This is a genomic window from Acinetobacter sp. ANC_7504, from assembly GCF_056779995.1.
In genome coordinates, this window is sequence record NZ_JBWYIZ010000006.1 from 114506 (window position 1) to 167168 (window position 52663).

Below are 52663 nucleotides of genomic sequence, written 5' to 3' on the forward strand. Positions count from 1 at the left end.
AATGTGCTGAAATCAGTTTTTCCCCTTGGAAGAACCAGTATTCAGTAGCTTTGCCTGTCTCAAAGTTGCCTGTAAATTCAATGAGGCAGTTGTCTTTTTGTTTAATGAGGCGAGCAATATTGTGTTGAGTTTCAGGTTCAACAGCGATGTTTTTGTGTTGTTCTAATACGATAGGGGCGTTTGGATTCGTTGGTGTAGTTGAACAGGCTGTAAGGGTTAAGCTACTTGATAATGCAATAACAAAATTTAGAAATTTCATTTTTTACTCTCAGATGTTAAAAATATGACCTTTTAAGACGATTTCAACAATATTTAAAAGATCGGCTAATGGTTCCGATAAATAGGTCTCAAAATAAGAGTCATAGTATGAGCTATCAGATAGGTGAGGGGCTTTTCCATGAACAATAGAGCCTCTAATATTTAGTAAATGACGGATTTGGTTGTTATCAAATTTATTTGAATATTGTAGACATAAATTTTTAAATTTTTGGGAACTCTTAGTACTAGTATCTTCAATTAAGGATTCAATACAAGTACAAAGAGTTCTATATTGTCCAGCTTCATCTTCAAACCAACTTTTATAAAAATTAGTTAAAGCTAAAATACTCCTTTCGCTTTCTTTACTCATAGAGCTCATAAAATTAGAGATATCTTTCAAATGAGTTGATAGATCATTTCCAATTTTTAATTTGAAATATAAGCTTGGTAGTAAATCTGCGGTCTCTTTATAAGTATATTGATAATCGTTTGGAAAATAAGCGCACCCAGAATCTTTGGGTTCGCCATTAAAGCAATATCTCTTTTTTGAGTCTTCAAATAAGGAAATTGCACCGAGAAGTGCATATAACATTCGCTGAGAAATTTTCTCTGTTGGAGCATGTATACCAATCCATGTCGATATTCTTTTTTGATTTATTTGATTATCAATAATGCTAGGATAATAATTAAAATTAAATTGCTTGAAGTCATCATTAGAAATATTTAGATCTTTAGAGCTTAGATTAGAGCTATTTACTATAAAAAAACTTTCTAGCCTTAAGTTATTTTCTGTGGAAATGGAATTAAATGGGTATAGAAAAATTATATGAGTTGTTTGAAAAAGCGGTGAGATCATTAATGCCCTAGCTAATTGCAATTTTGCATTAAAAGGGATTTGTAAGTTGTAGGATAAATTTGGATTACGGGAAAATTCCCCGTCTTTGATGTACCAGAAATTTTCTGTTAAAAATTGAGTTACTTGTCGTTTTAGTTCTGATATAGGAAGTTCTGATAGATATGGAACACCATTTTGTCTAATGTAAAAAATAGCTTTAGAGTATGTTTTTTCATTTCTCACATAGATTGAAGTACCAAGTGTGCTAGACCAAATAGGGCTATCTGGTTCACGAATCCCAAATTCAGATAGTAGTTGGTGTCTTTCACCTGTTGAATATATTGCATCTAATATCAAATCCACTGCTTTGATACATGTATCTAACATTCTGGATTTCCTATTTTAAGATGTCTCACAATAGTCAAATATGATAAGAGGAACTTACTTTTTATGGGATGATTAAAAATAGGAATAATTTACTCAAAATTTTTAATAAAAAACCCCACTATTTCTAGCAGGGTTTTAAGCTTATTTCAAATTCAACTTAGTGCTGTAACACCGAAATATCAGCCACTTTCGTAAACAAATCACGAAGCTGTGCAAGCATACGTAAACGGTTTGCTTTTAATTCAGCATCATCTGCCATCACCATTACACCGTCAAAGAATGCATCGACTGGCGCACGAAGTGCAGCAAGTGCAGACAACGCAGCAGTGTAGTCTTTCGCAGCAAATAATGGCTCAACCACAGGCGTGATTTTCGCAAGTTCAGCGAACAATGCTTTCTCAGCATCTTCAACCAAGTTTGCTTCAACCACTTGACCTTCAGGCGCAGCTTCTTTTGCAAGAATGTTGGCAACACGCTTGTTTGCAGCAGCAAGCGCAGCCGCTTCAGGCAATGCACGGAAGTGATTTACCGCATTTACACGCTTATCAAAATCAAGTGGTGATTTTGGTGACAACGCTTGAACCGCTTGAATCACATCTACAGCTACGCCTTGGTCTTCGTATTTCGCACGGTAACGACCTTCAAGGAATGCAACAGCATCATTTAGCGTCTTATCATGATCTTTCAATACATCGCCATAAGCAGCAAGTGCAAGTTTGATCAAATCTTCAATCGATACATCAAGCTCGTTTTCAGTCACAAGACGTAAGATACCAATTGCAGAACGACGTAGTGCAAACGGGTCTTTAGAACCTGTCGGCGCTTGACCAATACCAAAAATACCTGTGAGCGTATCTAAACGATCCGCAAGAGCAATCGTTGTACCTGTTTTAGTTTTTGGTAAAACGTCACCTGCAAATTTAGGTAAGTATTGCTCACCTAAAGACTCAGCCACTTCATCATTTTCGCCTTCAAGACGTGCGTAGTAAGTTCCCGCGATGCCTTGAAGTTCTGGGAATTCGCCCACAAGTTCAGAAGTTAAATCGCATTTTGCAAGAAGTGCCGCTTTTTCAGCATCTTCCGCTTTTGCACCTGTAATTGGCGCTAAAGCAACAGCGAGTTTTGCAATACGTGTCGATTTGTCCCAAAGCGTACCCAATTCTGCTTGGAAGACCATGTTTGCAAGTTTCTCTTTACGAGATGCAAGCGGTTGTTTTTGGTCTTGTAAGAAGAAGAATTCAGCATCTGACAAACGTGGACGAACAACTTTTTCGTTACCTTCAATAATTTGTGTCGGGTCTTTCGACTCAATGTTTGACACAGTAATGAAGTACGGTTGAAGTTTATTATCGCTGTTCACTAAGCAGAAGTACTTTTGGTTGTCCTGCATCGTCGTAATCAATGCTTCTTGAGGAACCGCAAGGAAGCGTTCTTCAAAACTTGCACGAAGTGCAACAGGCCATTCTACAAGTGCAGTTACTTCATCACGAAGATCCGCAGGCACAATTGCAATGGCATTGACTTCATCAGCCAATGCTTTAACTTGACTATCAATGATTGCTTGACGCTCTTCAAAAGATGCCACAACGTAAGCTGCTTTAAGCTTGCTTAAGTATTCGTCAGCGTGAGTCAACGTGATTGCTTCAGGTGCATGGAAACGATGACCAAACGTTACGTTACCTGCTTTGTGATCTTGAATGATTGCATCAACAACGTCGTTGTCTTTAAGCAATACCACCCATTTTACAGGACGTACGAACTCAGTACGGCTTGCCGCAGAACGCATACGTTTCGCAATTGGAAGATTGTCCAATGCATTTTGTAAAATTTGTGGAAGTAAAGCATCGAGGCTTTGACCTTTCACGTCTTTTAAGTAGCAAACTTTTTCGACTTTACCCGCTTGAAAAATCGAGATTTGATCAACCGTGATGCCTTGACCACGCATAAAGCCCTCTAAAGCTTTAGTCGGGTTACCATCAGCATCAAATGCAGCTTGTTTCGCAGGGCCATCAAAACGTTTTTGCGTGTCCGCTTGCGCGCCATCAACGTTTACGATTTTAAGGGCAAGACGACGTGGTGCTGCATAGGCTTCGATCGAGTCGAATGCAAGACCTGCATCTTTTAAGCCTTTTACAGTTTCAGCTTGCAGTGCATCACGTAATTTTTTAAGGCTTTTTGGTGGTAGTTCTTCACAACCTAATTCGAACAAAACGGTATGTTTAGACATTATTTGCTCTCCTCAGATTTTGCTTCTGCTTCAACTTGTGCCTTTAACTGTGCCAATACTTCATCACGTAGAGCTGGTTCTGCCATTGGGAAACCAAGTTCCGCACGTGCAGCCACATAAGCATTTGCAATTGAACGCGCCAATGTACGTACACGTAAAATATAACGCTGACGTTCAGTCACAGAAATCGCGCCACGTGCATCGAGTAAGTTAAAGCTATGCGACGCTTTAACCACTTGCTCATACGCAGGAAGTGGAAGTTTTGCTTCGATTAAACGTGTTGCTTGAGTTTCATAGAAGTCGAAGAGTTCAAACAGTTTATCAACAGGTGCGTATTCAAAATTATAAGTGGATTGTTCAACTTCATTTTGATGGAATACATCACCATAAGTCACTGTACCAAACTGACCTTTCGTCCAAACTAAATCGTAAACTGAGTCTACACCTTGCAAGTACATTGCAAGACGCTCTAAACCGTAAGTGATTTCTCCAGTAACAGGGTAGCACTCAACACCACCGACTTGTTGGAAGTAAGTGAACTGCGTCACTTCCATGCCGTTTAACCATACTTCCCAACCTAAGCCCCACGCGCCAAGCGTTGGAGATTCCCAATTGTCTTCTACAAAACGAATGTCGTGTACCAACGGATCAATTCCGATCGCTTTAAGCGAGTCAAGATACAACTGTTGGATGTTGTCTGGGTTTGGCTTAAGTACCACTTGGAATTGGTAGTAATGTTGCAAACGGTTTGGGTTTTCACCATAACGACCGTCTTTCGGACGACGTGAAGGTTGAACGTATGCAGCGTTCCAAGTTTCAGGCCCTAATGCGCGTAGGAAAGTTGCAGTGTGGAATGTACCTGCACCCATTTCCATGTCGTAAGGTTGTAACACGACGCAGCCTTGCTCCGCCCAGTAGTTTTGTAAGGCAAGAATTAAGCCTTGGAAAGTATCAATATGCGATATGGCGCGACTCATGGTCTTCCACTTAAAATTAGAGAAAAATTGCGCTCAATTATAAGGACTTTAGCAGGGAGTGGCAAAGGTTAGTCCATAAATTTGTGCGGCCAACTCAATTGCTAAAAAGTTTGCATACTTGGAGCAGAAAGACATCTGTAGTGTTCTTTCCTAGATGTCGAAGTTTTTAATCAGATGGCATGAAATAAACCTCAGTTGATTTCATTTTTACTTTAACTTTTGGCGTCTCATTGGGAATACTCCATCGGAGATAATGAATAAATCTTTGAATCTCTGTATCACTATGTTATAAATGTTATGTTATAACATTTCAAATGTAATGTATTGTCATAATAAGAGATGATCTCCATGAAAAACCAATTACCAAAGATCAGCATTTTGCTTTCAGCTATTTTACTGACAGCATGTGGTGGTAGCGATAACAACAAATCAAATCAGAATAATCCGCCTGAAAAACCAACAACAGTGGTGAATCAAGAGGGGAGACTTTTGATCATCAATGATCAAGTCGATCGACCAGAATTGAGTTTATTCGATTTAGAACAGCAAAAAGTCATCGATGTTAAACAACTGAAGACGATGCCATTTGCGTTACATAGCAGTCCAAGTACACGTTATGGCATCTTGATGGATCGAGTTGGTGGCACTGTTAATTTTTATGACAGCGGTTTAAGTGATAAGGGAACTGCTGCGCCTCAGTTATTGAACTTCCAACTCAATGGTGCTGCACCTACGCATTATCGGAATTTTAATGGGCAGGCTGCTATTTTTTATGATGGTAGCGAGACTGAAACATCAAAATTTGATGTATTTACAGATGCAGGAATCGCTTCAAAAAATGTGGCATCACAAAAGCTGCCATTTAAACATCATGGCGTAGCTGAACCGTTGGGTGAGTATGTATTGAGTTCATATTCAGGATCAGGCGAAACATTAGCAAGTGTGGTGAGAAATTACGAACTGCATGGTGATCATTTCCATGGTCAAAATAATTTACAAAATACGTGTCCAGGTTTGCACGGAGCCTCATCGGTTAAAGGTTATAGTGCATTTGGCTGTGAAGACGGCGTGTTACTTGTCGAGCATGGTGTTGCAGGTCTTTTTAAAGACTCGAAGATTAAGTTGGACGTTCGTATTGGTACAGTCGTTGGCCAAGCCAATGCGAAAGAGCTAGTTGGATTGGCATCCGCTACACCTGATTTATTCATTATCAATGGTGCAAATAAGCTGATTCAACAAATTCCATGGACTGAGAAAGATACCAATGTGAAACGTCTTCAACAGACGTATAGCCAATCTGGCGATTATTTCGTGATACTCGATTCATTGGGGCAATTGGTGATTTTAGATACTGAGTCTTGGATAGTGAAACATCGTATTCAAGTGATTGAGCAAGGTTCAGAAGCGATCGCGAAGGCAGCGCTGATTGCGCATGGTCAGCAAGATCGTGTTTTCATCAATAATGTGGTGACGAAACAGATTCATGAGATTGATTTGAAATCCGCCAAGATTGAACGCAGTATCAAGCTAGATGCCGTACCACAAAAATTCACTTGGTTGGGTGTTGCAAAATAAATAAAAGACTGGTTTTGAATCGACAAGAAAAAAGCACGATACCGTGCTTTTTTCTTTTTTGAACATTTATTTAGATCAGATAAAGAACCAATAGATAAATAGTGAAACAATGAAAATACACATAATATTCAGGACGAATCCGACTTTCATCATTTCAGACTGTTGAATATGTCCGGTACCAAATACGATGGCATTTGGTGGTGTCGCAACAGGAAGCATAAATGCACAAGAAGCACCAATGCCGATCACAATAACTAAAATTTCCTTGGGCATACCCATTTGATCGGCAATCGCTGCAAAGACTGGTACTAACAGTGCAGCAGATGCAGTGTTACTGGTGAATTCAGTCAAGAAGATAATGAACGTAGCAACGACGAAAATAATGAGGAGTGGGGAGGCATCACCAAAGGCATTGGCTAGGGTTTGACCAAGCACCAATGAACTGCCTGAATCTTTTAAAATTGCACTGAGGGTTAAACCACCGCCAAATAAAAATAAAACGCCCCAATCCGTATTTTCAGCGACTTGTTTCCATGTTGCAGTACCGATAATCACGACCAAGCATGCTGCTAACACAGCAATCCAGGTATCAGGTTGAGTGATACCAAAAGTATCGGTGAGCTTTTTACTGAAGATCCAAGCGATAGCTGTGCAGACAAACAATATCATTGTTGCAATTCGAGTTCCTGTCCAAGGGATATCCTCAGTCACAAATTGGACTTTATGGTTGAGCTTAGGTCTAAGTACCAGATAGAGACTCAAGAGCATGGCAGGTAAAATGAGCAGCATCATCGGTAAACCGATTTTCATCCAATCTGCAAAATCATAGTCTAAAGCCTTAGCCGCGATTGCATTTGGTGGAGAGCCAACCATGGTCCCTAAGCCACCAATACTTGCAGAATAGGCAATACCTAACAGGATAAAAACAAATGTTTTTCGATCTCGACTGACATCTAAATGTGAAAGTAAACCAAGGGCAAGTGGAAGCATCATTGCTGCAGTCGCCGTATTTGAAATCCACATAGATAAAAGTGCTGTTACAGCAAAAATCGCTATTACAGAGATGCCGAGATGACCACCAGACATAGAGATGATCCACATCGCAATTTTTTTATCCAGCTTTTGAATATGCAAAGCGGTCGCCAATGCGAAGCCACCAAAAAATAAAAAAATCACAGGATCTGCAAATGTAGCTAATGCCGCTTGTGTTGTGATTGGTATAAGCTCATCGCCTTTAGCCATAGGCATCGCGAGAAGAACCGCGAGTACGGGTACCAATAGGGCGGTAATCGTGATATGGATGGCCTCAGTCAGCCATAAAATGCCGATAAAGCAAAGTAATGCCAACCCTTTATTGGCGTTTTCATCATAGGGTAAGACTTGATAGAGTCCATAAGAAATAAAAGCGGCGATCAGTATCAACACCCAACCTTTGATCAGCCCTTTTGGCATCATGTTGGTCGGGGTCGCGAGTTGTTCCGTCATATTCGCTCCTTTTGAATATCGCTATAGGTTTTATAGTTGCATGTATTAAACTTCTTAATTCTGAAGAATGAATATCCTTATCACTTTTCAAAATATACTATTTAAACAATGAAATCGATTGTTCTAATAAATTATAGCTTTGCCACAGGGCTTGAATACCGAGCAAAAGTAATAGGATCAATACTGTATTTTTAAAAAACTGTTGAGAGATGTGTTGCCTGATCCGTCCTCCGATCCATACCCCAAATATTGCAAAAACACAGATCAACATGACTAAAAGTTGTTGATGCTCATCAATATTGACCAAAATTGGGTAAAGTAGAAGGAGTTGTATCAATTTGCTGGCGATAAAGCTTAAATTACTCACGATCACAATATCGGTTTTACTCAGCTGACAGCTGAGTAAATACATCATTAGAAATGGTGCCATTGCATTGGTAGCACCACCGATAATGCCTGCTAACAGACCGAATATCAGCATATTGAGCACTGACGGGCTGACGGTGAATGAATGTTGTCGTAATTGATCAATCACATACAGTACCATCACCATGCCAAGTAAAAGCTTTAAATAACCTTCATTGAGCCACAATAAAAGTTTCACCCCAAGCAGACTGCCAACTAAGCTACTTAGAATAAGGGGAAAAAATCTTATGCTGTAGTGTTGAATGCTCTGCCATATTGAATACTGAGGGTGAGCAGTTAGCAGAATTAAATTTAAAATGAGACAGGGAAGAATGACCAAAGTGACAGCGAGGCTGAGCGGGAGTTGAGTAGAGAGTACAGCGGTACTCATCATGGGAAAGCCGAAACCGCTCAGGCCATGTAATAATGCGGCCAGTGCGCATAGCCACAATACCATCCACTCCGACTGTGCCATTGATTGTCCATATTTATTGTTTTGTTCAAGTTAGCGCTATTTTGAGAAAGATGCAAAATGAGAATAAAAAAAACACGATAATTGGGGGAAATTATCGTGTTGAAAAACTCACCCGAGGTTGTGTGGGTGATTGAGGGTAAACTCAAGTTAAAGCGGAGATCTGTCCTGATGTACAGTGCGCATTGGACGATCATAAGTATTTGAATGTTCGTGCTGAACTTTATTTTTTGGCATCACTAACCAAAGCACTAAGTACACTAAAATTCCTGGAAATGCAGCGCTCATCACTGACACTAGAACAAAAATAATTCGTAATAAATTCGCATTCCAACCAAAACGTTCAGCAATACCGCCCATCACACCAGCAATCATGTTAGAGCGGTTTGAGCGATATAAACCAACATTGGCCATTGAGTTCTCCTTTAGAACCTAAAATAGTCATGAAATAGACTTCGCAATTTTTCTTTAACGTTTGTCTATACATTTTATATGGAGAATAATTTTTAGTTTTAAAGGAGATTATTCAAAAAATATCGTAATTTTATGTAATGAAAAAGATAAAACCTTGATGTGGTATAGGTTCTGCATAAATAGTCAGATCAGTCTAATACTTGTATATCCCTATTTTATAAGGATAATATTTTTATACATCGCAATTTATGAAATGGCTCAAGATATAAAATGATGAATTTAAATTTTAAAGTTCATTCAATCTCAATGTTCAGCATTATCGCCATCATGAATATTGCACTTGCGGCATGTAGCCAGAATGAATCGCCACATATTGAACACATCAACCAAATTCAGGAGTCGCATACGCCTGAGTCTTCTAACTCATTAACGAATGTCGCAGGTAAGGCACGGCCTCCAGTTCAAGAGAATGCGGATACAACACCGCAGTCTGTTGCTAAAGAATGGCAGAAATTTGTAGGTCGCTACCAAACCACCATGCAATGTGATGATGGCTTTGCTCGTTGTGATAAGGGTGAAGCTGAGTTTATTATCAATTTATTGGCTGATGGCACAGCTCATCGTATTTTTATGCATCGTGGTAAGGTTGAATTTACAACGCAACGTCAATATCGCCAAGATCGTTGGTTGTATGATCCGCATCACCATCAAATCATTATTTTGAGAGAGAGTGGGGTTCAGTTTTTTTACGATTTGGATGAGCAGGGTAATATGGTCATGGATCTTGATAAAATTGCCAATGCAACGGAAGTGAACCAAACTTTCTTTAAAGACAATCCGCTTCCGTCACGTGCATATACTTTGCAACGTCAAAAGCTTTGAAGATATAAGAATTGATCCTCTATGAGGGTAGCTTGTATTATATTGCAGGCAATAAAAAAGCCTTTCAAGATGAAAGGCTTTTTTAAGAATCTGGTGGGTCGTCCGCGACTCGAACGCGGGACCAACGGATTAAAAGTCCGCTGCTCTACCAACTGAGCTAACGACCCATAGGGGTTTCAAAATAAGTGGTGGGTCGTCCGCGACTCGAACGCGGGACCAACGGATTAAAAGTCCGCTGCTCTACCAACTGAGCTAACGACCCATCTCGTTTTGATGTTGCGTATTTTAGCAAGTTATTTGAGTAGCGCAAGTAAAAAATATAAAACTTTGTTACGTTTGGCTAGAAATGACACAATTTCGTGTTTTCTAGCCAAAAAACAATCGATTTTAGCTTAAAAACGATATTTATACTGCTCAATATTTTTCAGAATCTCTTCATTTAAATCGCAATATGCATCTTCATTTGGTAATAAAACCAAAATACGATCTGAAGTTTTGTCTGGAAAATAAGCTTCTTCCTTTAACTTACTCTTTTGATATTTAAATGTTCCTGTGGTTTCGAGTGTTTTCTGTACACGTAAGAACACTGGAACCGCATAGCTTGGCAAAGACTTCTTAAAGAACTGAGCCATATCGGATAAATCTTGCTCATTTAGTTCAGCACCTTCTGCTAAAGTGATGGCTGCCATACCTGCACGACCGTTAGTATTTGGAATCTCAACGCCGTATACCACTGCTTCTGTGATCTTTTCATAATCACTACAAATATTTTCAACTTCAGTTGTAGAGACATTCTCACCTTTCCAGCGGAAGGTATCACCGAGACGGTCAACAAATTGAGCATGGCGGCACCCGATATCTCGCACGAGGTCACCTGTGATGAAATAAGAATCTCCTTTGGTAAAAACATCATGCATGATCGAGGATTTATTCTTTTCTGGATCGGTATAACCATCAAATGGCGAGCGATTGGTAATTTTACCAATCAATAAGCCTGTTTCACCTTTTTTGACTTTAATACAATGACCTTTTGCATCACGAATAGGGGCTTCCTTTTCCTTGTCATATTGGATGATGGCATAAGGAATAGGAGAGAAACCTACGGTATTATCGAAGTTTAAAATATTGGAAAAGCCGACATTACCTTCACTTGAAGCATAAAGTTCGAGCACTTCTTCAATGCCAAAGCGATTTTTAAATTTATCCCAAATATTTGGACGCATGCCGTTACCAATCATCTTGGTGACGCGATGATTGCGATCTTGGTGTGATTCAGGTGCATCTAGAAGATAGCGACATAGCTCACCAACATAGCCAATTGCTGAAGCATTAAATTTTTGAACATCTTTCCAAAAAGAAGAGGTTGAGAACTTACGACGAATCGCTAGTGTCGAACTACCAGCAATTACACCACACCAGCACACCACCATGCCTGTAGCATGATAAAGCGGTAAAGTGACATACATAACGTCATCTTTATTTAGATTGAGGACATGACCATATGTGCCATACGCTAACATCCAACGACTATTGGTAAAGACTACGGCTTTTGGTAAACCTGTTGTGCCAGACGTATAGATGTAGAATAAGCCGTCAGCACCAGTCACCTTATGTGTTTCAGCTAGATTATCTTTAGATTCAGATAAAATTTCTTGTGCAAGATTATGATAGCCTTCAGGTGCTTGACCAGCATTTTGGCGTGTATTTTGATCAGCAAACCAATAGAGCTTATCTTTTGCGACAGTCAGTTGTTCGCGTACTTCATCGACAGCTTCACGGCATTCTTCACCGACAATTACGCCGATTGGTTTAACCAAATTAATACTATGGGTAAGTACCTTACCTGTTTGAGACGTATTGACGAGCGCTGAAACAACCCCAATTTTTGCAAGACCAATGACGGTGGCAATAAGTTCACTACGGTTTTCAACAATGACCGCAATCACATCACCTTTTTTTGCACCCTTAGCGATGTAGTAGTGTGCAATTTGGTTTGCCCAATCATTTAGTTGTTGGTAGGTATATTTCTGATCTTCACATAACAGCGCAATACCTTGAGGATTTTTTTGCGCTGCACGCTCAAAAGCGAGGGCAAGACCTGCTGGCGTTTTAGGGGTACGTAAATAAGCCTGTTTGAGCCCGACAAGAATATTTGGCAACTTCGTGACCAAATGTGGGAGTCGTGCTGCTACGTCTTTGATTCCAATGAGATCGTTTTGATAAGTCTGGCTCATACTGGTCCTATTTTTTGTGATATTCCGTTTAGTCTTTAATTTTTCGCAAGTTTTTTACTTGGTTTTGTCACTGAATATCTTATCCATTTTGAAAAATTGATCAATTCTGAACAGGATTTTTCAGTCAAAACTTCAAAGACCATAACAAAAAAACCTAGCCACCGTAATGACTAGGTTTGTCAAAAGCTAATGTAGTTTAAGCAAATTACTCAGCTGATGGGGTTGCTTTTTTTGGTGGGCGACCACGAGGGCGACGCGGACGAACAGGTTTGTCTTCTTCCTGCTGTTCTGCATCATCCTTATCTGCTTCAGCTTGTGCAGATTTATCCTCAGCACTTACGGCAACTTCCGCCACTTCAACTTTCGCAGTTTCTGCTTCTGTAGACGCAACTTCAGTTGATTCTGAAGATTTTTCTTCAGGTTGCTGTTGTGAAGAAGTTTGAACTTTTTCTTCAGTCTTCACTTCAGATTGAGTCAATTCAGCTGTCTGTGTTGCTGTTTCTTGATGTGCAACTTCAGATGTTGCATCAGCTGCTTGTGGAGCATCCGTAACAGGTGCTTCAACTTTCACGGCTTCTTGTGCTGCAACTTCTTCAAGGCGCGCTTGTTTTGCTTGCTCTGCTGCAAGTTTTGCAAGACGACGACGCTCACGTGGATCGTTTGCAACACGCTTATCAGACACTGGTTTTGGAGGTGTTAAGTCCAACACAGGTGCAGGCTCTTTTTCAGCTGGAGCTTGTTGAACAGCGACATCACGTGTTACTGGTTTTTTCTCAGTAGCAGGTTCAGCAGATTGAGTATTTAAACTCGCTGCATACTGTTCAGTGAACTTTTGCAATGCGCGATTGAAGGTTGGAATTAATCCAAACTGCTCAATCAATACAGAGCAATCCGCACCATAAACATGTTGAATTAAGCTTAAAACCGTATGTTGTGCTAAAGCTGGCACTTGTGAAGGGCGAAGCTTCGGCGCATCTGATTTTGCTTTCTGGTCATGTTGATGCTTGTTACGACGACGTTGACGTGGGTCGTTACTTGCACGTTGTGGTGCTTGTTGAGGTTTAACCTCAGCTTCAATGACAGGTTCATCAACCGTAATTTCCACTTGAGGTGCTGACACTTCAGCGTCTGTCACAACAGGTGCTGGAGCAGTTGCTACAGGTGCTGCTACTTCAGGCGTTAATGCAACAATCTCACTTTGTGCTTGATCAACATTAACCACTAACGCTGTTTTAAGCTCATCATTACGAGGTACATCAATTAAATCAACTTTAACTTGAGCTTCTGGAGCAACAGGTGCTGAAGATTGCTCTTGATTTAATACACTTTGATCGCGGTGACGATTTGGACGATTTGGACGTTGTGCATTACGGTCTCGACGTGGCACAGCTTGTTCAGTTTGTGCTTCGAAAGCTGTCTCGTTTTGTTGAGGGCGCTTTTGATGACGTTTCTGATCACGCTGTTCTTGGCGTTGCTCATGACGGTTTTCATTGCGTGACTCATGACGATTGTCTTGACGTTGTTCATGGCGAGGTGCCTGTACAACTTCTTCAATCACATGTTGATCTGCGTTAACTTCGCGTGTGTCACGTTGCTTATTGCGATTTTTCTTGTTATGACGTTGTGGACGCTCGTCTTTTTCAGCTTGACGTTCTTGGTCGCGTGTATCATTTTTCGCAACAGGCGTATGTGAAATATACGCATTTGTTTCAACTGGTGCAGATGCTTCAATTGCCACAGGTGTTACAGGTGCAATTTGACCGAATTGCCCACGACTTACGGCACCACCGTTCACCATTTGTTCAATTGCAGCCGCTGCAGAGTTAGCCGTACGCGATTGATCAATCGTACTTGCTTGTTTTTGAACAAACAGATTTTCTAACCATGCGCATGGGCTAGTTGCTGGAGCAGCTACTGCTGGGGCAGTTTTTTGCGCTACCGCAGGTTGTGTAGCATTTTGGTTATTTTTATGACGCTTATTGCCTTTTTCCTGCGTTACAGGGGCATGCGTAGGTGGAGCTGTATGCTCTTCTTCTAAGTGCCATTCTGAAGACTCATAACCCAACTCTTTTTCACTAGAACGAGTCGCTTCAGTACGTTCATAGCTGGTTGGTGCAAAGCCTTCAGGATTATACGAGATTTCGTAATGTGGCGTTTCTAAATGCGGGTGAGGGAGTACAGTCACACGTACATTTGAAGTTTGCTCCAAATATACGAGGCTATGACGTTTTTCATTGAGAAGGAATGCTGCAATTTCAACAGGAACTTCTACTTGAACTTCACCTTGACGCTCACGAAGTGCAATTTCTTCAACTTTACGCATGATTGAAAGTGAAAGAGAACGCAAGTCACGAACCATACCTGTGCCATGACAACGTGGACATACATAGCCAGTCGCTTCTTCTAAAGAAGGGCGTAAACGTTGGCGACTCATTTCCATTAAGCCGAAACGAGACAATTGACCGAACTGGATACGTGCACGATCACTTTGAGTTGATTCACGCAGTTTCGCTTCAACCATACGTTGATTGCGTTCTTTGGTCATATCAATGAAGTCAATCACGACCAGACCACCGATATCACGTAAGCGAAGTTGGCGAGCGATCTCTTCTGCTGCTTCTAAGTTAGTACTAAGCGCAGTTTCCTCTACATCGTGACCACGAGTAGATTTTGCAGAGTTAATATCGATCGAAACCAATGCTTCTGTTTGGTCAATGACAATTGAACCACCAGAAGGAAGCTTAACTTCACGCTCGTAAGCTGTTTGAATTTGACTTTCGATACCAAAATGAGCAAATAAAGGCTCATTCAAAGTATATGTTTTTAACTTGTCTAATTGGTTCGGCATCACGGCTTTAACAAAGTTATAGGCTTCGTTATAAGCTTGTTCAGAATCAATTAAAATTTCTGCAACATCATCACGTAAATAGTCGCGAATTGCACGAGTAACTACACCAGCTTCCTGATGAACCAACATTGGAGAAGGTCCAGAATTTGCTGTACTTTGGATGCGTGCCCAAAGATCGAGAAGGTGCTGAAGATCAAGTTGCAGCTCTTCTTGTGAGCGACCAATCCCTGCAGTACGTACAATCACGCTCATACCACGAGGTACATTTAAAGACGCCAACATTTCTTTCAATTCTTCACGAACTGAACCAGAAATTTGACGACTAATACCACCACCTTTCGGGTTGTTTGGCATTAAGACCAAGTAACGACCAGCAAGGGAAATAAAAGTTGAGAGAGCAGCGCCTTTGTTGCCACGTTCCTCTTTTTCAACTTGAACTAAAAGCTCAGTACCTTCAGTGATTAACTCACGAATGTTTGAAGTTTGACGAGGGTCAGCTTTGTAATATGAGTTTGCGATTTCACGCATTGAAAGGAAGCCTTGACGGCCTGCACCATATTCTACAAACACAGCTTCAAGAGATGGCTCAACGCGAGTCACATGACCTTTGTAGATATTGGCTTTCTTTTGTTCACGAGTACGATTTTCTAAATCGAAATCGTAAAGACGGTGACCAGTGATGAGTGCAACGCGAACTTCTTCGGCATGTGTTGCATTGATCAACATACGTTTCATGGGTGTAACACCTAATAGTGATACACAAGCAAAAACATCGCGATTTACGTAGCGAACATCAACCCGCATGGATCAATTCCTAGATCACCATAATCAGTTTGATCTAAGTGTATTACCGGCCTTTATTGATGGGCTTCGGTATTTTGATTCACGTATTGATGATGGCAATACGGCTTTAATCCTGTCACTGATTAAAGAAGCCTGAACATTCACTGGCGGACTAACGGTGCATTGGATGTTCGTTACTTTCACTGTCACATTGCTCGAAGATCATCTCTTCAATTTTTTGATAGAGTGTCTTGATACGGAATTATCGTCGTATCTTTACAAATTGTGCAGATCCAATGCATCTAACGTTATAGCCTGAATGAGAAATCAGGTTGCGACTATTCTGATGTGTATCAGTTAACGTTTAAAAACCAACATAATTGTTGGCGACATATTTTTTTAAACAAACTGATTTATGTGCAAAAGCACAATTAAACGCAACAGTTTGTCTTTTTGCCGATATAATAAGCCTTCGGCGTTGGCATATTCTTTTGGGACCATTCCGAGTTTATGCTAAACAAAAATTTAGTTTGAATTTCAAAATTTTGAAATCTCTAAACAAATGTTCACTTACGGCGGTATCCGTGCGCTGACTATAGCAAACCTTAGATCATCTGCCTATGGGCTACACAGACATTTCTAGTCAATTGGGTAGTCTAAATGATCAGTTTTTAATCGAATTTAGTATTTTTTTAGGTCAACGTAACTGTATGAATTCTACGCAAGAATGGCAAAGCGTCACTTGGTTTGAAGTGGATGAGCACCAATTGGGGCAACGCATCGACAATTTTCTATTCGCTCGTCTTAAAGGAGTACCGAAAAGTCGAATCTATCGTTTAATTCGTGAAGGTCAGGTGCGGGTCAACAAAAAGCGTGTGAAAGCGGAAACCAAATTAAATATTGGTGATCAAATCCGTGTTGCACCGATTCGTTATGAACAAAAAGATGAATCTCAAGCTCCAGTATCAGACAAAGTCGCGCAGGGCTTGTTAAGCCGTGTGGTTTATGAAGATGAAGGTCTTTTAGTGGTGAACAAACCTTCTGGGATTGCGGTGCACGGTGGAAGTGGTGTGGCGTATGGCTTAATTGAAGGCTTACGCGCAGCGACAGGGAAAAAATATTTAGAACTGATCCATCGTATTGACCGAGATACTTCAGGCTTGGTGATGATTTCTAAAAAGCGTAGCGTATTAAAAACACTTCAAGATATGCTTCGTGAACACAAGATTCAAAAAACTTATGCTGCTGTGGTGAAAGGCCAAGTAACACTAGATTCCCAATTAATCGATGCACCATTACATCGCTATGAGTTAGCCAATGGTGAACGTCGAGTGCGTGTATCTAAAGAAGGAAAGCCTTCAAAAACCCAATGGAAGGTAGCAGAACGCTTTATGCATGCATCACTCGTGTATGCATCACCGCTTTCTGGTCGTACACATCAAATTCGCGTACATGGACTCAGTATTGGTCATCCCTTGGTGGGTGATGAAAAGTACGGGCATGAGACGGAATATCGTGGACCTAAACCACGTCGTTTATGTTTACACGCAATGCGCTTAGAGATTCCTGGATATCCAGTAATTGAAGCACCATTGCCTGAGGATATGCAAAGCCTGGTTGCACAACTTCGCGCACAAAAAGCGGATAAACCTGTAGTGCAGTCTCAACAAGACTGATTGCGTCTCAGTGGTTGTGTAAGGATTGAATCATTGTGTCATGACGAGGTCATGCAACGATGAGATCTTAATATGTCAATATGATATTTAAATGGCATCTACCCGATCAAAATTAGGATACAAAATATGACATCAGCGGTAAAACTCATTATTTTTGATTGGGATGGCACCTTATTTGATTCAGTGGGTCAAATTGTTGAAAGTTTAAAATTTGCCGCCAAACAATTTAATCAACCTTTGACTGATGAGGATGCTAAAAGCATTATTGGCTTAGGATTACCTGAAGTAGCGCAGGTTTTATTTCCTCAGGTTCCTGATTTACACGAGGCAATTTTACAGTCTTATTCAGCGCATTATGTTGAGCACTCGAAACATGATCGTTGGTTTGATGGTGTGGCTGCAATGTTGCATGATCTCAAAGAGTCAGGTATTCATTTGGCTGTTGCGACAGGAAAAAGTCGTAAGGGGCTAGATCGAGTACTGGGGCAAACTCAGAGTGTGAGTTTGTTTTCAGCGACACGTGCAGCCAGTGAAACAAAATCAAAACCAGATCCGTTGATGTTGGCTGAAATTTTAGCCGAAACTGGTTTTAATGCAGATCAAGCGATAATGGTAGGAGATACTTCATACGATCTTGAAATGGCATTGAATATTCGTATGCCAAGTGTAGGGGTGACGTATGGCGTTCATGTACCTGAGGTACTACAGCAATATCATCCACTTGCGGTCGTGGATTCCATTGATGAATTACATCAACTTTTAAAAAATTTGATTAATCAGTCAGTTGCTTGCTAAATCACATCGATAAAAAACCCGCTCAATTCAGCGGGTTTTTTATTCACGTTGAACTTTGATTAAAGTCTAAATAAAAGACTTTTGAAAGTAACTCCATAAATTTTTGCACAGCAATACCAGTGGCATTCTTGCGATAACTTACAAAGAGATCAAGCGAAGGTAGCTCTACATCGAGTGGACGAGTCACACTATTTTCCAAGAGAAGTGGCATAATATAGCCAGGAAGAATCGTACACCCTAAGCCAATACCAATAGAGTTAATGTTAAACAAGATATTGTCAGCTTTTTGAACAATTTTAAAAGAAACGCCATTTTGTTCAGCAAAGCCTAAAATGGTGTCATGCAGGGTCTTAGATTGCTCATCTGAAGGGATCACAAAATCAATGCCATCAAGCGCTTTTACAGGAATACGATCGTACTTTGCCAAAGGGTGATCTTTAGGCAGAATAAAAACTAAAGGCTCACGGAGTACAAAGCGACTCTCGATCTCTTCAGAATCTAAACGTTGACGAGTAAAAGTAATGTCCAATTCACCTTTCTTTATGCCTTTGAATTGCTCAATATTATTTAAGCTTTGTAATTCAATTTTTAATTCGGGATTTTGAACACGTAAGTTAGGTAATACATAAGGAAAGATTTTCATTTCTGCAACTGGCACAAAACCAATGCGTAGCATTTTTTGTTTTGCTTTAGACACTTGGCGCGCCATATTAATTGCTTTTTCTGCTTGAGCAATGGTGAGTCTCGCCTGTTCCAGAAACACAGCGCCTTCTTCGGTCAATTCAACTTTTCGTTTGGTTCGATTTAGTAAACGCACACCAACATCTTCTTCTAAATCTTTGATTTGTTGGCTGAGTGAAGGCTGTGCTGTGTAGAGCTTAAGTGCAGCTTTGCTAAAATTAAGCTCTTCTGCAACTGTAATAAAATAGCGCAAATGCCGTAATTCCATATAGCCTTCCAGAGAATAATCTAAAAAATGTCTTAATGTTGCTAAAGATGAGTATAAGTGAAATTGATCAATAAGTAGATGTATTTTGGTATTTAGTTAGTGAATGAAGCATTTTTTTGTATTTTAAAATTTACATGCATTTAATTTCTTACTTAGATAGAAATTTTAGATTTCAAGATCGAACTCTCATCGTGAATGAGTGACTGATTTGTATAGGTTTAGAAAAGATTGTATCTATTAAAGTTGAAACCAATTGTTTCGGCTTTAAGTCTATGAAAAATAATAATGTAGAGAAAAGTACGTTGAAGCTTTGGGAGATCAGTTGTTCAGTGTTAAATCACATCCTAAACAAAATTTAACTTCCTCTATTTAAGATTTCTGTGGGTGATTAAAAAAACATCAAAAATCAGAAAAAAACAACAAAATCATAAACAAAAAGAAAGTCTGAGTTGTATATGATGAATAATAGAGGGATGATTGGTGTTCTATTTCACAATTTATTGATGAAATTATAACCACTTCATGGGAATTGAGATTGATGTTGTCTTAAATGAAACACGAACAGTGTATCTTTTAAAAACATAATTTAAAAATGCGAATAGATGATGAACATAATCTATTTATATAACTGAATAATCAACTATTTCAAAATCGCTTCGGTTTAAGGTGCTTACATTTATTATGTCTAATTTGACTGATATTCCAACGACGACTTCGAGTAATCCAGAGTCTACACTTGTTGTTGGACGGAAGCCGCAAGATTCTAATCTGCACTATCAACTAAAGACTGAAGATTGTATTCGGCATGTGTGGTTTAAACCAAAACTTAAATTGGTTTCACTGGATCACCATAATGGGCAAAGATTCGTTAATCAGGAACCACGTCCTGCACAGCTCAACCAATGGAATTTATATAAATGGTTGATGGCTCGTAAAAGCTTTACCTGGCAAGGTGATTTCACGAAAGAGCAACAGGACTTTATTCAAACCAAACGTGCTAAGCCTGAGGCCCGTCCGCATGCAGATTTAGAAGATTGGCAAGTATGGTTTGTTGGTCATGCTACGGTTTTAATTCAAATTGGTCCATATAACTTCTTAACCGACCCTGTATGGGCGGATTATGTAAGCCCAAAGCACGGGAGTGGACCGAAACGTGTTATCCCTGCAGGGATTGCACTTGAAGATTTACCACAGATTCACGCAGTATTACTCAGTCATAATCACTATGATCATATGGATTTAGCGAGTTTGAATTGGCTACATCAAAAATTTGCTATGCCGATCTATACAGGTCTAGGAAATGCAGCCTATTTGCCGAAAGCATTTCATGTGATTGAGATGGATTGGTGGCAGTCTGCCTTATTCAAAGATTTTAAAATTGTCTACACGCCTGCCCAACATGGTTCTGGTCGAGGGCTTCGTGATCAAAACCTTGCATTATGGGGTGGTTTTTCAATTTTATCTGAGCATGGTCATTGTTACTTTGCTGGTGATACAGGCTATGCACAACATTTTAAAGAGATTCACCAGCGCTTAGGTGCACCAAGGATTGCTTTACTGCCAATCGGTGCATATGAACCAAGAGTATTGATGCAATATCTACATATGAATCCTGCTGATGCATTCCAAGCACATAAAGATTTACACGCAAAACGTTCACTAGCGATTCACTATCGTACTTTTCAGTTAACAGATGAAGATCGAAATCAACCTGAGTTGGATCTGCACCAAGCGATGAAAAATGCATCTAAATTTATCAGTCCGTTTTATTGTATTCGGGAAGGTAAAAAACTAATTGTTTGAATAAAAAAAACCGCTGATAACAGCGGTTTTTTTATGGAGATATTAATTAAAGTAAGCCAGGATTTCCTTGTGCTGGGTCAGTTGCACGTGCAGCCTGTGCATCAGCTACGGTCATGCCTAATGCTTTTGCAACACCCTCGCCATATGCTGGGTCACAAGCATAGCAGTTACGAATATGACGATACTTAATGAAATCTAATGCATCGCCCATTGCTGCGGCTGTATTGTCAAATAAAGCCTGTTTTTGCTGATCATTCATGAGATTGAATAATGCGCGTGGTTGACTGAAATAGTCATTATCATCTTCGCGGTAATCCCAGAAATCTGCCGCACCAGAAATTTTTAATGGTGGCTCTTTATATTGTGGCTGTTCCTGCCATTGGCTGAAACTATTTGGTTCATAGTGTGGCAAAGCACCATAGTTACCATCAGTACGACCTTGACCATCGCGACGGTTTGAGTGAACAGGGCAACGCGGTGCATTCACTGGAATTTGATAATGGTTAACACCAACACGGTAGCGTGCAGCATCTGCATAGTTGAACAGACGTGCTTGAAGCATACGGTCAGGTGAGAAGCTGATGCCTGGCACTAAGTTACTTGGAGCAAAGGCAGCTTGTTCTACGTCTTGGAAGTAGTTTTCAGGGTTACGATTAAGTTCGAATTCACCGACTTCGATCAAAGGATAGTCCCCTTTAGGCCATACTTTGGTTAAGTCAAATGGGTGATATGGAACTTTCTCTGCATCTAACTCAGGCATGATTTGGACGTACATTTTCCATTTCGGGAAATCACCACGTTCAATCGCATCAAATAAGTCAGTTTGAGAACTTTCGCGATCTTTCGCAATAATCGCTTCAGCTTCTGCATCAGTTAAATTCTTAATGCCTTGTTGCGTGCGCATATGGAATTTAACCCAGAAGCGTTCGTTGTTGGCATTAATGAAACTGAAGGTATGGCTACCAAAACCATGCATGTGACGGTAACCATCTGGGATACCTCGGTCTGACATGACAATCGTCACTTGATGTAATGCTTCTGGAAGTAAAGTCCAAAAATCCCAGTTGTTGGTTGCACTACGTTTGTTGGTTTTAGGATCGCGTTTAACTGCTTTGTTTAAGTCAGGGAACTTACGCGCATCACGTAAGAAGAAAACTGGAGTGTTATTACCTACTAAATCCCAGTTACCTTCTTCAGTGTAGAATTTCATTGCGAAACCGCGGATATCACGTTCAGCATCTGCTGCACCACGTTCGCCAGCAACTGTAGAGAAGCGCACAAAAATATCGGTTTTTTTACCGATTTCAGAGAATAATTTAGCGCGAGTATATTGCGTAATATCATGGGTAACAGTGAAGGTACCAAATGCCCCAGAACCTTTCGCGTGCATACGACGCTCAGGAATCACTTCACGAACGAAGTTGCCTAATTTTTCATTCAGCCATAAATCTTGTGCAAGTAAAGGACCACGTGCACCTGCTGTCATACTGTTTTGGTTGTCTACTACAGGAGCACCAGCATCAGTTGTTAAGTGGGTGACAGGACATTTTTTTGAGTCATCGCTCATATTCATTCTCCATTTATAATATATGCCTTTCTTGATGGTTGGCTGAGCATTCACTTTTATAAGTTCTAGCGCCTCCAATATCAGAGACATGAACGGTTTTGTTCGATCATTCTAAAGCAACATTGTGACAAGAATGTGTGTTTTATTGAGTTTACAAATTCATCATAAATCATGATGCGTTCAATTGGAGTGTTTAATTTGTAAATAAAATTCCAATTACCCTCATATAAATTAAGGGTTTATTTGAATATTCACCAATAGAATATTTGGTTCAAGTTAAAAGGATTTAACGATGATTTACAGTAAGGTTTTGGTTGTGTAATTTTTGGATATGAATCATAAGTTTGGTTGTTTAAGTGTTTGAATCTTACTGTCATGAAGCATTGCATGATTACTTCATGACGGCGATTAACTTAAGAATCTTTGTTAAACATCAAGCACAATGATTGGTGAGCGAGCCACAGTGTTGCATAGGGTAATGCGATGTTGAATAGTGGATGAATTAACTTCTAATTGAGTTTGACCTTCCAATTTAGTGCATACACAGGCTTTGCATAAACCTTGTCGACAACCGCTTGGCAGTTTTAGTCCAGCCCAACGCGCGGCTTCAAGTAAAGTGACATTCCCTTCAATATCGATACTTTTATTACTCTTTTTGAAAATCACTCGACGTGTAACCCCATCAGACTCAAAACTGAGAGGAGCAGGTTTAAAATTTTCTGTGTGAAATGCTGCTGCTTTAATGCCTGCTTGAATAAGTTGTTGGCGAGCAGAATCGATTAATGCTTGAGGGGCGCAGGCATATACGTGTTGGCATTTAAAATCTCGAATATAAGGTTGGAAAATTTCAAGACTAAAACGTCCTTGTCGTAAATCAGATGTCGACTCGTTCTGAACTTTGGAGCAGATGAAGTGAACATTCAAATTCGAATGCCCCGCGATTTGACGAATCTCATTTTCAAACAAAATAGAGTTTTCATCGTGGTTAAAGTAAAACAAATGAGCTTCAGCTTTACTTTCGATACGCTGATATTTTCTTAACATACTTAAAATTGGTGTAATACCGACTCCTGCTGCGATAAAGATTAACTTCGGCGGGAGGGTGTCTAAAACAAAATCAGGTGTAGATTGTGGTGGACTTACAATCGTCACCTCTGTATTTACAGGAACATGATCATGAATATAGTGAGAAACGATGCCCGCAGGTGTACGTTTCACTGCTATTTCAAAATAGCCATCTGCGCTTTGGCTTTCATGCAATAAGCTGTATTGACGAATATAAGTTTGCCCATTTATTTCAAAGCTTAATGAAATAAATGCACCTGCCTGCCATTTTAAATGTTCCCAGCCTTGAGGCTTGCTCATTTTGAGTGTTTTGACTTGACCATTAAGCTGTATTTCGACTTGTATAACTTTTGCCGACGCATTATAGAACTGTGGCTTGTGTAAATATGTCATGGTTGAGGGTGGCTGATATTGAATTCCTCGTTTGATACGTTTTAATAATTCTTTTGGTCGAATGAGTAATTTGAAAGGGTTATTTTTTTCTTGATTACCAAAAGGTAGAGTCCTTTTAATGAGGCTGAGCGGTATCGCTGGAATCAGCTTTTCCATGGGTGAATTGTGATAAGGCAAATGATATTTTTCACAAATACTACGTACTACAGCTTTGATTTGTCTTTGACGATTACATGCTAAATCTGGAAATAAATGATGCTCAAGATGTGTATCTAATCCGCCATAAAAGATTTCAAATGGAGGTGGATTTGGATACGGGACCTCATCATCAAGGATTTTTTTGAGAAACTGATCCAGCGGTGCATATGGGATAAAATTGGTGGTACTTTTAATCTGTCGTATGAAATATTCTTCTTGCGTCTCATCAGGTCCAGGATCTGAATAAAGCTCCAAATTTTCAGCGTGATGTTCTAAGAAGAGGATATGAAGTAAAAAACCATAGCCTATCGTTGTTGTAAGATAATTTCCGATAAAAACAGGTAATTTTTTTGACCATTTTGCAGCGACTGGTGCTTCAATAAACTGTTTTTGAGCATGAGCTTTTATGAGACGAAATGATTGAGTAAAGGTTTCTTTGGAAAGGATTTTTCGACCTTCTGTACGTGCTGCTGATGTGGCTGTATAGAGTGTGAAATAGTAGGATGGAGTGATCATCAGCGCACTGTAAATCAGCAATTGAACACTGTGATGCCCATACCAGCTTTGACCTGCCAAGCTTCTTAAAAAGGAATACCCTAAATCATGATCTTTGCCAACGATGTTGGTAAATGGATGATGATTTTGATGATGCATGACGCGCCATTCACGAGGATCAGTCACAAAGTCCCATACCCAGCGTTCTGAGTGAAACTCGGTTGCTTGGGGGAGGTGATCATAACTTCCGTGCATGATGTTATGACCGAGCTCTGAAAATTCGAGTAGGGTGTGTAAACAACCCAGAATAATGCCCCGTCCCCAAGATTCTAAACTTACACATTCACGAATAAGTTGATCACTGCGTAATTTTATAGCCTTTGAATATGCAGCAACATTTCGAATATGATCAATATCTTGGTCGTTCATCTCGGCTTTGGTTTTTTGATATAACGCCGTGAGTTCATTGACCAGGCTTTGCTGTTCCTCAGCAAGATTGGTATACATGTTCATAAAAAATTCCATTTTCTTTTTTTATGAATATAAGAGATTGAATTCACTTGTAGAATGATAATTAAACAGTTAAATTTGACATTAGATGACAAATAAAAACGCGAATAATGATGCTTAATTCATGGAAGTTTTTAAGGGAAGCGAATACAGCTCGGGTACTATGTCATGTTGCTGAAAACTACGGTATTACTTTTGAGCAATGCCTAGAAAATACACAACTGACGAAACAGGATCTTTATCGAGAAAATTTTGAAATCCAAGAGCGAAATGAATTACAGATCATTAGAAATATTCTGAATCTAATCTCTGATGAACATCCCATTGCGCTGGAAGCTGGGCTTCGACATCACACCACCACATTAGGGGCTTGGGGATTTGCAATTTTAAGTAGTGCCAATGTCAGAGAAGCGTTGTTGATTGCGATACGTTATCTGAAATTAGGCGCAATTTTTTCTGATGTGGCTTTGCAAGAAGATGGTGAATTTACACATTTAAATTTATTTCATCATGACCTAAGTGCTGATATGCAATTATTTATTTTAGAAAGAGATATTGCGACCATCATCACACTTCAAAATGACATTCTTGGTGCTCAATTACCATTTCAGATAGATTTAGCGATGACCAAGCCTTGCTATGCAAATCAGATAGAAGAATTAACTGGTTATCCTATTTTTTATGAGAAACCACAAAGTCGAATCACGATTCAATCTGAATTGTTGCTTACCCCATTGCGTCAAGCTGATGACTTCACTTTTATGCGTTACCAAAAAGAGTGTGAGCATGTATTTCGACGCCGAAAAAGCTTAGGGGACTATAGTAAAAAAATACGCGAGTTTTTATTAAAGAATGCATCACAAATGCCGACGATTGAAGATATATCCAAAGCTTTAGCTGTCAATATTCGTACCATTCAGCGCAATTTAGCCAATGAAGGGATTACGTTTCACCAATTGGTTAAAAATTTACGTGAGGATTTGGCAGATGATTTGTTGCTGGGTACTGATCTTACAATTGATCAAATTTCTGAACGGTTGGGTTATGCGGAAGTATCTGTTTTTTCTAGAGCATTCAAGCGCTGTAAGGGTATGCCACCAGCAAAATATCGAAAGATGATGCAACAATAGCAGAACACAATACTGAGATCATATTAAGACGTTAATAAAAATTTAATGACAATTCAGGTCATCATTTGCACTAGATAATCTACTTTCAAAAGCTATACTCGATAATATAAATAATGAAGTTATAGATAAAAATTCCAAAGAGGGTGCGTTTATGTCGGCATGGATGACACATCAAATACATAATCAATTTGATGAGCTTCAAGATTACAATCTATATACAACAGATCCAATCTTACAAGAAATCTTACAGCGTTATGGCAGTAGAAACTCAGTCCATTTAAGTGAATTTGGAGCAGTCGTAGGTTGTGAAAGCTTTTATCACCATGCTGATCTTGCCAATAAACATCCTCCTATTTTACATAGTTTTGATGCTCGAGGTAGACGGGCAGATTTTGTTGAATTTCATCCTTCATGGCACAAATGGATGGCGTTAAATCGTAAATATGCGGTTCATGCACATCCTTTTCTAAATTTCACTCAAGAATCTGGTTGGGTGGATTGGGCAGCAAAATTCTTCCTCAGTGGTCAAGTGGAGTGTGGAAACTTATGTCCAAACTCAATGACCTTGGGCAGCATTCCATTGATTCAAAAAGAACCTGAGCTGTGGAAAAAGCTAGGAGATAAACTTTTATCCACTGAATATGATGAACGCGATTTACCGATTGCTCAGAAAAAATCGATTTGGATTGGAATGGGCATGACTGAAAAGCAGGGTGGTTCTGATGTGCGTGCTAATGAAACGACAGCTGTTCCAGTTGGGCGGTCTGGAAGAGGACAAGCCTATTTACTAACTGGGCATAAATGGTTTTTTTCAGCACCTATGTGCGATGCACATTTGGTTGTTGCTAAAACTGAGCATGATGGATTGGCGTGTTTCTTTGTTCCGCGTTGGTTGGAAGATGGCACAAAAAATGCGATTCATATTCAACGACTCAAAGAGAAGGTTGGAAATCGCAGCAACTCCAGCTCTGAGGTCGAATTTAAAGAAGCTTGGGGCATTATGATGGGGGAGGCTGGACGCGGCATTCCAACGATTATTGAAATGGCGAATTATACCCGATTAACGTGTGCGGTAGGTTCAAGTGGCATTATGCGTCAGGCCCTAGTACAAAGCATTGCCTATACTCGTCAACGTCAAGCATTTGGTAAGAGACTCATTGAGCAGCCATTAATGCGGTCTGTGCTCACAGATCTTGCTTTAGAAACTGAAGCGGCAGTGCAGTTGAGTTTTCATTTGGCTCATTGTTATGAACATGACAGCGAACTTTGTTTGGCATGGAAACGTATCATGACACCAGCAGCAAAATTTTGGATCTGTAAAAGAGCAGTAGAAATGACTGGTGAAATGATGGAAGTCTTTGGTGGCAATGGCTACGTTGAACATGGCATCATGGCTCGTCTCTTTAAAGAAGCACCTGTGAACACCATTTGGGAAGGGTCAGGTAATGTCATGTGTCTCGATGTGCTTCGTGCTATTTCACGTGATCCTGAATCAATCGAGCATTTATTTAAAGATTTAGTATCTACTGCAAGTCAAGACAAAATACTTAATGAAGAGTTGCAGGGACTGTTTAGATTATTTCATCAGGAACCTGATTATTTACAATTTATGGGGAGAAGCTTAGTCAGTCGTTTGGTTGTGCTCTCTCAAGCAGTATTGTTGAAACGTTATGCGCCAGATTTTATTGCCAATGCTTTTATTGCGACACGTTATCAAAAATTTCATGGTCAAGTGGTGGGAATGCTTGATGCGCAAGATGTGGATGTAGACAAGATATTACAACGTGTACTAGCAAGTGCATAAAGATAAAGCAGTTTGGCTCAGTATAGTGATTGATTTAGTAGTTCTTTCAACTACATAAAGATCGCCCGAAGCACTGCTGTCACAGGTTTCGGGCTTTCAATGTGCAAGACATCATTTCTTGTTGATGATTTCCTTAAGGTCATTGTAAGGCATGTGCTTCAGCTAAACCTAAGCTCGTTAAATCAGGGTGAAATAACGATTCATTGGTCGCTTCCGCGAGTTCGATAATATAACCGGGCGCAAGTTCTAAACGACCTTGTGCACCCATAATATTTTCAGTCCGTTTTTGTAGGACTGGAATATTATTTTTCTCAGCTTTACGGTATACCGCTTCAATATCATCCACCACAAACATGATTTTGGTGTCTTGAATAAAATCAGGCAGGGTTGCTAACTTTTCAGGTTCAATCACCACCAGTGAGACATGTCCTAAAATAGACTTTAAACCTACAACCAGCAGGTTGTGATATTCAGCGAGACGGAACACGTATTCCACTTCGCCATCAAAAAAATCCAAGTAATTTCGAATGTATTGTTGTTCTTGGCCTGGTGCTAAAAACACACGTTCATATGGTCCTGAAATTAGATGTTCAGCAAAAACAGTATTTTGTAGATGACTCATGATCAATTCCTTCTTTTTAAAGTCTGAGTGGGGAGAGGGTTCAGCCATTGAATCGGCTGAACCTGTGGATTTATTCGTGAATGAAGTGTGGTTTAAGAGACGGTTGGTTTTTCCGCCAATGGCATACCGTTGAGGAGGTAACCTCCATCGGCAGCAACAACTTGTCCTGTGACGAAAGAGGCTTCATCTGAACTGAGCCATAGTGCAAGATGTGCGACTTCGAGTGGATCTGCACCGCGATGCATTGGGGTAGCTTCTCGAGAATGTTCCTCAAAGTTGGAAATAATGGTGGCAGTTTTATCAGTCATTGGAGTAATGGTATAGCCGGGTACCACGACATTCACCCGAATACCTAAACGTGCATACTCCATCGCCACGACTTTACTGAGACCAATCAATCCTGCTTTTGACGCGGCATAAGCTGCCAAATTCGAAGCGCCAGTTAAGCCACCAATGGATGATGTATTCACAATGGCGCCTTGATTACCTTTTTTCAGCATTAGGCGGACTTCTGCACGCATCAGTAAAAAATTACTGGTTAAATTGACTGAGATAATGTGATCCCAGTCTTTCTTTTCTGCATTGACAATCGGTGCGTGAACTCCCGAGATGCCTGCATTGTTAAACGCAATATCTAAATGACCATAATGTTGTTCAATATACGAAATTAATGATTCAACGTCTTGTTCATCACTGACATCGGCTTTAAAGAAATCAACCTTAAGCTGTGCAGCCTGTGCTTCTTGCTCCAGTGCTGCACCGGCTTTTTCATTACGTGCCACACCAATCACGGTTGCGCCACGTTTGGCATATTCCAAGGCTGCAGCTTTACCAATACCTGAACTGGCGCCTGTGACAAGCACGATCTTATTTTCAAATTGTTGAGTTTTCATTGTTCTTGTCCTATTTAAATTAAGCTATTAGAGAATGGGAGCTTTAAGCCTTTTCTAGGCCATTGAACCTCATATAAGCGACCTGTCGCTGAAGCTGTGATATAGGCTGTTTTCAAATCTGCACCACCAAAACAGATATTGGTCACTGTTGGGTCTTTTACGGGGACTTCCACAAAATCAATGATTTTACCTTCAGGGGAGATGGTGGTAATTCCGCCTTTTGGCATGGTTGCCACACTGACATTACCTTCCGCATCAACCGCCAGCGAGTCTAGGAAAGTAAAGTCACCTAAGCCGATCAGTAACTGTGCACCTTTTTTAAGATTGAGTTCACCAACGCCTGTGACTTCCCACCACCAAATGCGACCTGTAATGGTTTCTGCGATATAAACACGTGTGCCATCGGGTGAAAGACCTACACCATTTGGGGTGAACAAAGGACTAACCAAACGTTTCACTAAGGTTCCATCTAGTTGTCCATAACTTAGAGCCCCTAAATCCATATCATGTTCACGGCGCTGTCCATGATCAGTGAAATAAAAACCGCCCTGACCATCCATGATGAGATCGTTGGGTGCCAAAATTGGACCATCCTCATAACGGGTATATAAATCTTTCACCTCACCTGTTGCAGACACTGTCTGAATTCGCCCGCCAATGTAGTCTTGAGGCTGTGGGCCTGGGGCAATCAAACCCTCATGTTCTTCCCAAGACATTCCGCCGTTGTTGGCAATGTAAAGTGTATTGTTGGGCCCCAAGGCTGCGCCATTTGGTGCTCCTTGAACTTGCGCGAGCACCTGTTGTTCACCATTTGGATAGAGTCGTTTGAGCTGTTGGCTTTTCAGTTCAACCACGATTACTGAGCCATCGTTTAGTGCCACTGGACCTTCAGGAAAGGCCAAATCCTCAGCAAATACTTTAAATTCCATCTTGTGCTCCTGTATTTATTTTTGTCATGTTGTGCTGAGTGCATTGAATGGCTCAGCAATAGGAAGTTTTAAATTTGTTCATCAAAGATCAGCACGCTTTTACCACGAGTGTGACCATTCAAAATATCGTCATAGGCTTGAGCTGCTTGATGGAATGGGTACTGGCGACTCACCACCCAACTGAAACGACCATCAGCAACACGATCTACCACGTATTTCAAATTAGACGGTTTTTTCTTGACCCATACTGCTTGGATTTTGGAAGAGGACAGTTTGCGGCCAGCTGTTGATCCCATAAACCCGCCAGACTTCACTGTTGCTAAAGAGGCTTGAGTGGCTTCTTCATTTCCGGCTAAATCGATCGATGCATCAAAAGGTTCAGGGTGTAACGCCTTTAAACGCTCAATTAAACCATCGCCGTAGACCACAGGTGTTGCACCTAATTCTTTTAAATACTCCTGATTTTTCGCAGATGCAGTCGCGACAACATCAATGCCTTTTTCTTTGGCTAATTGAACAGTAATCGAACCAACACCGCCTGAGGCACCATGGATCAAGAGGGATTTCACTGGGCCCATTTCATCTAAAATGGTCATGGCGGTTTGAGCCACACCCGCTAAAGTCCCTGCGGTTGCCCAATCAAGATTTTGCGGTTTCGCCACTAAAAAATTAATCGGAACATCAATTACAGAAGCATGAGTGAATCCTGCACCAGAACCTAAGACTTCATCACCCACTTTCCATGGGCTCTGCTCACCGTTAATCTCTACAATCACCCCTGCATATTCAGTTCCAAAGGCTTGCGGCATTTGCGCATGCTTGAATTCACCTGTCATACGACGGGCATCAATTGGGTTAATTCCAGCTGCTTTGACTTGGATGCGTGCCATGCCTGCGGCTAAAGGAGGAAGTTGACTTTCAACGAATTCGAGAACATCAGCTTGTCCGTATTCTCTTGCAATCAAAATTGTACTTTTCATTTTCATATCCTTTTTATTTAAATCATATGGGAATATTTGAATTGTAGTCTGTACAAATATATTGAGAAGAGCTAAAAATAAGCATAATTATTCCAAAAATGATACAAGTAGAGCGATATGTTGGATTTAAACAGTTTGAGAGTATTTAGGGATGTGGTCAGTGCAGGCGGGTATTCAGCAGCACATCGGCAAACGGGTCAGTCTCGTGCCACGCTCAGTCGACATATTATGGAGTTAGAAGAGGCCTTGTCTTCACGGCTGATTGAACGGAGCACTCGCAGTTTTCGTTTAACGGAGCAAGGTCAGATACTCTATGAGCGTTGTATCGAGATTTTTGCGCAAGTCGATGATGCCGTGATGATGGTGGAGCATCTACAGCATGAACCGAATGGTTTGGTTCGGATTGCGATTCCGCCCTCGCTGTTGCATTTTCATCAGTTGGGCGATGAAATTTTGCGTTATATGGAGACTTATCCCAAAGTTAAAATCCATCTTGAAGTTTCAAATCGGGCAGTTGATGTCCACAATGAAAATGTTGATTTTGTGATTCGTGCGAGAACCAGTTTAGATTATCCATTGGACTATGTGCCTGTATTGTTGGCAAAAATGAATTTACTCATGGTGGCTCATCCGAAATGGCAAGATCAAGTTAATGGTCAACTTGATGAAATTTTAAAACATGTGCCTGTCATTGCATGGAAGGGCAATGGTGAATATGCCTATTGGCAACTCACGCATAAGATCACAGGTCAAACCATTCAGTATAAAACGCAACCCAAATTAATTGTGGATGATATGCAGATGATGCATCAAGCTGTATTGAAAGGTTTAGGAATCGCCATGATTCCTCAAGTCTACGTGCAGGAGGATTTGGCATTGGGACGATTGATTGAAGTTGGTGCCGAGTCTGAAGCAGTCCCAAGTTTGATCCATGCGGTGCATTTGGGTCAACGTGGCATGCGACCTGCGGTACGACATCTGTTAGATTGGTTAAAGCAAGTCACGCAGAATTTACGTTAATGGTATATAAATATTAGGACGTGGCTGACGCAGTCATTAGTTTATAAAGATACTTTGCGTACAATTCTCATTTTCATAATTAATAGTACATTGAGATTTTGAATGAGTATTACAAAAGAAAAGAATAATTGGCGACTAATATCAGTAGTTCTAACATGTACAATTTTTATAGGATTATATTATTTTTTTAAGGTTTATCCTCAGCAAACAGAACAATCAAGATTACAATTTGCGGAAAAAGTTCTGTCTGCGTTTTTTTGGATAGATATAGCTGATAGAAATCGTATTTATCAGGCTATATTTGATCAAGGTTTAATCCTAAATCCTGTCAATGATGAAATATTTATTAAAGATTTAAACAATTTAAGTATGCTTCATTCACAAAATGAAGGTAAAAGTCTCTTTAGTGTCTTAGAGCGCTATGTACAGTATTCTTCCAGTGATATGAGCAGTGTAAAAGCGCTTTGTTTACAAATGAAATTTGTAAAAGCCTATAGCCAAAAAATAATTGAACAAAATTACACAAGCCAAAGTTTATCTGAAATGCAGAGATCTAATGTAAGAAACTTAGAACTTATCCAACCTTGGCTCACAAATTTAGAATCTTTTGAACAGTTTTATAAGTCGAAAAAAATGATTGTAGATTGTTAAATTAAATCAACTTTAAAAATATCTGAAAAAGGTAATTCAATGCTTGTAAAATGTACAAAAAAGCGTAATATCGCTTTCCCATCATCTAGGGTGGTTAAACTGAAGGTAATATAAAATGGCAAAGAAAAAAGCATTGCCAGAGGTTGTGATTCACAACTTTGTGGCGAAACATATGCATGAGGTCAACAAAAGCCAAGTGTTTATAGATCGTAAGAAAGATGCAAAACGTGGCTACAGCAAGCACAAAAAAGGGAGATGTTCGAATGATTATCTCCCTTTTTTTATATGCCTAAACACGTGAAGGTTAGTCTGCTCCACCGATACTTCCACCGCAATCTATATCAACATGTGATGATAATTCGCTCATTTGGTGTTCAGAATTCATCGTTGAGTCATGACCTAGCGTATGATTTGAAATAGGTTTGTTAGGTGTTGAACTACTTTTTAATTTACTAATATATAAATGAAATAGAATTACCGAGATCGCTACGAACAACATGAAGATAAAAAAAGCCACTTGATCATGTTGTTACTCAGCTCTTTCTCTGCTTAAACCGAGATTCATATTAGGCATTTACAATACGATTCGATTTCACCATATCCGCTAAACCATGATGACGGAAATAATATTCCATCCAACTTTTTACAATGAGTGGATTATTCATTTTCACCACTTCATCTAAAAGCGTTTGCGCATCTATCATTGGAACATGACAAATTGCTTTACGGACTCTGAGAATATTGCTCGAACTCATTGAAAGTGTATTAAAGCCCATCGCCATCAGTAAAATTGCTGAGAGTGGATCGCCAGCCATTTCACCACAAATACTGACAGGTTTGTCATATTTATGACACTCTTGAACTAAGCGTTGCAATGCTCGAAGCACTGAGGGATGGAAGTGAGAATAAACACTCGATACACGTGGGTTATTACGGTCGACTGCCAACAAATATTGGATTAAATCATTCGAACCCACTGAGAAGAAATCAACTAATTCTGCAAACTCACCAATTTGAAGTAAAACACTAGGTACTTCCACCATGATGCCAATTTTAGGACGATTAATTTTAACTTGTTCTTCTTCCTGAACCGCAGCTAAGTCACGCTCAATAATATAAAGCGCTTCTTCTACTTCACTGACGCTGGTGATCATTGGCAGCAAAATATGCAAATTATTCAAGCCAACACTGGCTTTTAACATCGCACGAATTTGTGAAGAGAAAATCTCAGGATGATCCAAGGTAAAACGAATCCCTCTCCATCCTAATGCTGAGTTTTCTTCTTCTATTTCGAAATAAGGTAAATCTTTATCTGCACCAATATCCAAAGTACGCATCACGACTGGTTTATTGGCAAAGTGACTAAGTTGTTGACGGTAAATCGCTCGTTGCTCTTCTTCACCCGGGAAACGATCACGCAACATAAATGGAATTTCTGAACGATAGAGTCCGACACCTTTGGCACCACGTTGTACACCACGCACGACATCAATCATTAAACCTGTATTCACAAATAAGCGTACTGCAACACCATCAGGAGTGATGGCATCTTTGGTTTCATACTGTTTAAGATCTTTGGCTATTTGTTCTTCTTCTTTTTGGATGTCACGATAACGTTGACGTAAACGGCGTGGTGGATTGATAAATACACGTCCTTGATAGGCATCAACAATCATTTCCACATCATCAAGGGTAGTCACCGGAAGTTCGGTGACCCCAACGACTGTCGGTATACCCAAAGCACGTGCCACAATCACCATATGTGAATTGGCAGCCCCTTCAGACGTCACAATCGCTGCAATCTTATCGACAGGAAGTTCAACCAATGCTGCCGTACTGATTTCTTCACCCACAATGATACTGTCATTACTCAGTTCTCGGTGACTTAAATCATCTTCTTGAAGTGCTGCTAAAATGCGACGTCCAAGGTCTTTTAAGTCTGCAACACGTTCTCGTAAATAATCGTCTTCCATTTGTGCAAAGATTGCCACATGACGATCAATAACGTGTTTAACTGCACCTTGAGCCCAGTGACCATCACGGATTAACTCTTTGATTTCAGCAGGCAGGGCATTCTCATCCAACATTCTCAAGAATACGCTAAATAATGCACGTTCCTCAGACATCAAAGAATCTTGCATTTTTTCATCAAGTGATTGAATTTCTTTACGAACAGAATCAACCGCATGATCGAGTAATTCAAGCTCCTCACTGATATCTTCAGCTTCGCGGTCAGGTACTGAACCTAAATCTGCGGGTGGATAAAGAATAAGTGCACGACCTAATGCAATACCACCTGCACCTGATGATCCTTGAAATGTTTTATAGGTTGGAGAATTATTTGGCTTACGGAAAACATCGATATTTCCAACTGCATGCGCATGCGCGATAACGCCAGAAAGTTGTGCACAAAGTGTGACTAAAAACGATTCAGCAGCTTCGCTAAAGTCTTGTGGTTCAGTATTTTGAACCACGAGAACACCCATGACTTTTCGACGATACATGACAGGAACGCCAAGGAAAGAGTTATAAATCTCTTCACCCGTTTCTGGAAAATACGCGAAACGCTCATGCTTAAACGCATTCTCGATATTGACGATTTCCTCGCGTTGTCCAACGAGCCCGACCAAACCCTCACCCAATTGCAGTGAGACATTGCCAATAGATTCAGCATTTAAGCCTTTGGAAGCCATCAGAACGTAACGTTGGTTACGTTCATCAAGTAAATAAATAGAGCACACATCTACATGCATTGCTTCGGAAATTTGGTTGACCATAATTTCTAACGAATCATGCAAACTGACAGACGCATTGATTTCTTGGACAATGCGCCGTAAAGAGTCTAATTGCATGTTCGACATGTAGCGGTGCTCCTCTTAAAGGGATGTAATTATGGTGATTATTCAAATAGTCGAAATAAAAATCAAACATTTAAATTCAATGTTTAATATAAATCATGCTATGGCAGATGCATACACAATTCCAACATGGCACGACGGTAAACATCTTTTTTGAAGTTCACCACTTGGCCTAGTGGATACCAATAGCTGACCCATTGCCATTGATCAAACTCTGGCGGATCATTTAAGTTCAACTGAATATGATTCGTTGACGCGACTAATTTCAATAAAAACCATTTTTGCTTTTGTCCGATACACACAGGATCAGAATCTGATCTGATGTAGCGAAGTGGCAAACGATAATGTAACCAACCTTCGGTCTGAGCAATTATTTGGACGTGCTCCGGCAATAACCCGACTTCTTCACGGAGTTCCCTGAAAAGTGCCTGTTCTGGAGTTTCACCAAATTGGATGCCTCCTTGAGGAAATTGCCAAGCATTGTGACCAATGCGTTTTGCCCATAAAACTTGTCCAATATCATTTGCCAAAATGATCCCGACATTCGGTCGGAAACCTTCTGAGTCGATCATTTGGCACCTAAAATTTATTAAATTCGTTGACTTTGGGTTCGGGGGCATCCACTCTCTATGCCCAACTCGAAAAGTTCAAAGTAATAATGTTTTAAAATTGCTATGATCTTAACGAATTTCTATCGACTAGCGGAGATAGATTTACATTTTTTTTCTTAAATTTCAGTTTGAACGAGTAATTTCATGAAATTGGCGTTGTTTGATTTAGATCACACCTTGTTAAATACCGACTCTGACCATTCTTGGGGCGAGTTTTTAGTCAATGAAGGCTTAGTTGATCCAGTTCGACATCGCGCCATGAATGACAAATTTTATGAAGACTACAAAGCGGGACAACTTGATCCAATTGCCTACAACGAATTCGTATTTGAATTTTTAACGCAACATGACAATGAGTATTTGACCGACTTACATCAGCTTTTTATGCAAAAAGTTATTCGACCTCAAATGCGTCCTGAAGGTTACAAAGCGATTCAACGTCATCAAGATGCTGGGCATAAATTAGTAGGGATTACCGCAACATCAGATTTTATTACTGCACCTATTTTTCGTGAATTTGGTATTACAGAAATTATTGCAACCAATGCAGAAGTGGTTGATGGTAAATATACGGGTAAAGTCATTAATATTCCGTGTTATCAAAAAGGTAAATTGGCACGATTAGATCAATGGCTCGAGGGACGAGACGTTACTGAATCATGGGCATATTCAGACTCCATTAATGATCGATTCTTATTGGAATATGCGGATCATGCGATTGCAGTCAATCCAGATGAGCGTCTTGAAGTATTGGCTAAAGAGCAGGGTTGGGATATCCAAGACTGGTCCATTTAAGACAATTTTATTCTCAAAATTAAAAATTGCTAAAGCCATTGTATCAATGGCTTTTTTTCATTGATCAGCATTGAAATAACTTGAGATGAAATTCAGCATAAATTTACAGACGCTTTCATCCCTTAGTGATACCTTATGCGCAAACAACTAACTTAAAATTAATCAAAATCATAAGGAATACACGATGATAAATGCAGAGCCAAGAATGACCAACTTATTTGAGCAATTAGGATTGGATTCTAGCGAGCAAGCTATTGCAGAATTTATTGAAACACATCAGTTAGAAGCTGAAACCTTTTTGACTGAAGCAAGTTTTTGGTCTGAAGGTCAACGTCAATTTTTGAAAGAAAAATTATGTTCAGATGGTTCATGGGCATTAATTATCGATCAGCTCAATGAGTCTTTACATGAAGATTCATTGAAGAAAAAAGCTTAAGTAGCTCACTTGTCTTAAAAAGTAAAAAGTCATCTGATTAGATGACTTTTAAATATCGAGTGCTGAAATTATTTCATTAAATCAACCAATGCCTTGGCTGCCTTAGATTGGGTGCGTCCCGGATGCCAAACCATACCCAATTGACGCTGCATTTCTAAATTAATATCCAGTCTGACCAAGTCTTGATTGACTAAAGTACTTGGCAAGACAGACCAACCTAACCCAATAGAAGCCAACATGCGAATGGATTCAAGCGGATTATTGCTCATGGACACTTTAGGTTTTAATCCATTTTTTTCAAATTCTGCAAGGGTGATCTGCGCTGTATATGTTTGAGCTGCAGGTAATAAACTTGGGTACTGCATGAGATCTTCAAGGCTTAAATTTTTCATATTTGCCAATGGATGAAAAACTGCAGCAACGAAAACCAAAGGATCACTCCATAAAGGAACATATTTTAAACGTTCATCTAGGACAGGGGGTAAGGTTAAGAATGCCAGTTCAAGGTCACCGGCTAACACTTTTTCATGCGCTTGTTCTGAATCTACAAAATGCACATCTAATGTCACATCAGAATATTGCTGAACATAGCTTTTTAAATGTTGCGGTAAATGATGTAATCCAATGTGATGGCTGGTACCAACTTTAAGCTTTCCTTTAATCTGATTTTGGTCGTGGCTTAAGGTGTGATGAATATCACCTAGTTCATTTAACCAATTTTTAACTTTAGGAAGCAGGGAATGAGCCGCATGGGTGGCTTGTACACCTCGGCCAGCAGATTCAAATAATTTGACACCAAAATAATCTTCTAAACTATGAATACGTTTGGTGACAGCGGGCTGAGTGATAAATAGTTGATCAGCTGCCATAGAAATCGAACCCGTTTCCATGACTTTTATAAAAGCTTCAAAGGCAGCAAGATTCATAATTTAAACTCGGTTATGAAAATATTATTTAATTATAAAATAAATTTATATCTATTGCGAAGTAATTCTTCATAAACTGTTGCAAAAAAAGCCGCATAGTGCGGCTTAGATGAGGAGGATCACAGGTGAAACTATGCGACGATATTTTCTTCCTGTTGTATCGTTTTTTTCTCCCACACGCGTTCGTGAATGAAATAAGCCACGGCTTGTACAGTAGGCTCAAGTAAACTTAAAGTAATTGCCATCCAAATGCTGCCTGTGACAAGGTAGCCTACAATCATGGCTACCGTAATGTGCATAATGTAGTAGCTTAATGTTTTTTTGAACATGCGTTGATTATCTTCAACAAATTTTTGAATATGTGCCATGTGAACATCCTCAGTTGGTGGTGATCTTGGAGATGTTAAAATGATAAGCATTCTTATTTAATCTGTAAAAGCGAATATTAATTTTAAATTAATCGTTTTTATAGATGGTTTTTGTGTTTAAATTGATTCTAAAAAGTTTTTAAACTAATAAAAATGATAAATTAGATTTATGTGAATAGGCCGTTATAATCGTAATTAATGACAGAATTACCCAGTCCAGTGGAGCAAATCGACATGGCAGGCGAAACCCAAAAAGCAGAAACTCAAACAAAAAAAACGTTGTACGATAAATTGTGGGACGATCATTTAGTTAAACAACGCGATGATGGTTCTTCTTTACTTTATATCGACCGTCACTTGTTGCATGAAGTGACTTCTCCACAAGCTTTTGAAGGCTTGCAACTTGCAGGACGTAAACCTTGGCGTTTAAGTGCAAACGTGGCAACTCCTGACCATAACGTACCAACGTCTACGAAAGAGCGTTCTGAAGGGATTGCGGGGATCGAAGATGATACTTCACGTATCCAAGTGCAAACTTTAGATGATAACTGTAAAACATTTAATGTTGCACAGTTTGATATCAACGATGTCCGTCAAGGGATCGCACACGTTGTTGGACCTGAGCAAGGTTTAACTTTACCAGGTATGACGGTTGTTTGTGGTGACTCACATACAGCCACTCATGGTGCATTTGGTTGCTTGGCACATGGTATTGGGACATCAGAAGTTGAACATGTATTGGCAACGCAATGCTTAGTTCAAAAGAAAATGAAAAACATGTTGGTACGTGTTGACGGTAAATTAGGTCAAGGCGTAACACCAAAAGATGTGGTTTTAGCGATTATTGGTAAAATCGGTACAGCTGGTGGTACAGGTCATGCCATCGAATTTGGTGGTCAAGTGTTCCGTGATATGTCGATCGAAGGTCGTATGACGGTGTGTAACATGGCGATTGAAGGTGGTGCCCGTGTAGGTATGGTTGCTGTAGATGAGAAAACCATTGAATATGTGAAAAACCGTCCTTATGCACCGAAAGGTGAGCAGTGGGATGCAGCAGTAGAATATTGGAATACTTTACATTCTGATGAAGGTGCACACTTTGATACAGTTGTTGTATTACAAGGTGAAGAGATTGAGCCACAAGTGTCTTGGGGTACATCTCCTGAGATGGTGATTCCTGTATCTCAAGCAGTACCGACATTAGAACAAGCAAAAGATGATGTACAACGTAACGATTGGACACGTGCTTATCAATATATGGGCTTAACCGCGGGTCAAGCATTGTCTGATATTAAATTGGATCGCGTATTTATCGGTTCTTGCACCAACTCTCGTATTGAAGATATCCGTGCGGCAGCTGAAGTTGCAAAAGGCAAAAAAGTTGCAAGCACGATTAAGCAAGCGATGGTTGTTCCGGGTTCTGGCTTAGTCAAAGCACAAGCAGAAGCTGAAGGTTTAGATAAAATCTTAATTGAAGCTGGTTTTGAGTGGCGTGAGCCAGGTTGCTCAATGTGTTTAGCAATGAATGCAGACAAATTACAACCGGGTGAGCACTGTGCATCAACATCAAACCGTAACTTCGAAGGTCGTCAAGGTAATGGTGGTCGTACGCATTTAGTGAGCCCAGCGATGGCAGCAGCAGCGGCAATTGCAGGTCACTTTGTTGATGTACGTTCATTCTAAGAGGAGCAAACAACATGAAAAAATATACCGTTGAACAAGGTATCGTTGCACCTTTAGACCGTGCCAATGTCGATACAGATTTAATTATTCCAAAACAGTTCTTGAAATCAATTAAGCGTACAGGTTTCGGTGCGAATTTGTTTGATGAATTACGTTATTTAGATGAAGGCTACTTGGGTCAAGACAACTCAAAACGTCCTTTGAATCCAGACTTTGAGTTGAACAAACCGCGTTATCAAGGTGCTTCAATCTTGATTTCACGTGCCAACTTTGGTTGTGGTTCAAGCCGAGAACATGCGCCATGGGCTTTAGAAGAATATGGTTTTCGTACCGTAATCGCACCAAGCTATGCAGACATTTTCTACAACAACAGCTTTAAAAATGGCATGTTACCAGTGATCTTGTCTGAAGAGATTGTGGATCAATTATTCAAAGAGTGTGCAGCTCAAGAAGGTTATCAGTTAACGATTGATCTTGAAGCACAAGAAGTGCGTACGCCTACAGGCGAAGCATTTAAATTTGAAGTTGATCCATTCAGAAAGCACTGTTTGTTGAATGGTTTAGATGATATTGGTTTAACGTTACAAGCGGCAGAAGACATTCGTGCTTATGAGGAAAGAACTAAAGCTGTTCGCCCATGGGTATTCCAAGAAATCAAAGCGTAACTGATACTTAAAGCTATAGTGCTCTGATTCAAGTCTTGCTAATATCGGTGCAAAATTATTCTTTTAGTTTTGCGCCGTTTGGTGAGGTTGGGCACAAATGAAGGCAAAAGTTTTATTACGCTATGCGTTTTTCGGATTGTCTGTCGCCGTTTTATCCGCTTGTCAGACCGTAGACCGATTACAACTGAAAAAGATTAAAGAAACGCCTGAAACCAGAAATCATGCTTTGATTTATTGCTCAGGAACGCTGAATTGTGAGTTTGAAAGATTCGATGAGCATCCCATTGTTGATGCTCAATCTCGAAGATTAGATCAGCGTGCGATCAAGCAAGGTATCGTGCGATTAAATGCTGGCTCTTTGAAAGATCCGCAAGCCTTATATCTTTCAGTTCCTGCTGGACTGCATGAAGTGGTGGTTCGCTTTTATCCGATTTCAGAGGAAAAAGCAGAAACTATTAATGTCATCCATCGCTTCGAAGCAAAAAAAGATTACCGATTTGTAATGTTTAGAGATCGAAGCAGTGGGAAAAAAAGTTTACTTGATGCTTCTGCACCAGAGCCATTATGTGTTGACTTGTTGCAAGAGCAACAAACCATTCGTCGTTTCTGCAAACCCTATAATGTTCTCAATGGACTAGGTGAGTTTGTGGAACAAAAAAATTTAAAAACACGTTAGTTCATACTAACTTTATAAATGGAAAATCTCATGTCTAAACAAATCTTGATTTTAGCTGGTGACGGCATTGGTCCTGAAATTGTAAAAGCAGCTGAACAGGTCCTCACCCGTGTCAATGAAAAATTCAATCTAGATTTAACATGGGAACAAGGTTTATTGGGTGGCGCTGCAATTGATGCGCATGGTTCACCTTATCCAGAAGTTACCTCTGAACAAGCAAAAAAAGCAGATGCGATTTTGTTAGGTGCTGTTGGTGGTCCGAAGTGGGACAAAATTGAGCGCTCAATTCGTCCTGAGCGTGGTTTATTGAAATTACGTAGCGAACTTAACCTTTTCGCTAACTTGCGCCCAGCGATCTTGTATCCTCAATTGGCAGATGCTTCAAGTTTGAAACCTGAAATTGTTTCAGGCTTAGATATTTTAATTGTCCGTGAATTAACTGGTGGTATTTACTTCGGTCAACCACGTGGTATTCGCGAATTAGAGAATGGTGAGAAGCAAGGCTTTAATACCGACGTATATGCAGAGTCAGAAATCAAACGTATTGCTAAAGTGGCGTTTGAAATGGCGAAACTACGCGGTGGTAAAGTGTGTTCAGTGGATAAGGCAAATGTTCTTGAAGTCACTGAGCTTTGGAAACAAACAGTAACTCAGTTACATGCTGAACAGTATGCTGACATTAACTTGTCACATATGTACGTTGACAATGCAGCAATGCAATTGGTTCGTGCACCTAAACAATTTGATGTGATCGTAACAGGTAACTTGTTCGGTGATATCTTGTCTGATGAGGCTGCGATGTTGACTGGTTCAATCGGTATGTTGCCATCAGCTTCTTTAGATGAAAATGGTAAAGGGATGTATGAGCCTTGTCATGGTTCAGCACCAGATATCGCAGGTCAAAATATCGCAAACCCATTGGCAACAATTTTATCTGTTGCAATGATGCTTCGATATACGTTCCGTCAAGAAGCTGCAGCAAAAGCGATTGAAGATGCAGTAGGGAATGTTTTAGACCAAGGTTTACGTACAGCTGACATTATGTCTGAAGGCATGAAGAAGGTTGGGACAATTGAAATGGGTGAAGCAGTTGTTGCAGCGCTTAACTAATTTCAGTTGATTCATTCAAAACGCAGCCTATGAGCTGCGTTTTTTATTGCCGAGCTTTTGAAAGCGATATTGTTTTTTTAAACTAAAAACACTTGAGCAAGTCATTACGTTACCGTATGACTGACTTGCTGAAGCTGTCCATACAGGAATCATAAAACTATTTTCATCTCTCATCGAATTTCCCATTGGAATCGAGGTGTTGACTATACGTTCAAAGGTGAAAATGGATCGATCATCTCGAATCTCAAGATTGGGCTTCAGCTTAATGTTAAAAGAATTCAACTCGGTAGTTTCTCGGATATGTTGGATATCTTGTCCTACAAATTGTGAAACATAAGTATTCATATTTTTTTGTTCTGAAAATTTGCTGTTTGGCATGCCGTAAACAGGAAAAGTGTAAATATGCAGATGGGCAAAAAACACAATTTATTTAGTGCACGAAATAGTGGGGCAGTACGACGATTTTTTTGTGGTTGAGTGTGTATATGAGGATTGTTTTTATATTTGATTGAAAGTTAAGAATAAATAGTGAGTTTAATTATTCTATATATCTGAATTTATCTCTTATCACAAAGACAGGCGATTGATTTAGCTGAATGAACTTTCTATGCGATTCATAAAATAAAAGTACAAAAACAAAAAAGCCACTCAATGTGGCTTTTCGCTTACTAACACTTAGCGTGCACGGTAAGTAATGCGACCCTTAGATAAGTCATAAGGTGTCATTTCAACTTTAACACTGTCGCCAGTCAAAATACGAATATAGTGTTTACGCATTTTACCAGAAATGTGTGCAATTACTTCGTGACCGTTTTCTAAACGTACACGGAACATAGTATTAGGAAGCGTTTCGGTGACAACGCCTTCGAACTCGATAAGTTCCTCTTTATTGGCCATAGCCTACCTGATGATCAAATTGGAAAGGCGCAAATTATAGGCAAAATTTTAGAAAAAAACAAGGTTAAACCAAGTTCAGTCGGCGTTTCTATGGTCAAACTTGTCGAACAAACAAATAAAATTTTTAAACAAAAAAATGCTTAACTATGTTGTCAGTTTGGTCAATCGACTGTAATCTAATTCATAAGTTTTAAGTAAATATTAATAACATACAAGGAAGGGCACTGCGTGAGTCAGCTAACTGATGCTTCGGTTGTTCTACGATTAGGTTATCAAGCAATTCGTCGTGCTGGATTGCCCACAGAAGAAATTTTAACAAAAGCGGGTGTGGCCTTAAATCAAGTAGATCAAAATGCGCGTACGCCTTTAAGCGCGCAGTACGCTTTCTGGGTTGCTGCCGAAGAAGTCAGTAAAGATCCAGACATTGGTCTACATTTAGGTGAACATTTACCACTGTATCGTGGTCAAGTGATTGAACATCTTTTTATTTCATCTGAAAATTTTGGCGAAGGCCTGAAAAGGGCTTTAGCGTATCAACGTCTAATCAGTGATGCATTTCATGCCAAGTTGGTCATTGAAGATGATCGTTGCTACCTAACCAATGGTGAACAACCTTTCTCTGAAAACCTAGTCAATCGTCATTTTTCTGAGTGCGCGATTTCAGGCATTTTAAGATTCTTCAAATTTATTACTGAAGGTCGTTTTCAACCTATATATATCGATTTTAACTTTAGCGAGGGTGCTTCAGACGATGAGTATTTCCGTGTATATGAGTGCCCGGTAAGTTTAGGCCAAAAAGAAACGCGACTTTATTTTGATCCTGCAATTTTAGATTATGTACTTTGGCAAGCCGAGCCAGAATTACTTCAACTGCATGAGCAGTTGGCGATTGAAAAATTACAGGAGTTGGCTCGATACGATTTAGTGGGTGAGGTGCGCCGTGCTATTGGATCAACACTTGAGAGTGGAGAAACAACGCTAGAAACTGTGGCAGCTCAGTTGAATATTACCCCACGTCGTTTGAGAACACAGCTCAGTGAAGCTAATACAAGCTTCCAGCAAATTTTATCTGACTATCGTTGTCGTTTAGCTAAAAAACTTTTGGCAAATACCAATGAAAGCGTAGAGAGAATTGTCTATCTGACGGGTTTCTCGGAACCAAGTACGTTCTATCGGGCCTTTAAACGATGGACCAATGAGACACCTGTTGAATATCGTAAGCGTAAACAGCGCTAAAAAAGTCCCTTCTTATGAAGGGATTTTTTTCTATTTAATTCAAAATAAAAATCTATTCAGGCATGTTTAACCAATGAGGGCCTAGGGGTACTTTAGGCAAGTTAAACTCTTCAGGATAGTGTGCTTGGATAAAGTAAAGGCCGTCAGGTGGTGCTGTGATCCCTGCTGCTTTACGGTCTTCTGCTGCGAATATTTCATCGATATGGTCAATGCCGTACATCCCCTGACCAATTTCCAGTAAACAGCCCATAATATTGCGAACCATGTGATGTAAAAAACCATCTGCTTGGATGTCAAGAACAAGGTAAGCACCGTGTTTGATGAGTTTGCAATGGCTCACATGGCGTACAGGTTGGTTGGATTGACACGCAGCAGCTCGAAAACTTTCAAAGTTATGAGTACCCTCAAATTTTGAGGCTGCAGCAATCATTTTATCTACATCAAGTGGGTAATAAGCATGCGTTACTTGTTTGTGGAGTAAGGCAGGGCGCATGGGGCTGTTATAAACGACATAACGATAACGGCGAGCCTGCGCTTTAAAGCGTGCATGAAAATCACTATCCATTTCTTGAATCCATTGGATGGCAATATCTTTAGGGAGTGTACTGTTAGCCCCCATAAGCCAGCCACGAATTGGACGTATTGCATTTGTGTCAAAGTGAGCCACCATATTTGTGGCATGAACCCCCGCATCTGTTCGACCTGCACCATGCAAAATGATGGGTTCATCAGCAATTTTGCTCAACACTTTTTCCATGGTTTCTTGTACGCTCGGCACACCAGGTTGCTGTGTTTGCCAACCTCGATAACGAACGCCACTAAACTCAATTCCGATTGCAAAACGTGGCATTTGAACCTCTAATTTGATGAATCATACCAATGCTGTAACCATTGATCTGTGGAGGGGTATTGTAAATACATTTTTAGAATTTTGGCATAAAGATCGGCATCACTGAGTGTATCGTCGATCAAAATATCAGATGCTTTAATCCAACTGCTAATTGCATAGCGTTGATCTAATTCTCCAAACATGACCTGACTACTTAATACAATATGGCAGCCTAAGGCACGAAGCTGCTTCAAAATATCTGTGGTATCCGCATTAATTGCTAAATTACCGGTTCCATATGCTTGAAGTATGAGTACATGAGGCGGATTGTCGATAAAACGCGTTAAATGCTGATTGAATAATTTGATTTCAATGGGGCGAAGACTCAGATTCGCAATATTGAGTTGTGTCGAGCGTTCAATATGTTGCTCAGTAATGTCGACAAAAGAACTTGATATGGGCTTGATGACATTTGTAAATGCTTCACCACAAAATGCATTTAGTGCCGTGCGATGAGTCTTGACTGCAGTTCTGGCATGAAAAATTTGATGGTTAAAGCATAAGTAAACACCATCAGACACATTTTCCATATATTGGATGGCATGATTCAGATTATCTAAAGCATCGCTCGATGGATGCAAAGATGTCGCTGCATGATTGAGCAGAGGAAATTGGCTACCTGTGATAATGACTCGACACGTATCATGGAGAAATCGAGAAAGAATAGCCGCAGCATAACTCATGGTATCGGTACCATGAATGACAATAAAATTTTGAAATTGTTTAGCTTGCAATTGTTGAATTTTTTGGATTAACAGCAACCAATCACGCGCCGTACATGCACTACTGTCTTTAATCTCATGAGCCTGAACAAGCTCTATTGGATTTTGAACGGGCAAAATTTCTTTTAATTGCGGGAAAAAATCGGCAGCAGGCATAGGCGCTAAAGGTTCACCAACGCAACCAAATGTCCCACCCATATAGATTAAAGCTATTTTTGAACTCATAAAAAAAGCAGCCTGATTAGACTGCTTCATATTAAGATTAATTGGAATCAGATTCCATGCTCTCTCGGAGTTTTGCTGCACGCATTTTTTGTTCGTCATTGTAATGCGATTCATATTCCGTAATTAATTTTTCTGCTTCATCAAACGCACCAAATTTAATGTATTGATCCGCTAAATCTAAGTTAAGTTGAATTTCATCAACGTTGAGTAATTCAGGAAAACGTTGTACAAGAGGATCATCAGGACGATTCGGATTCATTTTTATCGCAGATGTTTCATGTGAATGACTCTTTTGCACATCCACGTTTTCATCTGATGAATTGAGGTCAAAATTAAACTCGTTTATCGGTTCAATTGAGCTTTCTATTGTAGATTTTGAATCAAGATTTTCCTCAAAGTCGAAAGTTACAAAATCTAAATTTTGATCATTCACGCTTTGTTCTGGAACTTTTGCTGAGCTAGATATTTCAGCATCAAAGTTAAAATCATCTGAAAGATCAAAAGTGAGTTCATCCTTAGATGTTGTTTGAGAATGAGGCTGTTCCGACTGATCTGAAAAGCTAAATTCCAATGGATCTATTTCAATATTCAGTTCTTGTGGATTTTTTTCTAATGGAGAAGAGCTCAGTGCTGAATGAGAGAGATCTGTTTTTTCAACCCATTCTTGACTTAAATCAAGTGTGAAGTCGAGATTTTGGATGGACTCATTTTCTGAAGCAAGGTTCTCAGCATCAGTTGAGTGCACTGATGCTGTTTGTGATTTATTTTCAGACTGAAAACTGGAGAAATCTAAATCAAACTCTAAGGGTGCGCGATCTTCAGTCGATTGATTGGTTGTTTCAGATTCAGTCTGTGTTTGAGCATTTGGCTCGAAAGTTAAATCTGTCGTTATAAATTCTAAAGGTGTTTGCTCTTTTGATGCAGGAGTCTTCTCATCATCTTGCTCGAATGGGTGTTGTGAGGTTGGTTGCGGTGTATCTTCCATAAAAAAATCGAGTTCAAAATGCTCGTTTTGCGATGGAGTCTGTTGTTCAGTTGCCTGCTGATTTTCAGCCTGATCAGAAGGGAGCTGGTCAATGATTTCTTCATTGGTTTTATTGAGCGTAAACTCTTCTGCTAAATCCAGCTGTTCTGAGCTAAATACAAAATGAGCAGTAGGTTCAGCAGAGACATGCTCAGTTTCTTCCTCAGGAGTGCTTTTCTTCTCTTTGGCTTGTAAGGGATGTGGGTATTGTTCTGTTTCAAACACAAATGTTGAGCTTTGAGAAGGAAGAGAAGATTGCTCTGTTGTCTCATTTGTTTCAGTGGGTGTGCTTTCCTGAGTGCTATGTTGTTCATCCTGTGATTTGATGAGATGATCAAAGGTTTGTTCTGATTGCACTGCAGGGATTTCAGTTATAAAACTGGTGCTATGAAACTGTGCAGCATGACGAGGCTGATTCTCGGTGTTCGATATATCCCGTGATTCTTTCGCAATTTCTTTATTCTGTTCCGCTTCTTTTGCAGCTTTAAGTTTGTCTTCAGCTTCATCCGCAATGTAATGTAATCCAGTGGAGCGTAAATAATTACTTAATTGTTTTAAAGCAAATTCATCATTCTGTAGGATGTGAATATCAATCAAATACGAGTAAAGCTCATGTTGTCTAGGATCACGATTCAATGCTTGATTGATTTTTGCTTCGGCTGACATATAGCTTTCTGATTGAATTAAGTATTCAATGCTGGCTTTAAGTTCATCAGCCACTGGTTCGGCACTTAAGTCTTGTGGTGCGCCATGACCGTGCTGTGAATAGGCTTGTTGTGGGGTGGAGCGAGTTTTAGGGCTTTTCTTAGCGCGTTTTACACTCACATTTTTTTTAGATTTTGTTGATCCTGTGTCACCATTTTTTTGATTATCCTCACGTTTTTTGAGCACCAGTGCGATTAACAGCAAGACGACAAATGGAATGACATACAACATAATTTTTCCCCTTCATTGAATTCAATGAATTTATTGCAAATCTAATACCTGAGTGCTCGAAATATTGGACTGTTTTTAATCTCGATTTTTTATATTCTCAGTTCATCATTATGCATCGATCAAGATGTTCGAAATAAGAAGTGATGAGATTGTAATTTAACTGTTTTTTGTATAGATGTCATAATATTTCCTTTCAAATAGCACTCCAAGCTCTAATCAATTCAAATTGCATAAAAAAAGCCGATCTAATCAGACCGGCTTTTTATTGAAGTGACTATTAAAAATTAAGCATTTTTATAGTCAATCAAGATGCGTAGCATACGGCGTAAAGGTTCAGCAGCACCCCAAAGTAATTGGTCACCAACAGTGAACGCGCCTAAATACTCTTTACCCATATTAAGTTTACGTAAACGACCTACTGGAACAGTAAGCGTGCCTGTTACTGCAACAGGTGTAAGATCAGTCATTGATGCTTCACGTGTGTTCGGCACAACTTTAGACCAGTCATTTGCACTTGCAATGATGTCTTCAATTTCATTTAAAGGAACATCTTTACGAAGTTTTAAAGTCAATGCTTGTGAGTGACAACGCATTGCACCAATACGTACACAGTGACCATCAATAGGTACAATTTGTGAATTACCAAGAATCTTATTGGTTTCAACTTGACCTTTCCATTCCTCTTTCGATTGACCGCTTTCAAGCTGTTTGTCGATATAAGGAATTAAAGAACCTGCTAAAGGTACACCGAAGTTTGCTGAAGGGAATCCTTCACCACGCTGTAATTCAGCAATTTTAGAGTCGATATCTAAAATTGGAGAACGTGGATCGTCTAATAGATCTTTTGTATTGTTATACAAATAGCCCATACCTGTGATGAGTTCACGCATGTTTTGCGCACCCGCACCAGAAGCAGCTTGGTAAGTCATTGAAGTCGCCCATTCAACAAGATTGTTTTGGAACAGACCACCAAGACCCATTAACATCAATGAAACAGTACAGTTACCGCCTACAAATGTTTTCGTACCTTTTACCAAACCGTCTTTGATCACATTCATGTTGACTGGATCTAATACGATGATTGCTTCATCGTCCATACGCAATGTAGATGCAGCGTCAATCCAGTAACCATTCCAACCATCAGCTTTCAACTTAGGGAAAACTTCAGTGGTATAATCACCACCTTGGCAGGTAATAATGACATCCATTTGCTTCAGACTATTAATGTCTGTCGCATCCATAAGTGCTGGGGCAGTTTTACCACCAAACGCAGGGGCTTCACCACCTGCATTACTGGTAGAGAAGTAGAATGGCTCAAAATGAGCGAAATCATTCTCTTCAACCATACGTTGCATAAGGACGGAACCAACCATCCCGCGCCAACCGACCAGACCTACTTTCATGTCACTTTGCCTCGGTGCGTTAAAATAAAAAAGGGGGTTCGAGTGTATCAAAAGAGTGTATAACTGCAAGTGGTACACAATCAAAACAGCAAATATATTGTGCAATATATCTTGTTTATGTTACATGCAAAACTAATATAAATTTATGAATCATCGAAAAATTAAGAATATATAAAGAGAATCGCTATGCTATGGATTGAGATACTGGCTGTTGTTGTGATTTGGTTAAGTTTTTGGTCTTTGATTCCGCGTGATGAGTGGTGGTTTCGAGGTGCCGATTTTCCAAGACTACAAATTTTAGCCCTAGGCTTTATCGCATTTATCCTCCTGTTGATTTGGGATGGGGAATGGGATTTAAGACGCCAAGTCATATTTGTTGGATTAATTGCTGCATTAGCATATCAATTGAAGATGGTTTTGCCTTATACCTTAATTTGGAAAAAACAGGTGAAACAGGTCCAACCAGATCAACTTGATCCATCAAAGCAAATCTCTTTAATTGTGTCGAATGTTTTAACACCAAATACAGAATATCATCGTTTGATTGAACAGATTCATCAGCATCAACCCGATATCGTATTGACGCTTGAAACAGACCAAACCTGGCAGAATGAACTTTCAGTCATCGAAGCGGATTATCCTTATCGTGTTCCAGTACCTTTAGATAATCTCTATGGAATGCATCTCTACAGTAAATTGGAATTGAGTGATACCGAAGTCAAATTCATACTGAGTAATGAGATTCCTTCTATTCATACCACAGTGAAATTGCGTTCTGGACAGCCAGTTCAATTATATTGTTTACATCCCAAACCGCCGAGTCCAACTGAAGCCAAAGACTCTACATTACGTGATGCTGAATTGTTGATTGTGGGTGATCAAATTAAAGACTTGGATGAAAGTTGCATTGTCATGGGAGATCTAAACGATGTGGCATGGTCTCGTACCACACGATTATTTCAACGTATCAGTGGTTTATTAGATCCGCGTGTTGGACGTCATTATGTCAATACCTTCCATGCGGACTATCCGCTATTACGATGGTCACTCGATCATGTATTCCACAGCACTGATTTTGCTTTGGTAAAAATGGAGCGATTACCGCATATTGGTTCGGATCACTTTCCTGTGTACGTTGTTTTACAAACTGGACGACAATTTGAGCAAGTACAGCAAGAATTAGAACAGACGGATGCTGATGAGCAAGAGGCTCAGGAGGCGATTCAAGAAGGTATTGCGAAAGCTGAGAAAGAAGAGAAACAAGTGACAGATGAAATTGCGCAAGATTATAAAGATGGCAAACAAGTGTGAATGGATGCGTGTAAGAAATTGCTTACAATAAATGTGTCTGTTGACCCATAGTCACGAAGCGAGCTTAAGCGTAATCTAAGCTTATCGGCACAGGGAGTGGGAATGGAATGATCCCAATATGGAAGACGACGCCGACGGAAAATCATCATGGAGATGATGTAGGAAAGGAAAGCCAATAAAACAATAATATGATTTTTGAAAAGCACAACCTCATCGACCCGAGTTTTACAGGATGTAGAACTCGGGTTTAGTTTATGGTGGATTTAAACGTTTATATGCATACAGGTCGAATGAATTAAATCTCGTTATTCAGCTCTAATCTTTTATTAATGCTATGATTTGCCAAAATGAAAATATTGAGCAGATGGGGTATGACTTTGTTTCTTAAAAATATGAAAGACATAACTACAAGCAAATCCTTCGCTTCAATCGTTGTGTTAAATGTACTAATGAACACCAGCGTATTTGCACAAGAAGCTGATGAAAAAATGATGGATGCGGTTGCATCTCAAAAACAGGTCGCGAACACTGAAGCTAAAGAAGCTAAAGAAGCTAAAGAAGCTAAAGAAGCTAAAGAAGCTAAAGAAGCTAAAGAAGCTAAAGAAGCTAAAGAAGCTAAAGAAGCTAAAG

General features: G+C 39.8%; 46 protein-coding genes and 2 tRNA genes (1 of these 48 only partly in view). 20 read left to right on the top strand and 28 right to left on the bottom strand.

Translation table 11 applies throughout. The features are described from left to right. The 4 genes from AC1M9F_RS08470 to glyQ all read right to left on the bottom strand — a co-directional run. Positions 1-259 carry the 5' portion of a hypothetical protein gene (locus AC1M9F_RS08470; RefSeq protein ID WP_481597539.1) on the bottom strand. The gene continues 131 nt to the left of window position 1, outside the view, so only the first 259 of its 390 coding nucleotides appear in the window; the start codon lies at positions 257-259; the stop codon falls past the left edge of the window. A gap of 9 nt (positions 260-268) precedes the next feature. Then, positions 269-1480 (bottom strand): hypothetical protein, encoded by a 1212-nt coding sequence (locus tag AC1M9F_RS08475; RefSeq protein ID WP_481597540.1) that lies wholly within the window; start codon positions 1478-1480, stop codon positions 269-271. Between the two features lie 157 nt (positions 1481-1637). After that, positions 1638-3707 (bottom strand): glycine--tRNA ligase subunit beta, encoded by a 2070-nt coding sequence (gene glyS, locus AC1M9F_RS08480; RefSeq protein ID WP_481597541.1) that lies wholly within the window; start codon positions 3705-3707, stop codon positions 1638-1640. Then, positions 3707-4684 (bottom strand): glycine--tRNA ligase subunit alpha, encoded by a 978-nt coding sequence (glyQ, locus tag AC1M9F_RS08485; RefSeq protein ID WP_481597542.1) that lies wholly within the window; start codon positions 4682-4684, stop codon positions 3707-3709. The genes glyS and glyQ overlap by 1 nt, the downstream gene beginning before the upstream one ends. A 348-nt stretch (positions 4685-5032) precedes the next feature. Here glyQ and AC1M9F_RS08490 point away from each other — a divergent pair, with 348 nt between their 5' ends. Then, entirely contained in the window at positions 5033-6259 is a 1227-nt protein-coding gene (locus AC1M9F_RS08490; RefSeq protein ID WP_481597543.1) for a hypothetical protein, read from the top strand. A gap of 75 nt (positions 6260-6334) precedes the next feature. Here AC1M9F_RS08490 and AC1M9F_RS08495 read toward each other — a convergent pair whose 3' ends face one another. From AC1M9F_RS08495 to AC1M9F_RS08505, 3 genes are all read right to left on the bottom strand, one after another. Beyond that, positions 6335-7744, bottom strand: coding sequence for an SLC13 family permease (locus tag AC1M9F_RS08495; protein WP_481597544.1), 1410 nt, complete (start codon positions 7742-7744; stop codon positions 6335-6337). A 97-nt stretch (positions 7745-7841) separates the two neighbouring features. Next, positions 7842-8624, bottom strand: coding sequence for a sulfite exporter TauE/SafE family protein (locus AC1M9F_RS08500; RefSeq protein WP_481592236.1), 783 nt, complete (start codon positions 8622-8624; stop codon positions 7842-7844). A gap of 147 nt (positions 8625-8771) precedes the next feature. Continuing rightward, positions 8772-9035: a PspC domain-containing protein gene (locus tag AC1M9F_RS08505; RefSeq protein ID WP_179998741.1), complete on the bottom strand. Its 264-nt coding sequence runs from the start codon at positions 9033-9035 to the stop codon at positions 8772-8774. 270 nt (positions 9036-9305) lie between these two features. Between AC1M9F_RS08505 and AC1M9F_RS08510 the strand changes: the two genes are divergently transcribed. Next, on the top strand, positions 9306-9917 hold the full coding sequence (locus AC1M9F_RS08510; protein WP_481588637.1) for a hypothetical protein: 612 nt from the start codon (positions 9306-9308) through the stop codon (positions 9915-9917). Positions 9918-10008: 91 nt separating this feature from the next. On the opposite strand, the gene AC1M9F_RS08515 is transcribed toward AC1M9F_RS08510, so the two are convergent. From AC1M9F_RS08515 to AC1M9F_RS08530, 4 genes are all read right to left on the bottom strand, one after another. Then, positions 10009-10084 (bottom strand) — tRNA-Lys (locus AC1M9F_RS08515). A 19-nt stretch (positions 10085-10103) separates the two neighbouring features. Further along, positions 10104-10179: transfer RNA gene (locus tag AC1M9F_RS08520), tRNA-Lys, on the bottom strand. 130 nt (positions 10180-10309) lie between these two features. Continuing rightward, complete coding sequence (locus tag AC1M9F_RS08525; protein WP_481588638.1) at positions 10310-12151, bottom strand: long-chain-acyl-CoA synthetase; 1842 nt, start codon at positions 12149-12151, stop codon at positions 10310-10312. Between the two features lie 205 nt (positions 12152-12356). Next, entirely contained in the window at positions 12357-15734 is a 3378-nt protein-coding gene (locus tag AC1M9F_RS08530) for an Rne/Rng family ribonuclease (protein WP_481597563.1), read from the bottom strand. A gap of 67 nt (positions 15735-15801) precedes the next feature. Between AC1M9F_RS08530 and AC1M9F_RS08535 the strand changes: the two genes are divergently transcribed. The 3 genes from AC1M9F_RS08535 (at position 15802) to AC1M9F_RS08545 (ending at position 18253) form a co-directional block, all read left to right on the top strand. Continuing rightward, on the top strand, positions 15802-15939 hold the full coding sequence (locus AC1M9F_RS08535) for a hypothetical protein (protein ID WP_179998737.1): 138 nt from the start codon (positions 15802-15804) through the stop codon (positions 15937-15939). A 553-nt stretch (positions 15940-16492) separates the two neighbouring features. Then, entirely contained in the window at positions 16493-17458 is a 966-nt protein-coding gene (locus AC1M9F_RS08540) for an RluA family pseudouridine synthase (RefSeq protein ID WP_035264199.1), read from the top strand. A gap of 126 nt (positions 17459-17584) precedes the next feature. Further along, on the top strand, positions 17585-18253 hold the full coding sequence (locus AC1M9F_RS08545; protein WP_481597545.1) for an HAD family hydrolase: 669 nt from the start codon (positions 17585-17587) through the stop codon (positions 18251-18253). A 43-nt stretch (positions 18254-18296) separates the two neighbouring features. Here AC1M9F_RS08545 and hcaR read toward each other — a convergent pair whose 3' ends face one another. Then, on the bottom strand, positions 18297-19202 hold the full coding sequence (hcaR, locus tag AC1M9F_RS08550; protein WP_092766703.1) for a DNA-binding transcriptional regulator HcaR: 906 nt from the start codon (positions 19200-19202) through the stop codon (positions 18297-18299). Positions 19203-19883: 681 nt separating this feature from the next. Between hcaR and AC1M9F_RS08555 the strand changes: the two genes are divergently transcribed. Beyond that, positions 19884-21005: an MBL fold metallo-hydrolase gene (locus AC1M9F_RS08555; protein ID WP_481597546.1), complete on the top strand. Its 1122-nt coding sequence runs from the start codon at positions 19884-19886 to the stop codon at positions 21003-21005. Positions 21006-21051: 46 nt separating this feature from the next. Here the strand turns inward: AC1M9F_RS08555 and AC1M9F_RS08560 are convergent, their stop codons facing one another. Together AC1M9F_RS08560 and AC1M9F_RS08565 are read right to left on the bottom strand one after the other, a co-directional pair. After that, on the bottom strand, positions 21052-22572 hold the full coding sequence (locus tag AC1M9F_RS08560; protein WP_035264193.1) for a catalase: 1521 nt from the start codon (positions 22570-22572) through the stop codon (positions 21052-21054). A gap of 426 nt (positions 22573-22998) precedes the next feature. Next, positions 22999-25236, bottom strand: a complete 2238-nt coding sequence (locus AC1M9F_RS08565; protein ID WP_481597547.1) for a fatty acid desaturase — start codon at positions 25234-25236, stop codon at positions 22999-23001. A 110-nt stretch (positions 25237-25346) separates the two neighbouring features. Here AC1M9F_RS08565 and AC1M9F_RS08570 point away from each other — a divergent pair, with 110 nt between their 5' ends. Both AC1M9F_RS08570 and AC1M9F_RS08575 read left to right on the top strand, forming a co-directional pair. Continuing rightward, on the top strand, positions 25347-26363 hold the full coding sequence (locus tag AC1M9F_RS08570) for an AraC family transcriptional regulator (RefSeq protein ID WP_481597548.1): 1017 nt from the start codon (positions 25347-25349) through the stop codon (positions 26361-26363). 151 nt (positions 26364-26514) lie between these two features. After that, on the top strand, positions 26515-28167 hold the full coding sequence (locus AC1M9F_RS08575; protein ID WP_481597549.1) for an acyl-CoA dehydrogenase family protein: 1653 nt from the start codon (positions 26515-26517) through the stop codon (positions 28165-28167). A gap of 139 nt (positions 28168-28306) precedes the next feature. On the opposite strand, the gene AC1M9F_RS08580 is transcribed toward AC1M9F_RS08575, so the two are convergent. The 4 genes from AC1M9F_RS08580 to AC1M9F_RS08595 form a co-directional block, all read right to left on the bottom strand. After that, complete coding sequence (locus AC1M9F_RS08580) at positions 28307-28789, bottom strand: hypothetical protein (RefSeq protein ID WP_481597550.1); 483 nt, start codon at positions 28787-28789, stop codon at positions 28307-28309. A 92-nt stretch (positions 28790-28881) separates the two neighbouring features. After that, positions 28882-29682 (bottom strand): SDR family NAD(P)-dependent oxidoreductase, encoded by an 801-nt coding sequence (locus AC1M9F_RS08585; RefSeq protein WP_481597551.1) that lies wholly within the window; start codon positions 29680-29682, stop codon positions 28882-28884. 14 nt (positions 29683-29696) lie between these two features. Further along, entirely contained in the window at positions 29697-30611 is a 915-nt protein-coding gene (locus AC1M9F_RS08590; RefSeq protein WP_481597552.1) for an SMP-30/gluconolactonase/LRE family protein, read from the bottom strand. 68 nt (positions 30612-30679) lie between these two features. Next, positions 30680-31591 (bottom strand): NADP-dependent oxidoreductase, encoded by a 912-nt coding sequence (locus tag AC1M9F_RS08595; protein WP_481597553.1) that lies wholly within the window; start codon positions 31589-31591, stop codon positions 30680-30682. A 117-nt stretch (positions 31592-31708) separates the two neighbouring features. Between AC1M9F_RS08595 and AC1M9F_RS08600 the strand changes: the two genes are divergently transcribed. The 3 genes from AC1M9F_RS08600 to AC1M9F_RS08610 all read left to right on the top strand — a co-directional run bounded on the left by AC1M9F_RS08600 (position 31709) and on the right by AC1M9F_RS08610 (position 33563). Next, positions 31709-32611 (top strand): LysR substrate-binding domain-containing protein, encoded by a 903-nt coding sequence (locus AC1M9F_RS08600; RefSeq protein ID WP_481597554.1) that lies wholly within the window; start codon positions 31709-31711, stop codon positions 32609-32611. A gap of 102 nt (positions 32612-32713) precedes the next feature. After that, positions 32714-33262, top strand: coding sequence for a hypothetical protein (locus tag AC1M9F_RS08605; RefSeq protein ID WP_481597555.1), 549 nt, complete (start codon positions 32714-32716; stop codon positions 33260-33262). 115 nt (positions 33263-33377) lie between these two features. Beyond that, positions 33378-33563 (top strand): DUF7230 family protein, encoded by a 186-nt coding sequence (locus tag AC1M9F_RS08610; RefSeq protein ID WP_481596209.1) that lies wholly within the window; start codon positions 33378-33380, stop codon positions 33561-33563. Between the two features lie 265 nt (positions 33564-33828). On the opposite strand, the gene ptsP is transcribed toward AC1M9F_RS08610, so the two are convergent. Both ptsP and AC1M9F_RS08620 read right to left on the bottom strand, forming a co-directional pair. Continuing rightward, the gene (gene ptsP / locus AC1M9F_RS08615) at positions 33829-36123 is read right to left on the bottom strand and encodes a phosphoenolpyruvate--protein phosphotransferase (RefSeq protein WP_481597556.1); all 2295 of its coding nucleotides are present in this window, start codon (positions 36121-36123) and stop codon (positions 33829-33831) included. A gap of 98 nt (positions 36124-36221) precedes the next feature. Further along, complete coding sequence (locus AC1M9F_RS08620) at positions 36222-36692, bottom strand: RNA pyrophosphohydrolase (RefSeq protein WP_035264177.1); 471 nt, start codon at positions 36690-36692, stop codon at positions 36222-36224. A 183-nt stretch (positions 36693-36875) separates the two neighbouring features. On the opposite strand from AC1M9F_RS08620, the gene AC1M9F_RS08625 reads away from it, so the two are divergent. Both AC1M9F_RS08625 and AC1M9F_RS08630 read left to right on the top strand, forming a co-directional pair. Beyond that, positions 36876-37526: an HAD family hydrolase gene (locus AC1M9F_RS08625; RefSeq protein WP_481597557.1), complete on the top strand. Its 651-nt coding sequence runs from the start codon at positions 36876-36878 to the stop codon at positions 37524-37526. A gap of 184 nt (positions 37527-37710) precedes the next feature. Beyond that, the gene (locus AC1M9F_RS08630; RefSeq protein WP_481592415.1) at positions 37711-37962 is read left to right on the top strand and encodes a DUF2789 domain-containing protein; all 252 of its coding nucleotides are present in this window, start codon (positions 37711-37713) and stop codon (positions 37960-37962) included. Between the two features lie 68 nt (positions 37963-38030). Here the strand turns inward: AC1M9F_RS08630 and AC1M9F_RS08635 are convergent, their stop codons facing one another. Both AC1M9F_RS08635 and AC1M9F_RS08640 read right to left on the bottom strand, forming a co-directional pair. Next, positions 38031-38888: a LysR family transcriptional regulator gene (locus AC1M9F_RS08635; RefSeq protein WP_481597558.1), complete on the bottom strand. Its 858-nt coding sequence runs from the start codon at positions 38886-38888 to the stop codon at positions 38031-38033. Between the two features lie 131 nt (positions 38889-39019). Then, positions 39020-39256 carry a DUF2061 domain-containing protein gene (locus tag AC1M9F_RS08640; protein WP_035264169.1) on the bottom strand — a complete coding sequence of 79 codons (237 nt, stop codon included), beginning with the start codon at positions 39254-39256 and terminating at the stop codon, positions 39020-39022. A 234-nt stretch (positions 39257-39490) separates the two neighbouring features. Between AC1M9F_RS08640 and leuC the strand changes: the two genes are divergently transcribed. From leuC to leuB, 4 genes are all read left to right on the top strand, one after another. Then, positions 39491-40939, top strand: a complete 1449-nt coding sequence (gene leuC / locus AC1M9F_RS08645; RefSeq protein WP_092766712.1) for a 3-isopropylmalate dehydratase large subunit — start codon at positions 39491-39493, stop codon at positions 40937-40939. A gap of 14 nt (positions 40940-40953) precedes the next feature. Continuing rightward, entirely contained in the window at positions 40954-41604 is a 651-nt protein-coding gene (leuD, locus tag AC1M9F_RS08650) for a 3-isopropylmalate dehydratase small subunit (protein WP_481588649.1), read from the top strand. 97 nt (positions 41605-41701) lie between these two features. Continuing rightward, positions 41702-42280, top strand: a complete 579-nt coding sequence (locus AC1M9F_RS08655) for a hypothetical protein (protein ID WP_179998722.1) — start codon at positions 41702-41704, stop codon at positions 42278-42280. A gap of 30 nt (positions 42281-42310) precedes the next feature. Beyond that, positions 42311-43390 (top strand): 3-isopropylmalate dehydrogenase, encoded by a 1080-nt coding sequence (gene leuB / locus AC1M9F_RS08660; protein ID WP_481597559.1) that lies wholly within the window; start codon positions 42311-42313, stop codon positions 43388-43390. A 27-nt stretch (positions 43391-43417) separates the two neighbouring features. Here the strand turns inward: leuB and AC1M9F_RS08665 are convergent, their stop codons facing one another. Beyond that, positions 43418-43735, bottom strand: coding sequence for a hypothetical protein (locus AC1M9F_RS08665; RefSeq protein ID WP_143047400.1), 318 nt, complete (start codon positions 43733-43735; stop codon positions 43418-43420). A gap of 330 nt (positions 43736-44065) precedes the next feature. After that, positions 44066-44287, bottom strand: coding sequence for a translation initiation factor IF-1 (gene infA / locus AC1M9F_RS08670; RefSeq protein ID WP_004692529.1), 222 nt, complete (start codon positions 44285-44287; stop codon positions 44066-44068). Between the two features lie 228 nt (positions 44288-44515). Here infA and AC1M9F_RS08675 point away from each other — a divergent pair, with 228 nt between their 5' ends. Beyond that, complete coding sequence (locus tag AC1M9F_RS08675) at positions 44516-45523, top strand: AraC family transcriptional regulator (protein WP_035264130.1); 1008 nt, start codon at positions 44516-44518, stop codon at positions 45521-45523. Positions 45524-45575: 52 nt separating this feature from the next. On the opposite strand, the gene truA is transcribed toward AC1M9F_RS08675, so the two are convergent. The 4 genes from truA to asd all read right to left on the bottom strand — a co-directional run bounded on the left by truA (position 45576) and on the right by asd (position 50722). Beyond that, complete coding sequence (truA, locus tag AC1M9F_RS08680; protein WP_481587331.1) at positions 45576-46373, bottom strand: tRNA pseudouridine(38-40) synthase TruA; 798 nt, start codon at positions 46371-46373, stop codon at positions 45576-45578. 8 nt (positions 46374-46381) lie between these two features. Beyond that, on the bottom strand, positions 46382-47359 hold the full coding sequence (locus tag AC1M9F_RS08685) for an asparaginase domain-containing protein (RefSeq protein ID WP_481597560.1): 978 nt from the start codon (positions 47357-47359) through the stop codon (positions 46382-46384). A 37-nt stretch (positions 47360-47396) separates the two neighbouring features. Continuing rightward, positions 47397-49319 carry a hypothetical protein gene (locus AC1M9F_RS08690; protein ID WP_481597561.1) on the bottom strand — a complete coding sequence of 641 codons (1923 nt, stop codon included), beginning with the start codon at positions 49317-49319 and terminating at the stop codon, positions 47397-47399. 284 nt (positions 49320-49603) lie between these two features. Then, positions 49604-50722, bottom strand: coding sequence for an aspartate-semialdehyde dehydrogenase (gene asd / locus AC1M9F_RS08695; protein WP_035264122.1), 1119 nt, complete (start codon positions 50720-50722; stop codon positions 49604-49606). A gap of 186 nt (positions 50723-50908) precedes the next feature. On the opposite strand from asd, the gene AC1M9F_RS08700 reads away from it, so the two are divergent. Next, entirely contained in the window at positions 50909-52033 is a 1125-nt protein-coding gene (locus tag AC1M9F_RS08700; RefSeq protein ID WP_035264120.1) for an endonuclease/exonuclease/phosphatase family protein, read from the top strand. A 371-nt stretch (positions 52034-52404) separates the two neighbouring features. Then, a partial coding sequence (locus AC1M9F_RS08705; protein WP_481597562.1) for a hypothetical protein occupies positions 52405-52663 on the top strand: 259 nt, incomplete at its 3' end.

Bases quoted from the DNA above. Each gene is read 5' to 3' on its own strand.
- AC1M9F_RS08505 (WP_179998741.1), bottom strand. From the start codon at position 9,035: ATGGCCAATGTTGGTTTATATCGCTCAAACCGCTCTAACATGATTGCT.
- glyS (WP_481597541.1), bottom strand. From the start codon at position 3,707: ATGTCTAAACATACCGTTTTGTTCGAATTAGGTTGTGAAGAACTACCA.
- leuC (WP_092766712.1), top strand. From the start codon at position 39,491: ATGGCAGGCGAAACCCAAAAAGCAGAAACTCAAACAAAAAAAACGTTG.
- AC1M9F_RS08700 (WP_035264120.1), top strand. From the start codon at position 50,909: ATGCTATGGATTGAGATACTGGCTGTTGTTGTGATTTGGTTAAGTTTT.
- glyQ (WP_481597542.1), bottom strand. From the start codon at position 4,684: ATGAGTCGCGCCATATCGCATATTGATACTTTCCAAGGCTTAATTCTT.
- AC1M9F_RS08570 (WP_481597548.1), top strand. From the start codon at position 25,347: ATGCTTAATTCATGGAAGTTTTTAAGGGAAGCGAATACAGCTCGGGTA.
- AC1M9F_RS08575 (WP_481597549.1), top strand. From the start codon at position 26,515: ATGTCGGCATGGATGACACATCAAATACATAATCAATTTGATGAGCTT.
- AC1M9F_RS08535 (WP_179998737.1), top strand. From the start codon at position 15,802: ATGGATCAATTCCTAGATCACCATAATCAGTTTGATCTAAGTGTATTA.
- AC1M9F_RS08540 (WP_035264199.1), top strand. From the start codon at position 16,493: ATGAATTCTACGCAAGAATGGCAAAGCGTCACTTGGTTTGAAGTGGAT.
- AC1M9F_RS08635 (WP_481597558.1), bottom strand. From the start codon at position 38,888: ATGAATCTTGCTGCCTTTGAAGCTTTTATAAAAGTCATGGAAACGGGT.
- AC1M9F_RS08490 (WP_481597543.1), top strand. From the start codon at position 5,033: ATGAAAAACCAATTACCAAAGATCAGCATTTTGCTTTCAGCTATTTTA.
- AC1M9F_RS08610 (WP_481596209.1), top strand. From the start codon at position 33,378: ATGGCAAAGAAAAAAGCATTGCCAGAGGTTGTGATTCACAACTTTGTG.
- leuB (WP_481597559.1), top strand. From the start codon at position 42,311: ATGTCTAAACAAATCTTGATTTTAGCTGGTGACGGCATTGGTCCTGAA.
- AC1M9F_RS08620 (WP_035264177.1), bottom strand. From the start codon at position 36,692: ATGATCGACTCAGAAGGTTTCCGACCGAATGTCGGGATCATTTTGGCA.
- truA (WP_481587331.1), bottom strand. From the start codon at position 46,373: ATGCCACGTTTTGCAATCGGAATTGAGTTTAGTGGCGTTCGTTATCGA.
- AC1M9F_RS08495 (WP_481597544.1), bottom strand. From the start codon at position 7,744: ATGACGGAACAACTCGCGACCCCGACCAACATGATGCCAAAAGGGCTG.
- AC1M9F_RS08595 (WP_481597553.1), bottom strand. From the start codon at position 31,591: ATGAAAAGTACAATTTTGATTGCAAGAGAATACGGACAAGCTGATGTT.
- asd (WP_035264122.1), bottom strand. From the start codon at position 50,722: ATGAAAGTAGGTCTGGTCGGTTGGCGCGGGATGGTTGGTTCCGTCCTT.
- AC1M9F_RS08560 (WP_035264193.1), bottom strand. From the start codon at position 22,572: ATGAGCGATGACTCAAAAAAATGTCCTGTCACCCACTTAACAACTGAT.
- AC1M9F_RS08690 (WP_481597561.1), bottom strand. From the start codon at position 49,319: ATGTTGTATGTCATTCCATTTGTCGTCTTGCTGTTAATCGCACTGGTG.
- AC1M9F_RS08565 (WP_481597547.1), bottom strand. From the start codon at position 25,236: ATGAACATGTATACCAATCTTGCTGAGGAACAGCAAAGCCTGGTCAAT.
- AC1M9F_RS08590 (WP_481597552.1), bottom strand. From the start codon at position 30,611: ATGGAATTTAAAGTATTTGCTGAGGATTTGGCCTTTCCTGAAGGTCCA.
- AC1M9F_RS08685 (WP_481597560.1), bottom strand. From the start codon at position 47,359: ATGAGTTCAAAAATAGCTTTAATCTATATGGGTGGGACATTTGGTTGC.
- AC1M9F_RS08625 (WP_481597557.1), top strand. From the start codon at position 36,876: ATGAAATTGGCGTTGTTTGATTTAGATCACACCTTGTTAAATACCGAC.
- hcaR (WP_092766703.1), bottom strand. From the start codon at position 19,202: ATGGAATTACGGCATTTGCGCTATTTTATTACAGTTGCAGAAGAGCTT.
- AC1M9F_RS08630 (WP_481592415.1), top strand. From the start codon at position 37,711: ATGATAAATGCAGAGCCAAGAATGACCAACTTATTTGAGCAATTAGGA.
- AC1M9F_RS08545 (WP_481597545.1), top strand. From the start codon at position 17,585: ATGACATCAGCGGTAAAACTCATTATTTTTGATTGGGATGGCACCTTA.
- leuD (WP_481588649.1), top strand. From the start codon at position 40,954: ATGAAAAAATATACCGTTGAACAAGGTATCGTTGCACCTTTAGACCGT.
- AC1M9F_RS08655 (WP_179998722.1), top strand. From the start codon at position 41,702: ATGAAGGCAAAAGTTTTATTACGCTATGCGTTTTTCGGATTGTCTGTC.
- AC1M9F_RS08510 (WP_481588637.1), top strand. From the start codon at position 9,306: ATGATGAATTTAAATTTTAAAGTTCATTCAATCTCAATGTTCAGCATT.
- AC1M9F_RS08525 (WP_481588638.1), bottom strand. From the start codon at position 12,151: ATGAGCCAGACTTATCAAAACGATCTCATTGGAATCAAAGACGTAGCA.
- AC1M9F_RS08475 (WP_481597540.1), bottom strand. From the start codon at position 1,480: ATGTTAGATACATGTATCAAAGCAGTGGATTTGATATTAGATGCAATA.
- AC1M9F_RS08600 (WP_481597554.1), top strand. From the start codon at position 31,709: ATGTTGGATTTAAACAGTTTGAGAGTATTTAGGGATGTGGTCAGTGCA.
- AC1M9F_RS08640 (WP_035264169.1), bottom strand. From the start codon at position 39,256: ATGGCACATATTCAAAAATTTGTTGAAGATAATCAACGCATGTTCAAA.
- AC1M9F_RS08580 (WP_481597550.1), bottom strand. From the start codon at position 28,789: ATGAGTCATCTACAAAATACTGTTTTTGCTGAACATCTAATTTCAGGA.
- AC1M9F_RS08665 (WP_143047400.1), bottom strand. From the start codon at position 43,735: ATGAATACTTATGTTTCACAATTTGTAGGACAAGATATCCAACATATC.
- AC1M9F_RS08555 (WP_481597546.1), top strand. From the start codon at position 19,884: ATGTCTAATTTGACTGATATTCCAACGACGACTTCGAGTAATCCAGAG.
- AC1M9F_RS08530 (WP_481597563.1), bottom strand. From the start codon at position 15,734: ATGAAACGTATGTTGATCAATGCAACACATGCCGAAGAAGTTCGCGTT.
- AC1M9F_RS08605 (WP_481597555.1), top strand. From the start codon at position 32,714: ATGAGTATTACAAAAGAAAAGAATAATTGGCGACTAATATCAGTAGTT.
- AC1M9F_RS08585 (WP_481597551.1), bottom strand. From the start codon at position 29,682: ATGAAAACTCAACAATTTGAAAATAAGATCGTGCTTGTCACAGGCGCC.
- ptsP (WP_481597556.1), bottom strand. From the start codon at position 36,123: ATGTCGAACATGCAATTAGACTCTTTACGGCGCATTGTCCAAGAAATC.
- AC1M9F_RS08500 (WP_481592236.1), bottom strand. From the start codon at position 8,624: ATGGCACAGTCGGAGTGGATGGTATTGTGGCTATGCGCACTGGCCGCA.
- infA (WP_004692529.1), bottom strand. From the start codon at position 44,287: ATGGCCAATAAAGAGGAACTTATCGAGTTCGAAGGCGTTGTCACCGAA.